This is a genomic window from Candidatus Phytoplasma melaleucae (genome assembly GCF_030588185.1).
Classification (GTDB): domain Bacteria; phylum Bacillota_I; class Bacilli_A; order Acholeplasmatales; family Acholeplasmataceae; genus Phytoplasma; species Phytoplasma melaleucae.
This window is the reverse complement of record NZ_JAOSID010000002.1, coordinates 1-57,671: the sequence shown is the minus strand read 5'-3', so window position 1 is coordinate 57,671 and position 57,671 is coordinate 1. Positions and strand designations below refer to the sequence as shown.

General features: G+C 25.5%; 50 protein-coding genes, 1 tRNA gene and 1 pseudogene (1 of these 52 running past the window's edge). 21 read left to right on the top strand and 31 right to left on the bottom strand.

What is annotated here, in order from left to right:
• The 4 genes in view from OC680_RS00690 to OC680_RS00675 are tightly spaced (at most 59 nt apart) and all read right to left on the bottom strand, a layout consistent with a single transcriptional unit that may run on beyond the window.
• Positions 1–462 carry the 5' end (the start) of a metal ABC transporter permease gene (locus OC680_RS00690; RefSeq protein ID WP_304515204.1) on the bottom strand. 633 nt of this gene lie to the left of the window's left edge, so 462 of the gene's 1,095 nt are visible here — the first part of the coding sequence; the start codon lies at positions 460–462; its stop codon lies off the left edge, out of view.
• Positions 462–1,526, bottom strand: a complete 1,065-nt coding sequence (locus OC680_RS00685; protein ID WP_304515203.1) for a metal ABC transporter permease — start codon at positions 1,524–1,526, stop codon at positions 462–464. The genes OC680_RS00690 and OC680_RS00685 overlap by 1 nt, the downstream gene beginning before the upstream one ends.
• Before the next feature lie 59 nt (positions 1,527–1,585).
• Positions 1,586–2,347, bottom strand: coding sequence for a metal ABC transporter ATP-binding protein (locus OC680_RS00680; RefSeq protein WP_304515202.1), 762 nt, complete (start codon positions 2,345–2,347; stop codon positions 1,586–1,588).
• 30 nt (positions 2,348–2,377) lie between these two features.
• On the bottom strand, positions 2,378–3,538 hold the full coding sequence (locus OC680_RS00675) for a metal ABC transporter solute-binding protein, Zn/Mn family (RefSeq protein WP_304515201.1): 1,161 nt from the start codon (positions 3,536–3,538) through the stop codon (positions 2,378–2,380).
• Between the two features lie 1,623 nt (positions 3,539–5,161).
• Between OC680_RS00675 and OC680_RS00670 the strand changes: the two are divergent.
• Positions 5,162–5,470 (top strand): annotated as a pseudogene (locus OC680_RS00670) (tyrosine-type recombinase/integrase); the annotation flags it as partial.
• A gap of 55 nt (positions 5,471–5,525) precedes the next feature.
• Positions 5,526–6,533, top strand: a complete 1,008-nt coding sequence (gene holA, locus OC680_RS00665) for a DNA polymerase III subunit delta (protein ID WP_304515200.1) — start codon at positions 5,526–5,528, stop codon at positions 6,531–6,533.
• Here holA and OC680_RS00660 read toward each other — a convergent pair.
• The 9 genes from OC680_RS00660 to ychF all read right to left on the bottom strand — a co-directional run bounded on the left by OC680_RS00660 (position 6,522) and on the right by ychF (position 17,976).
• Positions 6,522–7,091, bottom strand: coding sequence for an L-threonylcarbamoyladenylate synthase (locus OC680_RS00660; RefSeq protein WP_304515199.1), 570 nt, complete (start codon positions 7,089–7,091; stop codon positions 6,522–6,524). The genes holA and OC680_RS00660 overlap by 12 nt on opposite strands.
• Positions 7,088–8,164 carry a PCRF domain-containing protein gene (locus OC680_RS00655; protein ID WP_304515198.1) on the bottom strand — a complete coding sequence of 359 codons (1,077 nt, stop codon included), beginning with the start codon at positions 8,162–8,164 and terminating at the stop codon, positions 7,088–7,090. Before OC680_RS00655 ends, OC680_RS00660 begins: the two co-directional genes overlap by 4 nt.
• 23 nt (positions 8,165–8,187) lie before the next feature.
• Positions 8,188–9,561, bottom strand: a complete 1,374-nt coding sequence (dnaB, locus tag OC680_RS00650) for a replicative DNA helicase (protein ID WP_304515197.1) — start codon at positions 9,559–9,561, stop codon at positions 8,188–8,190.
• Positions 9,554–12,088 (bottom strand): 50S ribosomal protein L9, encoded by a 2,535-nt coding sequence (gene rplI / locus OC680_RS00645; protein WP_304515196.1) that lies wholly within the window; start codon positions 12,086–12,088, stop codon positions 9,554–9,556. Before rplI ends, dnaB begins: the two co-directional genes overlap by 8 nt.
• A 235-nt stretch (positions 12,089–12,323) precedes the next feature.
• Entirely contained in the window at positions 12,324–12,560 is a 237-nt protein-coding gene (rpsR, locus tag OC680_RS00640) for a 30S ribosomal protein S18 (protein WP_304515195.1), read from the bottom strand.
• 52 nt (positions 12,561–12,612) lie between these two features.
• Complete coding sequence (locus tag OC680_RS00635; protein WP_304515194.1) at positions 12,613–13,080, bottom strand: single-stranded DNA-binding protein; 468 nt, start codon at positions 13,078–13,080, stop codon at positions 12,613–12,615.
• A gap of 66 nt (positions 13,081–13,146) precedes the next feature.
• Positions 13,147–13,440 carry a 30S ribosomal protein S6 gene (gene rpsF / locus OC680_RS00630; RefSeq protein WP_304515193.1) on the bottom strand — a complete coding sequence of 98 codons (294 nt, stop codon included), beginning with the start codon at positions 13,438–13,440 and terminating at the stop codon, positions 13,147–13,149.
• A 521-nt stretch (positions 13,441–13,961) separates the two neighbouring features.
• Positions 13,962–16,718, bottom strand: a complete 2,757-nt coding sequence (gene ileS / locus OC680_RS00625) for an isoleucine--tRNA ligase (RefSeq protein ID WP_304515192.1) — start codon at positions 16,716–16,718, stop codon at positions 13,962–13,964.
• A gap of 160 nt (positions 16,719–16,878) precedes the next feature.
• Positions 16,879–17,976: a redox-regulated ATPase YchF gene (gene ychF / locus OC680_RS00620; RefSeq protein WP_304515191.1), complete on the bottom strand. Its 1,098-nt coding sequence runs from the start codon at positions 17,974–17,976 to the stop codon at positions 16,879–16,881.
• A gap of 385 nt (positions 17,977–18,361) precedes the next feature.
• Here ychF and pduL point away from each other — a divergent pair, with 385 nt between their 5' ends.
• The 7 genes from pduL to OC680_RS00585 all read left to right on the top strand — a co-directional run bounded on the left by pduL (position 18,362) and on the right by OC680_RS00585 (position 27,064).
• Positions 18,362–18,991 carry a phosphate propanoyltransferase gene (pduL, locus tag OC680_RS00615; protein ID WP_304515190.1) on the top strand — a complete coding sequence of 210 codons (630 nt, stop codon included), beginning with the start codon at positions 18,362–18,364 and terminating at the stop codon, positions 18,989–18,991.
• A 320-nt stretch (positions 18,992–19,311) separates the two neighbouring features.
• Positions 19,312–20,592 carry an HD domain-containing protein gene (locus OC680_RS00610; protein ID WP_304515189.1) on the top strand — a complete coding sequence of 427 codons (1,281 nt, stop codon included), beginning with the start codon at positions 19,312–19,314 and terminating at the stop codon, positions 20,590–20,592.
• Positions 20,593–20,601: 9 nt separating this feature from the next.
• Positions 20,602–21,417, top strand: a complete 816-nt coding sequence (gene rsmA / locus OC680_RS00605) for a 16S rRNA (adenine(1518)-N(6)/adenine(1519)-N(6))-dimethyltransferase RsmA (protein WP_304515188.1) — start codon at positions 20,602–20,604, stop codon at positions 21,415–21,417.
• Between the two features lie 237 nt (positions 21,418–21,654).
• Positions 21,655–21,972 carry a SpoVG family protein gene (locus tag OC680_RS00600; protein WP_304515187.1) on the top strand — a complete coding sequence of 106 codons (318 nt, stop codon included), beginning with the start codon at positions 21,655–21,657 and terminating at the stop codon, positions 21,970–21,972.
• Between the two features lie 155 nt (positions 21,973–22,127).
• Positions 22,128–24,140, top strand: coding sequence for a heavy metal translocating P-type ATPase (locus OC680_RS00595; RefSeq protein ID WP_304515186.1), 2,013 nt, complete (start codon positions 22,128–22,130; stop codon positions 24,138–24,140).
• A gap of 207 nt (positions 24,141–24,347) precedes the next feature.
• Entirely contained in the window at positions 24,348–25,733 is a 1,386-nt protein-coding gene (locus tag OC680_RS00590; RefSeq protein WP_304515185.1) for a TldD/PmbA family protein, read from the top strand.
• A complete protein-coding gene (locus OC680_RS00585; RefSeq protein ID WP_304515184.1) occupies positions 25,733–27,064 on the top strand; it encodes a metallopeptidase TldD-related protein in 1,332 nt (443 codons plus the stop codon). Before OC680_RS00590 ends, OC680_RS00585 begins: the two co-directional genes overlap by 1 nt.
• Before the next feature lie 120 nt (positions 27,065–27,184).
• Here the strand turns inward: OC680_RS00585 and OC680_RS00580 are convergent, their stop codons facing one another.
• The 5 genes from OC680_RS00580 to OC680_RS00560 form a co-directional block, all read right to left on the bottom strand.
• Positions 27,185–27,721: a hypothetical protein gene (locus tag OC680_RS00580; protein WP_304515183.1), complete on the bottom strand. Its 537-nt coding sequence runs from the start codon at positions 27,719–27,721 to the stop codon at positions 27,185–27,187.
• A 141-nt stretch (positions 27,722–27,862) separates the two neighbouring features.
• Entirely contained in the window at positions 27,863–28,021 is a 159-nt protein-coding gene (locus OC680_RS00575) for a hypothetical protein (RefSeq protein WP_304515182.1), read from the bottom strand.
• An 87-nt stretch (positions 28,022–28,108) separates the two neighbouring features.
• Positions 28,109–28,399 carry a metal ABC transporter permease gene (locus OC680_RS00570; RefSeq protein WP_304515230.1) on the bottom strand — a complete coding sequence of 97 codons (291 nt, stop codon included), beginning with the start codon at positions 28,397–28,399 and terminating at the stop codon, positions 28,109–28,111.
• A 634-nt stretch (positions 28,400–29,033) separates the two neighbouring features.
• A complete protein-coding gene (locus tag OC680_RS00565) occupies positions 29,034–29,165 on the bottom strand; it encodes a hypothetical protein (RefSeq protein WP_304515181.1) in 132 nt (43 codons plus the stop codon).
• A gap of 221 nt (positions 29,166–29,386) precedes the next feature.
• Positions 29,387–29,662, bottom strand: a complete 276-nt coding sequence (locus OC680_RS00560; protein ID WP_304515180.1) for a hypothetical protein — start codon at positions 29,660–29,662, stop codon at positions 29,387–29,389.
• A 596-nt stretch (positions 29,663–30,258) separates the two neighbouring features.
• Between OC680_RS00560 and OC680_RS00555 the strand changes: the two genes are divergently transcribed.
• Entirely contained in the window at positions 30,259–31,062 is an 804-nt protein-coding gene (locus OC680_RS00555; RefSeq protein WP_304515179.1) for a Bax inhibitor-1/YccA family membrane protein, read from the top strand.
• Between the two features lie 167 nt (positions 31,063–31,229).
• Positions 31,230–31,418: a 50S ribosomal protein L28 gene (gene rpmB, locus OC680_RS00550; protein ID WP_304515178.1), complete on the top strand. Its 189-nt coding sequence runs from the start codon at positions 31,230–31,232 to the stop codon at positions 31,416–31,418.
• A gap of 87 nt (positions 31,419–31,505) precedes the next feature.
• Here the strand turns inward: rpmB and OC680_RS00545 are convergent, their stop codons facing one another.
• The 10 genes from OC680_RS00545 to OC680_RS00500 all read right to left on the bottom strand — a co-directional run bounded on the left by OC680_RS00545 (position 31,506) and on the right by OC680_RS00500 (position 41,441).
• A complete protein-coding gene (locus tag OC680_RS00545) occupies positions 31,506–32,471 on the bottom strand; it encodes a phosphatidate cytidylyltransferase (protein WP_304515177.1) in 966 nt (321 codons plus the stop codon).
• Positions 32,472–32,486: 15 nt separating this feature from the next.
• Positions 32,487–33,047, bottom strand: a complete 561-nt coding sequence (locus OC680_RS00540) for a ribosome-recycling factor (protein ID WP_304515176.1) — start codon at positions 33,045–33,047, stop codon at positions 32,487–32,489.
• Between the two features lie 2 nt (positions 33,048–33,049).
• Positions 33,050–33,763, bottom strand: a complete 714-nt coding sequence (pyrH, locus tag OC680_RS00535) for a UMP kinase (protein ID WP_304515175.1) — start codon at positions 33,761–33,763, stop codon at positions 33,050–33,052.
• Positions 33,764–33,859: 96 nt separating this feature from the next.
• Positions 33,860–34,573, bottom strand: a complete 714-nt coding sequence (gene tsf, locus OC680_RS00530) for a translation elongation factor Ts (RefSeq protein WP_304515174.1) — start codon at positions 34,571–34,573, stop codon at positions 33,860–33,862.
• A 127-nt stretch (positions 34,574–34,700) separates the two neighbouring features.
• A complete protein-coding gene (gene rpsB, locus OC680_RS00525; RefSeq protein ID WP_304515173.1) occupies positions 34,701–35,474 on the bottom strand; it encodes a 30S ribosomal protein S2 in 774 nt (257 codons plus the stop codon).
• A 212-nt stretch (positions 35,475–35,686) separates the two neighbouring features.
• The gene (locus tag OC680_RS00520) at positions 35,687–36,148 is read right to left on the bottom strand and encodes a dCTP deaminase/dUTPase family protein (RefSeq protein ID WP_304515172.1); all 462 of its coding nucleotides are present in this window, start codon (positions 36,146–36,148) and stop codon (positions 35,687–35,689) included.
• Positions 36,145–37,143 (bottom strand): tyrosine-type recombinase/integrase, encoded by a 999-nt coding sequence (locus tag OC680_RS00515; protein ID WP_304515171.1) that lies wholly within the window; start codon positions 37,141–37,143, stop codon positions 36,145–36,147. Before OC680_RS00515 ends, OC680_RS00520 begins: the two co-directional genes overlap by 4 nt.
• Before the next feature lie 173 nt (positions 37,144–37,316).
• Entirely contained in the window at positions 37,317–39,002 is a 1,686-nt protein-coding gene (locus OC680_RS00510; protein ID WP_304515170.1) for an AAA family ATPase, read from the bottom strand.
• A 549-nt stretch (positions 39,003–39,551) separates the two neighbouring features.
• Positions 39,552–39,755 carry a hypothetical protein gene (locus OC680_RS00505; protein ID WP_304515169.1) on the bottom strand — a complete coding sequence of 68 codons (204 nt, stop codon included), beginning with the start codon at positions 39,753–39,755 and terminating at the stop codon, positions 39,552–39,554.
• Positions 39,756–40,646: 891 nt separating this feature from the next.
• Positions 40,647–41,441, bottom strand: a complete 795-nt coding sequence (locus OC680_RS00500) for a hypothetical protein (RefSeq protein WP_304515168.1) — start codon at positions 41,439–41,441, stop codon at positions 40,647–40,649.
• A 555-nt stretch (positions 41,442–41,996) separates the two neighbouring features.
• Here OC680_RS00500 and OC680_RS00495 point away from each other — a divergent pair.
• From OC680_RS00495 to priA, 7 genes are all read left to right on the top strand, one after another.
• Positions 41,997–43,691, top strand: a complete 1,695-nt coding sequence (locus OC680_RS00495) for a DAK2 domain-containing protein (RefSeq protein WP_304515167.1) — start codon at positions 41,997–41,999, stop codon at positions 43,689–43,691.
• 62 nt (positions 43,692–43,753) lie between these two features.
• Positions 43,754–43,840: transfer RNA gene (locus tag OC680_RS00490), tRNA-Leu, on the top strand.
• A gap of 271 nt (positions 43,841–44,111) precedes the next feature.
• Positions 44,112–45,179 (top strand): transcription termination factor NusA, encoded by a 1,068-nt coding sequence (nusA, locus tag OC680_RS00485; protein WP_304515166.1) that lies wholly within the window; start codon positions 44,112–44,114, stop codon positions 45,177–45,179.
• Positions 45,163–45,447, top strand: a complete 285-nt coding sequence (locus tag OC680_RS00480) for a YlxR family protein (RefSeq protein WP_304515165.1) — start codon at positions 45,163–45,165, stop codon at positions 45,445–45,447. The genes nusA and OC680_RS00480 overlap by 17 nt, the downstream gene beginning before the upstream one ends.
• Positions 45,448–45,513: 66 nt before the next feature.
• Entirely contained in the window at positions 45,514–47,337 is a 1,824-nt protein-coding gene (infB, locus tag OC680_RS00475; RefSeq protein WP_304515164.1) for a translation initiation factor IF-2, read from the top strand.
• The gene (rbfA, locus tag OC680_RS00470) at positions 47,330–47,683 is read left to right on the top strand and encodes a 30S ribosome-binding factor RbfA (protein WP_304515163.1); all 354 of its coding nucleotides are present in this window, start codon (positions 47,330–47,332) and stop codon (positions 47,681–47,683) included. The genes infB and rbfA overlap by 8 nt, the downstream gene beginning before the upstream one ends.
• Before the next feature lie 111 nt (positions 47,684–47,794).
• Positions 47,795–49,996 (top strand): replication restart helicase PriA, encoded by a 2,202-nt coding sequence (gene priA, locus OC680_RS00465; protein ID WP_304515162.1) that lies wholly within the window; start codon positions 47,795–47,797, stop codon positions 49,994–49,996.
• An 85-nt stretch (positions 49,997–50,081) separates the two neighbouring features.
• Here priA and plsY read toward each other — a convergent pair whose 3' ends face one another.
• From plsY to OC680_RS00450, 3 genes are all read right to left on the bottom strand, one after another.
• Positions 50,082–50,717, bottom strand: a complete 636-nt coding sequence (gene plsY / locus OC680_RS00460) for a glycerol-3-phosphate 1-O-acyltransferase PlsY (RefSeq protein WP_304515161.1) — start codon at positions 50,715–50,717, stop codon at positions 50,082–50,084.
• A 413-nt stretch (positions 50,718–51,130) separates the two neighbouring features.
• Positions 51,131–52,519 carry a 2-hydroxycarboxylate transporter family protein gene (locus OC680_RS00455; RefSeq protein WP_304515160.1) on the bottom strand — a complete coding sequence of 463 codons (1,389 nt, stop codon included), beginning with the start codon at positions 52,517–52,519 and terminating at the stop codon, positions 51,131–51,133.
• Positions 52,520–52,953: 434 nt separating this feature from the next.
• Positions 52,954–53,574 carry a superoxide dismutase gene (locus tag OC680_RS00450; protein ID WP_304515159.1) on the bottom strand — a complete coding sequence of 207 codons (621 nt, stop codon included), beginning with the start codon at positions 53,572–53,574 and terminating at the stop codon, positions 52,954–52,956.
• A 964-nt stretch (positions 53,575–54,538) separates the two neighbouring features.
• Between OC680_RS00450 and pgsA the strand changes: the two genes are divergently transcribed.
• From pgsA to nrdF, 3 genes are all read left to right on the top strand, one after another.
• A complete protein-coding gene (gene pgsA, locus OC680_RS00445; RefSeq protein WP_304515158.1) occupies positions 54,539–55,186 on the top strand; it encodes a CDP-diacylglycerol--glycerol-3-phosphate 3-phosphatidyltransferase in 648 nt (215 codons plus the stop codon).
• A gap of 78 nt (positions 55,187–55,264) precedes the next feature.
• Positions 55,265–56,275 (top strand): recombinase RecA, encoded by a 1,011-nt coding sequence (gene recA / locus OC680_RS00440; RefSeq protein ID WP_304515157.1) that lies wholly within the window; start codon positions 55,265–55,267, stop codon positions 56,273–56,275.
• A gap of 33 nt (positions 56,276–56,308) precedes the next feature.
• Complete coding sequence (nrdF, locus tag OC680_RS00435) at positions 56,309–57,355, top strand: class 1b ribonucleoside-diphosphate reductase subunit beta (RefSeq protein WP_304515156.1); 1,047 nt, start codon at positions 56,309–56,311, stop codon at positions 57,353–57,355.
• The last annotated feature ends 316 nt before the right edge of the window (positions 57,356–57,671 follow it).

Here is a 57,671-nt window from a genome sequence, read left to right as displayed (position 1 = left end):
GAACAGCAAATTAATACATAAAAGAGGAATAATTTTTTTGAGTTGGTTAAGGTGGGTCAGCTCAATATTGCCTAAAAAAACAGCATCAGTATCAAGATGTTCATGTCTTGTATAAAGACTTATCAAAATAATAGCTACCGAAAAGAAAAAAGTAAAAACAATCCCAATAGAAGCATCTTTAGTAACTTTAGAATTCTTGCCTAAAAGTTCTACCATATAAGCTGTAAGTACACCTACTAAAGCAGCCCCCATAATTAAAAGAGGAGAATTGATATTTTTAACTACTAAAAAAGCTATAACAATGCCTAATAAAACACTATGACTCATCGCATCAACCACCATAGAAGATTTTTTCAATACTAAAAAAACTCCTAAACTAGCCAAAGTCAAAGAACAAAATAAAATAACTAAAAAAACATCTAATTCAAAGCCGCTAACAACATTATTAATAAAACTTATCATTAAACAACACCATCAATTAAATTTTCAACTAATTTAATTCCTTTAGGTGTTAATTGGGGTTTTTGATTTTGCAACATTAAATATTTTTCCTTCCATAAAAAACTTTCTATTTGAATTATTGGCAAACTCAGGCTTTGAATTTCTTCTTGTTCATAATAAAGATGAATAAGTTGGCGAAATTTTTTAATCTTTTTTTGATATTTAATTTTTTGCATATATCTACTAATAACTCCATATTTAGGAGAAAATAATAAAGAAATAGCAATAAATAAAGCAGTAATAACAATAATAATTGGTCCTGTTGGCATATCTTCTACACTATTACTTATAAAAACTCCAATCGAACTAGAAAAGAAAGTAACAATGGAAGCAATAATAACATTAGTAACAAATCTATCACTAAATTGACGGGCAATTATTCCTGGCATAATTAAGAAGGCACTTGTCAAAATAATACCAATAATTTTTAAACTAATAACTATTACGCCAATTAATAAGAAATTGAGAATAAAAGTCATAATTTTAGTGTTAAACCCGATACTTTGGGCAAACTTATCATCAAAAATATAGATTTTAACTTCTTTCCACAAGCTAGCCACCACTACTAAAGTAATTAAGGCCATAATGCCAGTAGAAATCATATCTAGTTTAGTTACCAAAGCAATTTGCCCTAAAATAAATTTTTCCAAAGTAGCTATTTTATTATCCTCACCAGTATTTTGAGCAATGGCAATTAAAACGTTACCTAAACCAAAAAAAGAGGCAAGCACTAACGATAAGACTGTATCAGATTTAATTTTAGAATATTTTTTAATAAGTTCCATCAAAAACAAAGTAACAAACGAAGCAAGAATAGCACCTAACCACAAAACCCAAATATCTGTACTGCGAACAAAAAGATAAACTAAGGCAATTCCTGGCAAAGCAGTATGTGAAAGAGCATCGCCAATTAAGGCTTGTTTTTTCAGGATAATAAAAACACCTAAAATACCTGATGTAAACCCTAAAAAACTAGCTGCTAAAAGCACTTTAACAACAGTATAATTAAATTCTAAAACAAACATATTTAATCCTTTCTTATGTGTTTAGTTATTTTATTTATATTTAATTTAATTCTTTTTATTTAGTTTTCTTTTAAGTTTACAAAATTATGAATATCTTTTTTTAATTGTTTATTTTGAAAAGTTTTAGTTAAATTAGTTTGATTAAAAACTGCATCCATAGTACCGCTTGCAATTTTTTGTACGTTTATTAAAACTACATGATCAAAATATTGAGTTACTGTTTCTAAATCATGGTGTACTACAATAATGGTTTTATTTTCTTTTTGCAAATCTTTTAAAACTTGGATAATTTTTTTTTCTGTTTGGATATCAACCCCTTGAAACGGCTCGTCCATAAAATAAATATCTCCTTGTTGAGCTAAGGCGCGAGCTAAAAAAATTCTTTGTTGTTGGCCGCCTGAAAGTTCAGATATTTGACGGTCCTTAAGATTTTGAATTCCTGTTTTTTCTAAAGATTGCATTACTATTTCTTTATCTTTAACAGTTGGTTTTTTAAACCATCCTAAATGTCCGTAACGACCCATTAAAACAACATCAAAAACAGTAGTAGGGAAATCCCAATCAACTGAATTTCTTTGTGGTACATAGGCAATTTTTTTTCTTACTTGCCCATATTTTTGATTATAAAATAAAACTTCTCCAGACACTTTGGGAATTAATTCTAAAATAGTTTTAATTAAAGTTGATTTTCCAGCACCATTAGGCCCCAAAATAGCTGTTAAAGAGCTTTGATAAATATCTATATCAATATCCCACAAAACTGGTTTTAGATGATAAGCTACAGTTAGATCTCTAATTTTAATGGCTATTTCTTTTTTCATTATAATCTCCTTATTTCTTTGTTATTGTTATTATTGTTTTAATTCTTTTTCTATTGTGTTAATGTTATGTAATAAAGCTCCAATATAGGTGGAATGTTTATATTTTGTGGGTTTGGAGTTTCCGTATGTATCTTGATCTCCTTCAAATTCTATTGGTTCTTCATTTTCTGACCCCAAAGCATCAGCGTATAATTCTTCATCGCTTTTTTTAATATTATAACCTTTACTTTTTACAGATTCTTTAAGAGAATCCAGTGTTCCTTCTGGAAAAGCACTTTCTACAAAAATAGCTTTTACTTGGTTAATAACAAGTTCATTTGCTAACTCTTCAATATTGGTGATACTGGCTTCTGTTTGAGTAGAAATTCCTTGAATGGGGCTTAATTGAAAATTATATTTTCTAGCTAAATAAGAAAAAGCATCATGAGCAGTAACTAAAATAAATGTTCTACCTTGAGAAGAAAATTGTTGTTTTAATACTTTAATTTTCTGGTCTACATATTTATCTAATAATTTTAATTTGCATGCATATGTTTCACAATTTTCTTTTAATTTTCCAATATCCTCTGAGTTAAAACGTGAATCTTTTTCTTTAATTTTTTTCTCCAATACTGTTTCTAATTTATATTTTAATTGTTGTAAAACTTTAATCCAAAGATCTATATCAAACCAAATATGAGGATCTGGCCCGTTAGTATCTTCGTCTCGTTTAATATCTTTTTCTTGAATGTGTTCCTTCTCATCACCTTTTTGATTTATAACTTTAGTATGTGTTTCATCTAACTGTACTACCGTAAAGGAATTATGTGTCAAAAGTGGAAAAGCTTCTGCCATTTTAGCTTCTAAATGTAGTCCATTAATCACAACTAAATCAGCTTCTTTAATTTTTTTGCGATCTGATAATTTGGTTTTATAATTGTGCGGATCAATTCCTACTCCCATCAAAGAATCAACTTGAATGCCTTCAATTTTTTGATATTCGTTTTGTTCTTCTTCTGCCACATTACCAACTAAATGCTTGACTAAATCTTTTAACATAGTAGTAGTCGTTACTATTTGTAGATCTTTTGAAACGGTTTTAACATTTTTGGTTTTTGTCAAAGATAAAAAAGGAATAGATAAAATTAGTGTTGTTATTGTTACTAAAATAAAAATCATTATTTTTTTTTTATATTTGATAAAAAAATCCATAATTTAGACTCCTTTTTTTTGCTTTTCTGAATTAATTTAAAAATAATTTAAAATGAACTATTCTTTGGATTTGCAAAAATTCAATTTTGCGAAATCAAAGTTTTACAAAATATCTAAAAATTTGTAATTATAAATTAGTGTTTTGGGATTTATTTATAAAATCCATCATTAAAAATAGCAATTTTGATATAGTTATACCTATACATTTGGCAATAATTTAGCAAAAATATTTAATTATAATGAGAGCTAATTTGTTATTGGTCTATTATAGCTTGACAGTAAAAATCTTTTTATTTTATATTTTTAAAAAAAATTTATTACTTATGATTTGATTTTTCAAATTTTTTTCATATTAAACTATGAAAAATAAACTATAATTTTAAAGATGCTTATTATGCTTAATAAAAATACAAAAGCGGTGAAGGAAAATATTTAAAATACAATAATTTAATACCAAACTTATTAAAAAAATGATATAAATATAGCTTAGGGTATAAAAAATATAAAAACTTGTAATAATTTAATAAATCTAAATTATAATTAACTCTCAATTAGTTTTTGGGTGGATTGCATAAAATGATAAAATTATGGCTAATAATAAATGAAAGATATCATTAACACAACAATAAATTTATAAAATATTCTTATTATTTTCCCAAAACATTGCAAACACTTATTATACCGATCGAATTAATACTTAAACATATTGGGGATTTCTATATAAATTATTATATAAATAAGGTCTTATTTTATAAAATACAATTGTAAAAATAGTTTTTGGTATTAAGTTTTAAAGTCATTACAAAATAGAAATATATCAATTGTATTAAATTGTATATAATAAATCGAAATAAAAAATAAATATAACTAATTTAGTATCTTACTTATTTTGCTATATATGTGATTTAATTTGTGAATAAATAACTTATAAAATTAGTAGTTGCTTTTGAATATTTTTATTCTAAGATAAACAAAGAGTTTAAAGCCAAGACTCAAAATATTTAAATAATCATATTTTAAACCAAGACTTAAAACATTTAAATAACTATACTTGTATTGTAATATAAAACTATTGAAATTAAACAGAAAATAAATTTTTATCAAATATTTCAATTCCAAATAAAATTAAAGGTTGCAAAATTATTGAAAAAATGCACATAATAAAATGTCGCAAATATAAATGTTGCATAAAAATATATTTATTACCGTAATATTTTAATGGGGAATTTTTAAACCTTTTAATATTTGTAGAAAAGTAAAATATTTGTAATATGGAATCAAAAAGAAAAGTAATTATGAGTTTGTTGCCAAAATATTTTATTTTAGTTTTATTTATGATTTTATGATTTTATGATTTTATGATTTTATGATTTTATTAGACATATATTTTTGCAATCAAATTAGCATTTATGCTGAAAAAATCAAGGAAATAATGGAGTAGGCGTTGAAAAAAATGAAAATAACACTTAACAAAACCCCAAGAAATAAATAATCATCCACCTTCAAAGAAATTCAAGAACCCCAAAAATTTCGAAGAATTATCCCACCAAGAAAAAAGAAATCAATGATTTTAGTTATTATAAATAAGATAATAAATTAACCAAACAAGATATTATAATCGCTTTATCTAGACAGGGTTGTTATAAGATTTTTAAACAAAAGATAAAATTATCTGGTTTAAAACAGAAATATTCTCCTCATACTTTAAGACATTCATTTGCAACACATTTATTAGAAAATGGTATAGATTTAAGAGCTTTACAAAGTATTTTAGGGCATGAGGATATTTCGACTACTCAGATTTATACACATGTTAGTCAAAAACGTTTAAAAGAAATATATTATAAATATCATCCTCGTGCTGCTATTCCTATAGTAAAAGATGGTTTTAAGAAAAGTATGCCTAAAAAACATATAAGGATAAAAAAATAATTTATAATGATTTTATAAATTAAAAAGATTAAAAAAAAATCTAAAATACTAATATGTGGCGGTTAAAAGAGTGGTTTATTTAAGTTTATTATGTTATTCACAGTTATTTTTTTTAGAAAGGGAAAAGAATTATTTAGTAGAATTTTGCCATAAAAATAATTATTATTTTTACTATTGTAAATTCGAATCTCATAATTATTTTGATATTATGGCTCGAATGAAAGAATTGTTATCTACCGGCAATTTTTTTTCCCAAAAAAAAGTTTTTTTTATAGAAAATATTTCTTTGTTATTTGAGTTAAAAAAAGTTGATTATTTTTCTTTTTTAGTAAATTATTTAAATAAATCATCTGATCAGAACATTATTATGTATGTTACATTAGATGAAAATAATCATTTTTTTGCTCTGGTGAAAAACAAATTATTAAGATTTGCTCAAGTATTAAAAATTAAGTCTATTCATCGCAAAGATGATTTATTTTCTTATATTTTAAACACTTTTACGCAAGAAGGTTTTTTTATCAATGAAACCATTAAAGATAAATTTATTTATCGATTAATACAAAAAACTAACGGGGATTTGTTCTTGTTAAGTGAGGAAATTAATAAAATTAAGTTATATCATTTACCAAAAAAAAAGATTCATGATGAATCTGTTATTGAACAATTGACTTATGCGTCAGAAGATACAAGTGTTCTTACTTTAATAGAATTTATAATTAGCGAAAAAAGTTCTATAAGTGATTTTGCCTTTTTCCAAAAAACAGTTAGCCAAAAAAAAGATATTTTTTTGTTTTTGTACCGAATTTTAAAAAAATTACAAGAAATGATTGTCGCTGAAAGATTATTACGCCAAAATATAAGTCAAAAGCAAATTTCCTCGTTGTTAAAGTATTCTTCTGTTAAAACTTTTTTTTTAGCTAAAGAATTACGTTCTTTCAATATAGAAAGGGTTGTTTCTTTGTTTTTATTTTTTTTCGAATTGTATTTTGAAATGCAATTAGGGATTAAAGCCCCTGATATAAGATTTTTATTCATGGCTAAAACGGTATTATTTAATTAATATTTTTCGAATCATAGATAATGTAATTGCCCCTTTTCTTAAAACGCGCCAAAAAGGAGTAGTAGTTGTATCTATCACTGTAGAAGGTGTTTGTGATAAATTTTGATTATCAAGGTAAATATAATCTACTTGATTTTGGTATTTGTTTATAAGTACTTTTAAATTCTGTAAAGGGGGGAACCCGCTTTCATTAACAGAAGTAGTTTTTAGAGGACCTTTTTTTTGAAGTAGTTTCAAAGTTAGTAAATGGTTGGGTATTCTGATTCCTATTTTTTTTTCTTTGGTTAATTGGCAATATGATGGGTGAGTTTGAACAATTAGAGTTAAAGCTCCAGGCCAAAAAAAAAGAGCTATTTTTTTAACTTGATTATTTATGATTGCTATTTTTTTCATTTGTTCTAAAGAATTAAATAAAACAGCCATTGGTTTTTTGGTATCTCTTTTTTTTATTTGATAAATTTTTTCCAAGCTAGTTTGATCATAAATACTAGTTCCCATACCATAAACTGTGTCAGTAGGAAAGATGATAATATTTGTTTTCGTATTTTTTTTTATCATAATGTTTCGCAATACTTTTGGAATTTTTGTTTTTGTAATTCTTCTGTTAATGGTTTTATTATTAAATCAATGTGACCTTCCATAAACATATCCAGTTTATTTATAGTTAAATTAATTCTATGATCTATTATTTTATTGTGAGAATAGTCGTATGTTCTTATTTTTTCGCTTCTATCAGCTTTGCTAATAAAGTTTTTTTTAATGTCGTTTTTTTCTCTTTTTTGTTGTGAAATTTTTTGGTAGTATATCTTATTTGTTAATAGTTTAAAAGCTTTATCTTTATTTTCATGTTGACTTTTAGCTATTTGGCAAGCAACACTAATTCCAGTAGGTAGATGGGTGAGTCGAACAGCTGATTTGGTGGTGTTCACTGATTGTCCTCCTGGTCCACTAGAATTAAAAGTATCTGTTCGAATATCATTCCAGTTAATATCTATTTTGAGTTCGTTTTTGTTGGGTATAACTAATACTTTGGCTGTAGAAGTATGAATTCTTCCTTTTTTTTCAGTTTCTGGTATACGTTGTACTCGATGTATTCCAGATTCATATTTAAGCCAAGAATAAGTATTTTTACCATGAATTGTGAATTCTACTGATGTAATTCCATTTTTAAAACTATTCATAAGATAGATAACTTCTGTTTTCCATTTTTTACTTTCAGCATGTTTCATATAAGCTCGAAATAAATCAGCTACAAATAAATTTGCTTCTCTGCCACCAATACCTCTTTTGATCTCTATAATGACATTTTGATTATTTTCATCCTCTTCTGCGAATAGTATTTTTTCTAATATATTTGTTTTTTGATCTATTTTTTGGTTTAAATTTTTTTTTTCTTCTTTTATTAAATTGATCATTTGATTATCATAACCATTTTGTCTTTGTATTAATTCTATTTCTAACTGGGATAATTCTTTTTTTAGTTCAATGTATTCATCATAAAGAAAAACAATTTTTTGAATTTTGCTCATTTGTTTTAGCAATTCAATATTTTGTAGATTTTCTTGATTTTCTAAAATTTTTTTTTGCCATTTTAAGTAATTTTGTTTTATTAATTCTAATTTATCAAACATTATACATTTCTCTGTCCTTTTTTTTAAAATAATTCATCATTAAAATTATTAGTTTCTCGGAAAAGAAGACAATTTAGGTCGAAATTAAAATATTTAACACCAGTTATTCCTTGGCGGTTTTTAGCTATAATTAGTTCTGTATGCCCTAAGTCTATTAAAGATTGATTATGATGTTCTTTTGAATAATAATGTTTTCTGTATAAAAACATAACAATGTCTGCATCTTGTTCAATACTTCCTGAATCTCTTAAATCAGATAAGATAGGTCTTTTTTCTTCTCTTTTTTCAACCTCTCTAGATAACTGTGATAAGGCTATAACAGGTATTTTTAGTTCTCTAGCCATTTGTTTTAAACTTTTAGAAATATCTGATACTTCTTCCTGGCGGTTATAAAAACCATAGTTGTTTGTTTTTTGGTTTTTTTTAATTAATTGTAAATAATCAATAATAACAATATCTAATTTATTTTGGTATTTAAGTTTTCGACATTGTGTTCTAATGTCTAAAATATTAACAGCTACTGAATCGTCAAAATAAATGTTTAAATTTTCTAATTTAGCAGTGGTATTTTTTAATAACAATAATTGATTTTCGTTTAGCATACTTAGTTGAATGTTTTTATGCGGTATTTCGCTTTGGGCACTTAACATACGCGAACTTAGTTGTTCGTTTGACATTTCTAAGCTGAAAATAGCTACAGCAGCTTGAGTATTTTTATTCTGCTGTGCAATTTTAACTGCTAAATTCATCATAAAGCTGCTTTTGCCCATTGAAGGTCTGGCAGCAATAATTATTAATTCTTCTGGTTTTAATCCCAAAGTGACCTCATCTAAATTATAATAGCCTGTACTCAATCCAATAATGTTATTATCTTGATGATTAATAATTACTTTTTCTTGTATTTTTGCCAATAAAGTTTTGATTTTAACAAAATTGTTTGTTTTTTGCTTGCTAGATATTTGAAAAATTTTCTCTTCTGCTACATTTAAATAATGTTGGGGATCGATGTTAGGATTATTAAGTCCTTCATACACAATAGCAGAAGCTGTTTGAATAATGTTCCTTTTGATAGCAGCTTCTTGTACGAATGTGATATAAGTATTAAGATGGTAAATAGAAGGAATTATTTCTCCTAGTTGAATGAGGTAGTTTTGACCTCCTTCTATGATATGATCTTTTTCTTGTAATAGTATGTATACCGAATAATAGTCGATTGCTTTGGATTGGGAAAATAAATCTTGCATAGCCATAAAAATGTATTGATGGTTAATATTAAAAAAGTCTGTTACTTCCAAGTGGTTTATTACATTCATAATTTGCTGTGGTTCTAAAAAAATAATTCCTAGAATAGATTGTTCTGCTTCTAAGCAATAAGGCAATTTAATATTATTATTCATTATTTTTTGCTGTTACACTTATAACAAAGTAGGTTTTTATGTCTTTTGTTAAAATCACATTAACTTTATGCATTCCTAAAGTATTTATTTCACTATCCAAAATAATTTTTTTTTCATTAATAAGAATATTATATTTTTCGAAAAATTCATCCACTATATGTTTTACAGTTATTTTGCCATAAAGTTTTCCGTTTGGTTTTACATTAACTTGTAAGTTAATTTGCTTATTTTCTATGCTTTCTTTTAGTTTATTCATGAGAAGAGCATGTTCAGCATCTTGTTTTTCTTTTAATTTTGTTTCTTCTGCTAATTTTGTGATATTTTTCTTATCAGCTAGGAGAGCTTTATTTTCTTTTATTAAAAAATTACTATAACCAGAAGATATTTCAATAATATCGCCTTTTTTACCCTTATGTTGTATATCTTCTAATAAAATGATTCTTTTCTTTTTCATATTTTCTACTCCTTCTTGGTATTCTAGTTTTAGGATATTTTTTAATTTATTGATAACTTCATTTATGTCTTCTTCATCAATTTGAGTAGCTGCACTATTTATATGTCCACCACCATTCATTTGTTCCATAATCATTTGAACGTTAATACTATTACAAGATCTGGCACTAATTCCGATTTTGTTTGGTTGTATTTGGCCGATAGCAAAAGCAGCATCTATGTTTTGGATGTTTAAAGCATTATCTGATACTTTTGCTAAAAAATCACGATTATTATCTTTCTTTTGGCTCCTGATAATAGCAAATTTGTTCATGTAAATTTCCATTTCAGAAATTAATTGATTTATTTCTACAATTTGTGTAAATTTTGGTCTTAACCAAGTTTTAACTTTATCTCCTTCAGCTCCCATATTTATTAATTGTGCGGCTGCTTCTAAAGTTCTTGCGTTTGTACGATATGTAAAATAATTTGTATCAATAATCATACCACCATACATAATACTTGCTTCAAAAGGGGTAATATTTACATTTTTATTTAAGAAATATATTAACTCAATTAACATTTCAACAGTAGAGGAAGCTGATGAATCTGTATAAATAAAGATGTTTTCAATAACTTTTTCTGAGGATCGGTGGTGATCGATGATGACAATATTAGTAGTTAAATCTAATAACTCTGGGCTATTTAAAATTTCTTGGTTTTGGGTATCTAAGATAACAAGTAGAGAGTTTTGGTCCATTATTTTATATGCTTGTTTGGTACTAATAATTTGCTGTGAGAGTTTTGGTTCTTCTATTTTTAAATTTTGGTAAATAATGTTGAAATTTTGATCTATTTTATCTTCATCAATAATTAAATAATGCCTATTATTATCATTTATAGATGCAGCTATTTTATAAAAGGCAATCATGGAACCTAAGGCATCTAAGTCTGGATTAATATGACTTACGAAAAAACAATTTTTATGTTTCTCTAAAAGTTCTTTTATAATTTCAGAATTTACTCTAGCTGGTACTTTAGAGTTAGTGCTTAAAGAAGTTTTTGTAGCGCCAAAATATTGGATTTTTTGGTTTTCGATATTTACAACGACTTGGTCTCCTCCTCTTTTTTGTGCTAATTCTAATGCACTTTGAGCATAATAAGCAAGTTGGTTATATGATAAATTATAACAAGAGATACCCATTGATAGAGTGATTTTTAATTTATATTTATCTGAAATATGGCGAACATGTTTCAAAATAGAAAATTTGTCTTCTATCATTTTTTCTAATTGTTTGCGGTTTAATAAAAGTAAAAATTTGTCATCTGATAATTGTTTTAAGTAACCTTGATATAATTCGATAAAATCAGATATAGTACTTAAATATTCCGCTTTTATTTGGGATTGCTCAGAAAAGTCCCAATTTTTTAAGGAGTTTTCTAAATGATCAAAAGATAAGAATACCAAAGCTGGAGTTGTTTGATGGTAGAGATTTTTAATTTGTTCTCTTTCTGTTACATTAAATAAATAAAAAACATTAAACTCTTTTTTATATAAACAATCAAAGTTTTCTTCTTTCATATTAACAATAATTTTTTCTTCTTTTTTTGTTGAGTTGAGTAATTGAGCTATTTCAGTGTTTAAATTTTGTATAGGGGTATTTAATTCGGGGTTATTAAATATTTTGTTGGCATAAGTATTCAGCCACTGAATTTCTCCAGATATTTTTTTAGTTACAATAATGCCTATCGGTAATTCATTGAAAACTTCTTCTCCAATTTGATTTATATAATAGGATAATTTAGACCACAATTTGAGTCTATTTTCTAACTTTTTAACTTTTAAATGGTTGTTAAAATTAAAATAAATTCCCAGAATGATAAAAAAAATAACTATTTTGCCTAGAATACTAAAAAATAATTTTAAGATAATGTTTTTTGTTTCTTGTATTTCTTTGTTGGGATTTTGAAATAGTTGTTTAATGTTGTCATAGTCGCAAAATATCATATATAAAAATGCAGTAATTAAAAAACAAACTAATATGATCTTTTTATAATTATGAATGTTTTTTTTTTTAAAAATAGATAACAACATATTTTGTTATAAAGCTCCCTTTTTCTAAATTCCCAGCAGAAAACCAAAATTATTTCAAATAATAATTTTTCTTGTACTTTCTTGTTGGGAAGGGTTAATAGTTTTTTAATAGTTATCATAGTCAAAAAAATATCATGTATATATAAAATATAAAAGTGAATAAAGAATAGCGATTAACAAATGCTAATATTATTATATAAAAAAATAAAACAAGTTGTTATACTTGTTTGTTGATTTATTTTGATACAAAAGGTATCAAAGCCATATGACGGGCTCTTTTAATAGCAATTGATAAACGTCTTTGCCATTTAGCTGAAGTTCCGGTTGCTCTGCTAGGTAAAATTTTTCCTCCATTAGTAACAAATTTTTGTAACAAGTCTATATTCTTGAAATCAATTTTAGTAAATTTATTTTGAGTAAAAAAACATATTTTACGACGCTTTTTAAAATATTTTTTTTTTGTTGTTTGCATGTTCTTGTCTCCTTTTATTATTTCTTATAATTACATTTTGTCAATTAAAAAATTAAAAAGGTGATTCATCATTATCTTCTTCTAAGTCTATCGGAATATTTTTTTCTGTATTTTCTGTATCTATTTTAAAGAAATCTTTTTTGTCTATGTCAAAATCATTATGTTCAGATTTTTTTTTGTTTCTGTATTGACTATATTCTTTAGATTCTAGAAATTGTACGGAGTCACAAAGAACTTCTGTTATAAATTGTTTTTGATTGTTTTCGTTATCAAAACTTCTTGTTCTTATTTTTCCTTCAATACCTAGTAAAGCCCCTTTGGAAATATATTTAGTTAAGTTTTCAGCTGGTTTGTTCCAAACTGCGCAGCGAATAAAATCTGTTTTTTTATTACCTTCAGGGCTGATAATATTTCTATCAACAGCTAAGCTAAAAACAACATAAGGAATATTTTCTTCTTTAGTGAAACGTGTCTCTGGATCTTTAGTTATTCGACCAACTAAAACAACTCTATTAATCAAGATAATACTTACCTCTCTTATTTTACTTTTAATTTTTTAATTTTTATTTGGTTTATGATAATGTTATCATGATTTTACGCATATAAACCTAATTACTTCCTCAGTTATTTTGATTATATTATTTAATTTTTCTACAAATTGGTTATTAGTTTTAATTGAAAACCAAACATAATAGCCCTGCTCAAACTTTTTTATTGGATAAGCTAATTTCTTGAATTCAATTTTGGGATTTATTTCTTCGAAAAATTCAATATCTTTATCTTTTTTGAGTTTATCGTTAATATTGCTTATTATTTTATCAACATTACTTTTATCTATATTTGGTTTTAAAATATACATTACTTCGTATTCTACTATCATCGAAGATTCTCCTAATTTTAAATCTCTAACTAATTACTTTATTTTATAATTTTGAACAATATTTTTATACCAGTATCTATCTAGTTATTATCCTTGCGAAATCTTTTAAGTAAATGTAATATAAAAAAGAATATAATCGAAGAATTACATAAAAGTAAATATTATTTGTCTTCATCTTCTTTTCGCTTCATTCATTTCGATAATTATTAATTTTGATTGTTATACATAAAAAACAAGCTAACTGTTCTATTTAATCTAATCTAATAATCTTAAGCCGTTATAAGAGATTAAGCTACACTCTAGTTATTATTTACTACCCGTTATTCTAACAAATAAACACAATAATGTCAATATTTTGTTGAACTGATAATTTTTGATAATTTTTATTTTAGTCTTATATTATTTCATTATTTACTTTGTTATTTTAAAATGGATTTAGATGTTATCTTTTTCAAATGAAATAGTTTTTTTATTTTACTTTTTAAAGATGTTTTTAGTTTTGTATAGTAATCTGTTAATTTTTACAATATTTGTTTAGATAAAACGGAAAAACAACGTTGGCAAAGGTCTCCTTGTTTTTTGATCGTTGATTTAACATTCCAACATCTCGGGCATGTTATACCGTTAGCCATTAAGATTGTTATATTTAAAGTAGTTTTTTCTTTTATTTCAATTTGGGAAACAATTAATATTTGGTTTAACTTCTTATTTATCTTTAGAATTTCTAAAGCTTTTATATATTCTGGTGTTAAATGTAAAATTAATTTAGCTTGTAAAGATTTTCTGATTAGTTTTTTTTGTCGTGATTCTTCTAGTTTTTTCAAAACTATCTCTCTTAAATTTAAGAATAATTTATAAGCGTTTTGTATTATAACTACATTTTCAGAATATGTGTCATTTATAAAATTTTTAACTTCTTTTATTTGTGGTATTTTTTCAAGATAAATATCTTCTTCATTTTTAAATGTTAATGAATTATAAGCTTCAGAAGTAGTGTGGGGGATAATAGGGGTCAAAATTTTGAGAAAATCTAATAAAAGATCATAAATATTAGATTGTATCATTCTTCTTTCCAAATTATTTTGATCTTCGATATATAAAATATCTTTCGCGAAATCTAAATAAAAAGCACTTATTTTTGTCGTAATAAAAGGATACAATAAACTTATAATTTGTTCAAAATCATAATTTTGATAAGAATCAATGATTTTGATTAGCATATATTTAAATTCTAAGATAATTGTTTGATGTATGGGATCTCGGTTATTAAAATAGACATAATTTTGGTTTGGGTTAAAATCGTTTAAATTACCTAACATGAAGCGGATGGTATTTCTTATTTTGCGATATTTTTCTTGGATTTGTTCCAAGATAGAACTATCTATTTTAACGTCATTATTGTAGTCTATATTAGAGACCCATAATCTTAGAACATCAGCTCCAGTTTGATTTATAATTTTCAAGGGATCTACGACATTATTGAGCGATTTACTCATTTTCTGCCCATAACCGTCTAAAACAAAGCCATGGGTGATAACTTGTTGATAAGGAGACTGGTTAAACACTGCGACAGAAGTGATTAAGGAAGAATTAAACCATCCTCGATATTGATCAGCTCCTTCTAGATATAAATTAACTGGGAAAAAATTATCAGATATTCTTTGGATAATGCTATAGGAAGTTCCAGAATCAAACCAAACATCTATAATATCTTGTTCTTTATAAAAAATTTGATTAGGACTTTTTTTGTTTTGATAGTTAGGAGGTAATAATTTAATTGCATCCCATTTATGCCAGATCTCTTTGCCGTTTTTTTCAAATAAATCTGCTATATGATTTATTATATTTATGTCAGTAATAGGTTCATGGTTTTCTGTATAAATAATAGGTATTGGTACCCCCCATTTTCGTTGTCTGCTGATGTTCCAGTGTTCTCTTTCTGACATCATGTTATGCATTTTTTTTTGCCCCCATTCAGGATGCCATTTGATTTTTTGTACTTCCTTTAATAATTTATCTTTAATTTTACTAACATTCAAAAACCATTGTGGAATAGCTAAAAAAATAACTGGTTTTTGAATGCGATTATCATGCGGATAAGAATGAGTTATAGATTCTGATTTTATTAAAAGGTTTTTTGTGCGCAATGATTCGACAATGAGGTTATTAGCTTCTGTAAAAAAAATACCTTTATATATACCTGCTATTTCAGTCATTAATCCTTTTTTGTCTATGCTACAACTGATATCGAGATTATATTTTTGTCCTATAATAAAATCGTCATGACCATGTCCCGGAGATATACTTACTAGACCTGTTCCTTCTTTTTCTGATACGAATGTATCTAAAACAACTCTTCTTTGTTTAGAAAAAAGAATGTTTATATATAATAAATTTTCTAGTTTTTTGCCTGAGAAAGTGTTAATAATTTCCATTTTCTCCCAGTTTAATTTTGGTCTTAAGCTATTTAGGGTTGCTGCTCCGATGATATATTGTTTGCCGTTAACTTTAATAAGATGGTATTTTTGATTTGGATGCGCACAGATTGCTTCATTAGAAGGTAAAGTCCAAGGATTTGTTGTCCATACTAAAAGTTGAGTATTGGGGAAAATATTTGAATTGATGATATCAAAAGCAATGAAAATAGATAGAGATTTATAATTACGGTATTCTATTTCTGATTCAGCTAGAGAAGATTGCAAAAAAGGTGACCAATAAACTGGTTTTAAATTTTTGAAAATAAGTTTTTTAGTTATCATTTGTCCAAATATTCTAATTTGATCTGCTATGTAAGAATTGTCCAAAGTAGAATAGTATTTGTCCCAATGACCTAAAATGCCTAATCTTTTGAAATTATTTTTTTGTTTTTCTATAAAACATAAAGCAAATTTTCTACATTCTGTTATAAAAAGATTCTTTGATGATAATTCTTCTTTAGAAAATTTTTTTAGAACTGCAATTTCAATAGGTAACCCGTGTGTATCCCATCCAGGTATATATGGTGCATAGTATCCTTGCATGTTTTTAAAGCGTAGTATAAAATCTTTTAATATTTTGTTTAAAGCATGACCAATGTGCATTTCGCCGTTAGCATATGGAGGACCGTCATGAAGAATAAAATGTTGATTATTTTTGTTTTTACTTAGCATTTTTTCGTATAAGCGAATTTCTTTCCAATGTTTCTCTATTTCAATTTCTTTCTTATTTAAATTACCTTTCATGGGAAAATTCGTTTGAGGCATTAATAAAGTGTTTTTGTAATCTGTTTTTATAACCATAGCATTTAATATTTTTGATCTCCTTTTCTATTTTGCTGATCCGATACAAATTATTTAATTGATATTCAAATTAATCTTCGTTCACTTATAATTGCGTGGTTAACCTCAACTGTACATATTCTTTTTATATTTAATATTCAATATTTATTTAACTTTAAATTTAAACGTTGAAATAGAAGTGTATCACGTCTCCGTCTTGGACTAAATATTCTTTTCCTTCTAACCTTAATTTTCCATTTTCTTTGATTTTGGCTAAACTAGGGAAATTAATAATATCTTTGAAATTAAAAACTTCTATTTTAATAAATCCACGTTGAAAATCGGTATGTATTAATTTAGCACATTGAGGTGCTTTAGTGCCTTCGACAAAAGACCAAGCTTTTGTTTCGTCTTTACCAGTTGTAAAATATGTTTTCAATCCTAAAGTATGATAACTCTGTTTTATTATTTCGTGCAGAACACGATTTTGTAGGTTATAATTATATCCTTTTAATAAGGTATTCTTTGTATTTAAGTCTAAATGAGACATTTTTTTTTCTAATAAAATACAAGTAGGAAAAAAATATTTTTCTTTTTTTTGACTATAAATTTTCATTTTTTGGAAAAAAATGTTATTTTCTAAATCATTGAGATCTGTTTCTAAAAAGTTACCTATGTAAATCATGGGTTTGATTGATAATAAATTGAAATGTTTAACTATTTGTAATTCTTGGGAAGTTAACCCAATTTGATTAATTGGTATTTCTTTTTGCAAATAATCACGAATTTTTATTAAAAGTTTTGTTTCTTGAAGATGTTCTTTGTTGACTTTATTATTTTTTTTGATCTTTAGCAATCTTTGTTCTATTTGTTCTAAATCAGATAAAATTAGCTCTGTTTCAATAATCTGGCTTTCTTCAATAGGATTTATTTCAGAATTTAAATGGATTATATTAGGATCTTTAAAACATTTAACTACATGACAAATAGTGTCTACGTTTCTAATATGTCCTAGAAATTGATTTCCTAATCCTTCTCCTTTAGAAGCGCCCTTGATCAACCCGGCAACATCTATAAATTTTATTTGAGCAGTAGTAATTTTTTGAGAACCAAAAATTTTTGCTAAATAGTTTAGTCTTTCATCAGGAATATCTACAATTCCTATATTAGGCTTAATTGTAGCAAAAGGATAATTAGCTTCTAGAATATTCATTTTTGTTAACGCATTAAATAAAGTAGATTTCCCCACATTAGGAAATCCTATAATTCCCACTTTCATCATTTTTATATTTACCTGAACTACTAATTTTTAAAAGCATAAAGATTTTTTATATTGTTTTTGGCTTAATGCCCCTATTAACCTTTTCCAAACAGAAAAATCCAAATGTTTTATAATTTTAATTATAGCAAATTTATTAACCAATTGTTTGGCTTTTTGGCTGCTTCTCAATATCAGATTCAGACTATTAAATATTTTTTAAATAGTCTTCATTGTGGTTTTTCAAAAGGGACGAAATGCTTGTTCTACTTTTTATTTTTTAATTTTAAGATTAATTATCATTATTTGAGGTAACTAACCAAAATTTATTGTTATAATACAATTGTATAAATTAGAAAAGACTCATTTGGCAATGTGCTCTTGAATAATATTAAAGGAGATAATTATGTTTTCAATTAAACGGATAGTTAGTAGAATCTTTCAGAGATGTTCTAAAAAAACATGTAAAAAAATCCCTTTAGGAATTTCTAATAGGCATGTTCATCTTTCTCAAAAAACTTTGGATATTTTATTTGGCGTTAAAAATTATAAGTTAACTTTGTTGAAGGTTTTGAAACAGGTAGGCGAATTTGCAGCACAAGAAAAAATAGATATTATCAGTTCTGAAGGAATAGTTTTGAAGGATGTACGTGTAGTTGGTCCTGTGAGGCCTTTTGACCAAGTAGAAATTAGTCAAAACGATAATATTAAATTGAAATTTAAAGCTCCGCTAAGAGAGTCGGGTGATATTAAAAATTCTAGCGGTGCTACTTTATTAGGCCCTAAGGGGCAAGTAAAAATATCAGAAGGGGTTATTATAGCTAGTAGACATATACATTTTTCACCTGAAGAAGCTGAAGAGTTTGGCGTAGTAGACAAACAAATAGTGAGTGTTAAAGTAAATGGCATTAAATCAGGCATTTTACAACAAGTTATGTGTCGTGTTCATAAAAATTTTCGCTTAGAACTGCATTTAGATACTGATGATGCTAATGCTTTTTTGCTTCAAAATGGTGATTTGTTAGACTTAATTTAATTTCTTCAATTTTTTGATTATTTTACACATTATATATTGAAATCACTATATCATAAATATCATTTATTTTCTTATGTTTTCCTTATTTTTTTCATATTTTGTTGATGAGGTTATGTTTTCAATTATTATTGAAATAAATAAAAATCTGAGATCAATTTAATTTTAAATGTTTTTAGTAGTTGGTTTTCATTTAAAGATTTTATTAGCAGAAATAGTTGATATGCAACAATGTCATACGCATACAAATTTTTGTAGTTTGTTGTTCAATACATTAAAGTTAATACATAAATTAATAAGAAATGGAAAGAGTTTGCAAATTAATGTGTAGAAATTCTTTCAAAGAAATAATAAAATTTGCCAAATCAGAAGTTTTTAGAGATCCGATATATGGTTATATTTTCTTTGATTATGTTTTTTTAGAGGAACTAATTAATACTAGTTTTTTTCAGAGATTAAGAAGAATTAGGCAATTAGGGTGTGTTAATATTGTTTTTCCTGGGGCTGAACATTCGCGGTTTACTCATAGTTTAGGGGTCTATGAGTTAGCTAGAAGATTTTTAGAAAATAATCGTTTTCAGCTTGCAAAGGCAATGGTTTTTTCTTTTAGAGACGAATTAATTCTCTTAGTTTCTGCTTTGTTGCACGATGTAGGACATGGGTCTTATTCACATGTATTTGAGCGCATTTTTAATACTAAGCATGAAGACAAAAGTGTTCAAATTATAATGCATGATCCAGAAATTACTTCTATATTAGATAAAATAGATAATGATTTTAAAAAAGACGTAGCTTCAGTTATTCGAAAAGAACAGAATGGTAAATTCCAATTGATTAAACAACTTTTAGCAAGTCAATTAGATTTCGATCGTTTAGATTACTTAAAAAGAGATTCTTTTTTTACAGGTGTTAGTTATGGACACATTGATTCAGACAGATTGATAAGAATTATGGATATAGAAACACAAGGACAAGAACCGAGGATTGTTTTTAGAAAAAGTGGAATTTCTAGTATCGAAAATTATTTAATTAACCGTTATCATATGTATCGCCAAGTGTATTGTCATACGAAAATTATAGCATTTTCAATTGTTTTAGAAAAGATTTTTGCAAGATTAATATTTTTAGTGAAAAAAAATTATTGTTTTAATACCGATATCATTTGGCCTTTAAAGGAATTCTTATATGACAAATATAATTTAAATACTTATATGCGAATGGATGATTTTTATATAAACAGTTTAATTATCTATTTTCAAAATAGTGATGATTCGGTTTTATCTAGTCTTTGTAAAGATTTTCTTAATCGTCGTATTTGGAAATGTATAGAAAATAATTTTTTAAACCACAAAATTATAAATAAAATTAAAAATTTTTATGGCATTAACGTTGATTATTATACTTCATACTATAATGATAGTATCGCACGAGATGCTTACTATGAGAACAAAAACAATGTTTTGGAACAGATTCTAGTTTTATCTTATTCGTCTACGGGATTTAAAGTACAATCTCTAAGTAAAGAATCGTTAATTTTGAGAACTTTAATGAGTTTACATCTTCATAAGGGAGAACAAAATTTTTTTTATTTTCGGGAATATTAAATTAAACACATGCTAAATAAATATACGTTTAAAAGAAAATATGGTCAGAATTTTTTGACTGATAATAAATTATCAGAGTTTATTGTTGAAAAAGCTAATATAAGTAATAAAAATGTTATCGAAATTGGCCCAGGCAAAGGAGCTTTAACAAAATTTATCATTTTAAAAGCTAAAAAAGTTTTAGCTTATGAAATAGATATTACTTTGAAGCCTTTTTTAGTTTTTGGTTCTCGATTTGATGTTCACATTATCTATGATGATTTTTTAAAGCGCAATTTAGAAAAAGATTTTTATGATTATTTTTGTGAAGAAGAAGTAGTTGTAATGGGGAATTTGCCTTATTATATTGTATCACCTGTTTTATGGAAAATTTTATTTTTACCAAGAGTTAAAACGTTTACTATTATGTTACAAAAGGAAGTAGCTTTACGTATATTATCATCATTTAAGTGTAAAAATTATAATGCTCTAAGTGTTATTTGCCAATCTTTATGTTTCGTTCATAAAATTAAAGTAGTTAAAAATACTAGATTTTCTCCTAAACCGAAAGTAGATGGAATGGTTTTAAAATTTGATAAGATACCTTTCAACACAGAAGAAAAAGATTTTATGATAAATAAGTTTTATAAATTTGTCAAAATTGCTTTCTATCAAAAAAGAAAAAAACTGATTAATAATTTAAATCATTGTTTTGGGGTACCTAAAATACAACTTTTAAAATTTTTTACAGAATATCAAATTTCTCCTCATATAAGAGCTGAGCAAATTAATATTCAACAATTTAAAAAAATATCATTATTATTTTTTAATTTTTTTAATTTATAAACAAAAGAAAGTACATTTAAGTAAAATATATTAACCTTAAATATGGGGAATAATAAAATCATTTATTAACTAATTAACTAATTAATGATAAAATGACAATAAAAGTATACTTATGTAAATAAATTGTGCTAAAATATTCGTTAGGTTAAGGTTTGTTAATCTAAAGATCTAAAGTACATATCATATCATGATATATATAACGCAAATGTAGAATAATAATAGGTAGGTAGATATAAGATGAAAGTTACCGGTGTTAATGTAAAATTAATAAATAAAAAAGATAAGGAAAAGAGAAATAGATTACAAGCTATTTGTACTATATTTTTTGATAATGATTTTGCAGTTCACGGTGTTAAAATTATTTGTGGTGAAAGAGGCGATTTTATTGCATTTCCTAGTGTGCCTAAAAAAAATGGGGAAGGATTTATGGATATTGCTCATCCAATTAATCAAAAAACAAGAAAAATGATTGAAGAGGAAATTCTTAAATCTTATCAAACAGAACTTGATACAAAAAACAAAGAAGAACATGACGAAGTTGAAAGAGATATCTAAATCAAATATAATTAAAAGACCTTGTATAATATGTTTACAGTAGTAGTGTTTTTAATTATGATTGGAGCAATAGGTAAATATCTGGAATATAAATGCCGTATATTTGCAAGAGAGCAAGTGTCATGTCGCTGTCGAGGTAAAGTGCGTTGAATAATATGATTAATAATAACAAAAACGATCAAAATTTCTTAAATTGTTGTAGGAATTTGGATAAAAGCAATAGGAGATGTTTGTTTTTTTTTGTTTTAGGTTTATGTTTTTATTTTTTTATTTTTATTCCTATTTCAGTATTTAAGTTATTTGAGTTTGATAAAAAGAAGGAATTATTTTTTAATCGTGGTATTACATTAGTTATTTTGGTTTTTATAGGATATAAAGTTATTTTAGAAGGTTTTATAGACACTTACCAATTAACGAAAAAAAATAAAAAATTTACTCCTAACGTTCATGTTTTGATGACTTTAGGCGCTTTTGGAGCTGTTTTTTTAGAAAATTTTAATGAAGCTATTTTTTTGATCATTATTTTTGCTATTGCTAACTTTTTGGAAGAATATATTGAAAGAAAAAGTCAAAGTGAGATTAAAAATCTTTTAAAAATAGCTCCTACTCAAGCACGTTTGTTACAAACTAATGGTGATTTTCAATTAATAGAAGTAGAACAATTAAAAATAGGAGATAAAGTTGTAGTTTTAGGCGGAGATAAAATTCCATCAGATGGTATTGTTGTATCTGGTTCTTCTTTTGTTGATGAATCTAGTATCACAGGTGAAAGTATTCCTGTAGATAAAAAAGTAGGAGACAAAGTTTTTGGCAGTAATATTAATAGGCATAATACTCTAATTATTGAGATTACAGCTACTTCTCAACAAAATATTTTTCATAGAATTATTGAATTATCCTACAATATTAAAAAAAATATTTCTAAGAAAGCAACTTTGATTAAAAGAATAGAACCTTTATATGTTAAAATTGTGATTTTTGTTTCTATACTATTTGTATTAATAAGCCAACTTATTAATTTAGTCAACGGGGTCGTTTACTTTCGTTTTAATGACGTTTTTTATAAAAGTATAGTTTTTTTAACTGTTGCTTCTCCTTGCGCTTTAGCAGTTGCTGATGTGCCAGCTACTTTTACTGCTATTTCTTATTTGGCTAAAAATGGCATTTTATTGAAAAGTGGTAATTCTTTGAGCCATTTAGCTCATATTGATGCTATTGTTTTTGATAAAACAGGCACTTTAACAAGCGGAAGGCCTTTAGTGAAAGAAGTTTATTTTTATTCTAAAATATCAAATGAGCAAAAATTAGAGTACTTAAAAATTTTATACCAAATGGAACAAAAATCTAATCATCCTTTAGCATTTACTATTAAAAAATATCTTAAAAATCGGTTTTCAGTTATATCTGAGCTAGATGTAAATGATTTTTATGTCAATAATTTGATAGGAATAGGAATTGAAGCTACATATAATAATGATAATTACAGAATAGCTAAATATAGCATTTTTAAAAATCATTTATCAGAAATAATACCTGAAGAGATGGTAGAAAAAGCAGGAAAATTTTTAGAAAATGGTTATACAGTGCTTTGTTTTAGTTGTAATAATCAAATTGTAATAGTGATGGCTATATTAGATGTTTTGCGATTAGAAGCGCAAGAAACTATTAATTATTTTAGCCAAAAAAAAATTAAAACAATTATGTTAACAGGCGATAATCAGAAAACTGCTTATGCGGTATCTAAATACTTAAATATTGATTATATTTTTTCCGAATGTTTACCTGAAGAAAAATCATTAAAAATTAAAGAAATGAAAGAAAATTACCCTATTATTGCAATGGTAGGAGATGGCATAAACGATGCGCCCGCTTTAGCAAGCGCAGATGTCGGTATAGCCATGCAAGAAGGAACTGATTTTACTATTGACATTGCCGATATTATTTTAATTAAAAATAATTTAAAACGCATTATTCTTGCTCATAAAGTAGCGTTAAAGTTGAATAAAATAATATGGCAAAATATTATTTTTGCTATTTTAATTATAACAATCTTGTCTTTAGCTAATTTTGTAACTAGTATTTTTTTGCCTTGGGCTGTTTTTTTACATGAAATAAGCACTATTTTAGTTCTTTTTAACAGTTTAAGAATTTTTCAAATAAAAGATTAATTGAATAATTTACCATATATAAACCCTAATTCATATAAGAGTTTTTGGTTTGTAATTTTTTTATTTCTTATAACATGTTTTATAACCACTATACAAGTAAGTATATATAGTGGTATTTTTTGTTTATATTTTTTGACAAAAAATATTTTTGTTCATGAATTAAAATAATTTCTAATATAAATAGATTGTTTTAAACAGGAGAAGGCAATGTTAAGTAAAAAAGAAATTCAAGATCTTTTAACGTGTTCTTTAGATGCTGGTATTGATTTTGCAGAGTTTTTTTTTGAAGATAGCGTGAGTTATGTTTATAAAGTAATTGATCAAGAAGTGGTTTTTTCTTCTAATAGTTATATTTACGGAGTGGGTATTCGTTTATTAAAACATACAAATGAAATTTATATTTATACGAATAAAGTTAATTACAAGAATATTTTAGATTTGATTATGAAACAGAAAAAATTCTTTTGCGATAAACAAATGATTTCTGCGATGCCTTTGAATGATTCAAAAATGATTCCTCATAATTTAGCCAAATCATTTGAATGTTTAAGTTTAGAGGAAAAAGTTAATAAAATGTTACTTTTATCTCAAACAATGAAAATGACGGATTCTAAAATCATTCAAACTATAGTTAATTTAGAAGAAAAAGAACAAAAGATATTGATTGCTAATTCTAAAGGACTTTATCAAAATGATTTTCGTCCTTATATTAGATTAAGTTTAACAGCAGTAGCTCAGGACAATGGTATTATGCAAGAATTTACGCAAAGTTTTGGTCGTTCAATGGGGTTAGAATTCTTTGATATTATTGATACGGAAAAAGAATCGAAACAGGTAGCTTTGCAAGCTGTTAAGCTTTTATTAGCAGAAAAATTAAAACCGCAAATTATGCCAGTTATCATAAACAATGGTTCAGGGGGAGTTATTTTTCATGAAGCTTGTGGACATTCTTTGGAAGCTACAGCTATTGCAAGAAATTTATCTCCTTTTTGCAATAAAATCAATCATAAAATTGCTTCTGAAGTTGTGAGTGCTTACGATGATGGTACTATTTCTGGTTTTTGGGGCAAACTTAATTTTGACGATGAAGGGACGCCAACTCAAAAAAATACTTTAATCCGAAAAGGTATTTTGGAAAATTATTTAGTTGATTTTCGTAATAGTCGTAAATTAAATATGAAGGTAACAGGTTCTGGTAGAAGGCAATCTTATAAGTATTCACCTACTTCAAGAATGAGTTCTACTTATATTGCGGCAGGGGATGATACACCTGAACAAATTATCAGAGATACTTCTTATGGGCTTTATGCTAAAACTTTAGGTGGAGGAACTGTTGATACAAATACAGGAGAATTCAATTTTATGGTTAATTCTGGATATTTAATTGAAAACGGTAAATTAACTATTCCTGTTAAAGGCATGATGTTAATAGGTAAAGGGCAAGATGTTTTATTAAAAATTGATCGTGTAGCTAATGATTTATGTTTTACACAGGGATATTGTGGTTCTATTTCAGGATATGTTCCAGTAGATTTAGGACAACCAACTATTAGAGTTACAGAAATGATTGTAGGAGGGAGTAAGAAAGAATAATGGGTTTTATTAATTATTGCAAATGGTTTGAACAAAGCCAAGCAAAAGGGTTTGATGCTTTAGAATTTATAGTTAATGAACAAAATTCATTACAAATCACTTCAGAAGATGGCAAGGTGAATCAACAGGTCAAAAGTGACCTTTCAACTATAATTATCAATGGATTATACAAGAATAAAAAAGCATCTATTTATCTAGAAAAAAATCATAATGATCTAATGATAGATACAATTTTAGATGTTCTTAAAAAAAGAATAGAAATTTTGAGTTTTAAGGAAATAGATATTATTTTTAGCGGTTCTAAACTATACCCTATTATTTCAGAAAATAATTTTGATTTTTCTCAAATAGATATAAATCTTAAAATAAACTTATTACTAAAATTACAACAGGAGTTGTTAGCCAGTTGTTATTTTTCTCGTAAAAGTGATATCTCCTATACAGAGATTTTTTCGCGACAAATATTAGTGAATTCTCAAGGGTTAAATTTACAAAAAAAAAATAGTTATGCCATAATTGATGCTATGTGTATTTTTGCTAGAGGACAGGAGAAAGAAGAAATTTATAAACGTTTTCCTGTCAAAATATTTCAAGATTTTAATTTCTCTGATTATGCTCAAAAGATAATTACTTTAGGAGAAAAGAAAATTAACGGCAGATCATTGAAATCTAGTATTTATCCTACAGTTTTAGCTAATGAAGTATTCGCAGATTTATTGTGTAGTTTCCAAAATGTTTTTAGTGGGCTTTATGCTTATCGTAATTTGACTAAATTAAAAAAACAACAAAAAATGAAAATAGCCTCTTCTAAAGTTACTATTATCGATGATCCTTTATCAGAGAAGGCTTTTTTTCAACATCCGTTTGACGACGAAGGAGTTGCTTGCCAAGCAAAAAATATTATTACCAATGGTTTGTTTGATAATTTTATTCATAATTTAAAAACTGCTCATATTTTTCACCAAGAAGCTCTTGGTAACTGTTTTAATGGGACTATTGCTATGAGTAACTGTTATCTGCAAAAAGGGCATAAAAGTTTTCAAGACATGATCTCTGTTATACAAGAAGGTGTTTATATTAATTCTATAATAGGATTACATGCGGGAGTTAATGACATTAGTGGTGATTTTAGTCTCCAAGCTGCTGGCTTTAAAATAAATAAAGGGGAAATAACTACTGCTGTTAAAATGATAGTGTTATCAGGTAATTTTTTTGATATTCTGCAAAATATTCAAGATATATCTGATGATTTCGTATTTAGTATTTCCGGATTCGGTAGTTCAAGTGTTTATGTGGGTAATTTGACTATTGCAGGAGATATGCCGAATTAAGCATCAAATTTTGAAATATATTATAAATTTTTGTTGAATCATAGAAAAAGCTACTTGCAATATTTATATTGCAAGTAGCTTTTATTTTTTTTTGTGCATATAACATTCGTAACAATAATATTATTTTGATGATGGTGTTAGTTTTGAAGGCCAAAGATCAGTAATTGCATCTTTAACTATACTATCTACCACTTTTTTAATATTTGTTATGACATAAGCACGATCTGTAGAAGTTTGACTTGATAATTGACTTATTGCTTGTTCAATGATATTTGTAGTTTGTAAAGTAACTTCATCTTTCATTTTTGGGTAATCAAACTGTTCTATAGACAATGTATCTACTTGTACAGATGGCCATGGTTCGATACAAAGAATATCATCGATTAAGGTATCAACAACACGTTTACTTATGTCCGCTTTTTTTCTATCGCTTCCGCAATCAGACACTAATCGAGTACTCACATCGCAAAAAGTTCTCGATAAAATTAATTTATTTTTTGTACAAATAGAACTTTGGACTGAATCAAAAAATTCTAAAGGGTCTATTTCGGATGATGCGAACACATTTGTGTTTTTGGAACTAATTAAAAAGAATATTAATGAAAAAGTAAGTAACATCAGGAAATACAAATAACTATTTTTTATTGATTTCAACAAAATATAGCCTCCTCTATGTTTTTATTTTTTCATTATGTAATCATAATTATCCTCGACAACTTTATTCTAACATTTTTTATTTTCAAATGAACATTATTTTTGGTCTTTTAAAAATTGTTTTCCTACCTGATTTATTATTAATTATTCATTTTTTACGTTTATGTAATTATGTTTAAGAACTTTATGAACAGATTTCTGCAAAGAGATTAATGACCATTGTAGTTCTTTATTAACTTCTTGAAAAAATTTTTTTATGTTTTTGTTTTCATTATTTTCTAAGTGTATTAGTAAATTAATCATAAGAAAGCGTTTTTTAATAATAGTTTTTAATTATGTTTGCTATAATACTTTTTCGAGTTCCGAAACAAAGTATAAATAAAAAATGTACTAAATTAATAAAATCATTAGAATAGCTACGGGCAAATTCCACAAAATACCTAAAAAATATCTTAAATTAGAATTTGCAATAGCAATCCACAGGGATAATAAAAATCCTTTAAATAGGGTTTTAGTTAATAAAAGGGAGGTTACTGACGGTCCTATAACACAAGGAATTACCATAATTGACTCTAACACATCAAAACAAATCATAACTGTTAATGAAACTAAACACATTAATAAATAATTAACTATTTGTTTAGAAAAGCCTAAAATTACATATAAATAAGGATTAAAAATAAAAATTTTTCATTTTCCATTAATACTACATCAAAAGTGGTAGTAGGGAAATTCCATTCTGCTTCTGTTCTTTAAGAACATAAAATATTTTTTTCTTAATTATGTATACTTATTGTTAATAAAATAGAACTTTTACAGAAATTTTAGGATGTTAATTCCATATAAAGTTTTAATTAGATTATTTACCAGCACTATTAGAGCCTAATATATTTGTTAAAACCCCCTTTTTAATGACATCTAAATCTATGGTCTCAATAAAACTGTTTTAGATGATAAGCAACAGTTAAATCTCTTATTTTGATAGCTATTTCTAATTTCATTATTAAAATAACTCACTTTCTATGCTTACAATGTTATGTAAGAAAGCACTAATATAAGTGGAAACTTTAAAATTATCACCTTTAAATGTTTCATTATCATAAGGTAATATTTTTTTCACTATTTTTTTCAATTCCTAGAGCATCATAGTATAAAAACTGATTGTTTATTTTTATTTTATAGCCTTTTTTTATACTGCTTCCTGTAAACTGTTTAATGTATTATCTTTGAAAGAAGATTCTATAAAAGTAGTTTTTACTTTGTTATCAGCTATTTTTTGAGTTAATGTATTTATGTCATTAATGCTAGTTTCTGTTTAAGTAGAAATATCTTGAATAGAATACAATGTAAAATTATTTTCTTTGGCTAAATAAGAAAAAACATCATTAGCAGTTACTAAAATGATTTTGTGTTTTTGAAATTTTTTTCTGTATACTTTTGTAAACATTTAAGTTGGTTGTTATATATATAAAAATTCTTATCTAGTTTTCCTGATCTCCTTCGCTATTAAGTAATTTTTCAATTTGTTTTTTATTCCTTTAAAAACTTTTTGCCATAGTGAAATACTAAACCAGATATGAGGATTAGACTACCCCAAAAAAGCGGTACTGGTTGAGAACAACAAATTTCAAAAAAATTAAATTATATATTTTCGACAAATAATTTTAATTATGTTATAAAAAGTGCAATTAATAAACAGTTTGGTTTTTTTAAAAAATCATATTTGTTTGAAAAAAATGTTGTTCTCGAATAGTACCGTTCGTGGAGCTTATCGTTATCAAATCTGCTTCTTTTATTTTTTTCTGTCTGATAAACGAGTTTGTATACTATAGCTGGTTCTATCAAAGAATAACTTTTAATGTTGTTTATTCTTACATAATGAGAATAAGTACTTTCTTCTTTGTCTACATCCCCAATTAAATGTTTAACTAAATCGTTTAGCATAGTTGTCGTAGTTATTACTATCCGAGAAGTTTCTTTTTTTATTGGTATAACAAAGAAAAAATAAAAAAATAACAAATAGCGAAGGTTACAAAATACATTGTCAAGAAATAAAAACGGTTCTTTTTAAGTAAAAAAATCATAATATTATGCTCTATCTAATTTTTTGTTATTCATACCCCAATTTTTTTTGTTATAATGTTAGCAAGTATGAGATTAATTTTTATAATTCTTGAAAATTTAATTTAAATTAAAAGTAAATAACATAAGCATTTCATCCTATATACTCAGGTCCTCAATGTGTTATTTAGTTTCAAGTTTAGTTCTTTTTAATAAGATTTTATATTCTATCTTGTGTTTAGAATTTCCCCCCTCTCTATATTGGGGCAGATAAAAAAATCATGTCAAATTAAATTTAAACTAGATTTTGAGTTTCTTTTGTAGAGCAAAATATATTTGACATTTATTAATTTTTGCACTACAATAACTCTGGTTTTTTCATTCTTGAAGAAATTTTTTTAGTGGTTTTTTTAAAATTTTTTTCTAAACAAACGATATGTGTTGGTAATAGTTGAACAAAAACAAAAAAGGAGTTTTATATGGAAAGACAAAATAATTTGATTTTTAGAAACATAATAAAAGAAGCAGTTGGTACAAGTTATTCTCATAAATCACAAATAGCTACCAAACAAGGTGTTGCTACAAAAACTATATTTTTGTTAATGCTTACTATCATAGCTGGTTTTTTACATTTTTTGTTTGGTTATTTTTTTATTAAAGACTTTAGTATTGTGTTAACTAATTTATTATATGTTAAGTATATGAAGTCTTCTATGCTAATTTCTTCTATTGTAATTACACTGATAGTTTTTGCAAGTGTTTTAGTAAGACAAATTAATAAAAAAGTAATTTCTGTTATTTACTCTATTTCTGAAGGAGTTTTGATTAGTAGTTTTTTTAGTTTGTTGAATATTTTCTTATTAGGTGTTTTTGATTTATTAATTTTGTCTGTTTTAGGAACTTTTATTATTTTTTTGATTATGATGTTTTTATATTATCAGGGTTTTTTGCAAGTAAATCAAAAATTTGTAGTAGCGGTTTCTGTTAGTAGTTTAGTTTTATTTGTTTTTCAAATAATACGACTTATACTTTCGTTTTGGAATATTCATATTTTTGGTTCACACAGTTTTTCAGAATTAGTTATTGCTTTTGCTATGCTTGTACTGGGTTCTTGTTATTTAGCAATTAATTTTGCGCATGTTGAAACGATTATCAGTTTAGGCATATCCAAAACTTATGAGTGGGATTTAGCTTTTGGTTTTGTAACTACTTTTATTTTTATTTTTTGGACAATTGTTCGTATTTTACTTTACTTTTTTCAAGAATCTGCAAGAAGAAAATGAAAATTTATTATGTTATTTTTTATCGCTGCTTAAGTTTAAGACGAAAAAAATTTTTCTAAGAATACCTTTAAATTATATTTTGCTGTCTTATTTTTGTAATTTCCAGAAGCAAATTGGACAGGATAATAAAAAAACTCAAAAAACAAAGGAGGCTTTGAAGATAATTAATGGGTAAATGCTATTTTACTAATAAATCTATTTTGTTTGGCAATAGACGTAGTCATGCTATGAATGCGACTAAAAGGATATGGAAACCAAATTTGCAAAAAATTCGTTTTATTGATGAAAAAGGTAAAATAAAAAAAGTTTTGGTATCTGTTCGTGCTTTAAAAAAATTAAATATTAAAAGAGTTTAATTATTTTTATATTTTTGAATATGTTAGTTTTATAATCAATAAGCTCTTGCTAGATTACTGTTTTATAAACTTTTTTGTTAGTTAATATTACAAGTAGTTATCTAACTCTAATATAAAAGGATTTAAAAAAATTAATACAATAAAGAACGATAAAAATAAGACTGAATCAAAACGATCCAGTAAACCACCATGACCTGGGATTGTATTACTAAAATCTTTAATTTGAAAGTCTCTTTTAAACTTAGAAACAATTAAATCACCTATTTGTGCCATTATAGCGCTTATTATCGTAAGTATTGCAAAAGGTAAGTATATTGATGAATCTAGTTTTTGATAAAAAAATGAAAAGGAAATAACTGTGGCAACTATGTTACCACATAATAACCCTTCCCAGGTTTTTTTAGGGCTTAATTTAGGGCATAAAAGATTTTTGCCGTATAAACGGCCTCCTAAAAAAGCAAAACTATCACTTGTAGTAGCTATTATAATAACATATAAACTCCATTTGTAGCTGATAAATATTAAGCTTAAAAAACAAGCACTAAAAAAAACTAGATAGAATAATATGGCTAAATTATTATTTAGTTCATTTGTTCTTAAATCAGATTTAAATACAAAATAAATAAAAAATATTAAAATGAACAAAGAAGCGTAAAATAAGGAAAAAAAAGAAGAATTAGTCAGTATTTTGAAAAGTAAATTATTGTGTATTATTGTATTATCCCTTATAATGTTTTTTTTGCAAAAAGCATTGACAATAACTGCTAAAAAATAAAAAAAACCAAAAAGATTTAGTAATATAATTATAAATTGGTCTAATAAAAAATTAATCTTGGTTTTTGTTTTTATTATTCTTTTTAACTTCTTATTTATATGTAAAGTTTCTTGGGTAGATTTTGTTATAAATACTATGACTATAAACAAAAAAGTATACATTAATAAAAATGATTGGTAATACCTTTCTATATAAGAGCAAAGATAAAAAAACAACGATGCTATTAGAAACATTATTGTTCCTGAATAGATCTTTTTTTCTGTTTCTTGTATCGACATCGTCTTTCCTTTCTTTTAAACTGTTAATAATTCTTTATTTTTATTATTTTTTTCTATTTCTATGATTTGAATGTATTTGTTGTTTAAGTCTTGTATTTTATTTATTAAACATTTTTCTGAATCTTGATTTAACTTTAATTTTTTAATTTTGTCATTGCCTAAGCGGCGGATTTTTCTGATATTGATTTTGGTTTGTTCGGCTATTTTGTTAATTTCTTTGGTTAGTTTTTGTCTTTGTTCCTCCGTATTTCTAGGAAAAATCAATTTAATAATATTATTTTCGTTTTGTGGAGTAACTCCTAAATTAGCTGATAAAATAGCTTTGTTAATAGTAGTTGTTAGCTTTTCGTCGAATGGTTTTATGTGGAGCTGATTTCCTTCGAAAACAGTAATAGAGCTGATATGTTTTAAAGGCGTTTGTACATTATAGTAAGTAACTTTAATTTTATCTAATATTTTTGGGTTTACAGCACCTGTTCTTATGCAAGTAAATTGATTTAACATTAATTCTTTGTAATATAACATTTCTTCCTGTAAATCTTTCAGAATTTCTTCTTGTTGTTTGTATTCATTCATTTTCAATCCTCCTTAGATGTTATTAAAGTTCCTATTTTCTCTTTTAAAATTACTTTTTTTATGTTCCCTTTTTTATTCATATCAAAAACTATAATGTCAATTCCGTTTTCCCAACACAAAGAAACAGCTGTTATATCCATTACGTTTAGTCTTTTAGCTATAATATCTTTGTGTTCTATTTTTTTAAATAAAAAAGCATTCTTATTTGTTTTTGGGTCTTTGTTGTATACCCCTTCGACATTATTTTTAGCCATTAGTATAACATTAATATCTAATTCAGCTGCTCTTAAAGCAGCCGCAGTATCTGTAGAAAAATAAGGTTGTCCTATCCCCCCGCTTAAAATCACAAGACGTTTTTTTTCTAGATGACGGTCAGCTTTTTTTTTAATATAAGGTTCTGCTACAGCTAGCACATGAAAAGCTGTCATGACTCGAGTTTCAATTTTAAGATTTTCTAAAGCATCTTGTAAAGCTAAAGCGTTAACAATGGTCCCTAACATACCCATATAATCAGATTGGCCCCGTTTCATTCCTAATTCTTGCCCTATAACTCCTCGCCAAATATTGCCAGCACCAATAATAACTACTATTTGTATGCCTAAATTTTTGATTTCTTTAATTTCTTCAGCGATTTCTTTAACTTTTTGCGGATCAATATTAACGTCTTTGCCTTTTAATGCTTCGCCGCTTAATTTTAAAAGAATCTTTTGAAACATTTTTTCTCCTTTATCGCTCTAAGTATAGCTTACTCCAATTTTAGTCTAAAGGAACTTTGAATAACAAGATATATTTGTTTTTCTTTTCTCATAATTTTAATTATTATTATTAACTTCAAAGCGGCAAAAAGCGATTACATTAGTTTTATTTATTTGTAAATATTCATTTATGGTCTGAGCAGGATTGTCATAAAGAGATTGTTCTAATAAATGGTTTATCGATTGTGGATTGTAACCTGTTATATGAATAGCTAAATTTTTTGCTACTTCGGGGCAAGAATTTGTTAAACAGACTAAAGTAGAAATTTTTCCTCCTTGATGTTTGTAAGAACCGAAAATTTCGCTTTCTTTTTTATAAACTATTTTAATTCTGCTTAATACTATATTTTCTCTTAATATATTTTTTGTTTTCGATATGATATCTTCAATTTTATTATTGGTATTGTTTTGATCATATTTTAAAAAGTCATTTATCGTTTGAACAGAACCGTCAGCTTCTAATAATATTTTTTCTAATTGTATTATTAAATCGGTAAAATACTTATTTTTAGCTACAAAATCTGTTTCTGTATTGAGTTCTAATAAAATAGCTTTATTCTTTTTAAAAAGTACGCTAGTTAACCCTTCTGGCGTTTCATTCTGTTTTATTTTAGTTGAATTTATGAGATTTTGATCTTTTAATAATTGAATAGCTTTTTCTACATTACCTTCAGATTGTTCTAGAGCCTTTATACAATATTTGAAATTTAATTTAGTTAAATCTCTTAATTGTTTGATTTTCTTAAGTTTTTCTTTTTTTTCTGGTTCCATTCCTGTTTAAATTCTCCAAAATTTTATTTTTTTATTCAAAATGTTATAATATAAACGTTTATTTTAAGTCTTTTAATAAATGACATAAAATTGTTTATTTAGTTTTTTGGCAACATGTTTGGTCGAATCAAGCTTGTTTTTGTATATTGTTTGATGGTATATTTGTGTGAGTATTTATTTCTGGAGTATTTATCGCTGATATTTTTAGTGCTTCAACAACTGCATTAGCTATAATAGAGGTGATTAATTTTACTCCTTTAATGGCATCATTGTTAGCTGGAATAACATAATCTACTAAATCTGGATCACAATTACTATCAATAATACCAAAAATTTTAATATTCAGTTTTCTAGCTTCAGCAATTGCTATAACATCTTTTTGCGTGTCAACAATAAAGATAGCTTGTGGCAAAGTTTTCATATTTTTGATTCCGCCTAAAAATTTTTCTAGTTTTTCTCTTTTTTTGGTTAATTTCATTATTTCTTTTTTTGAAAAATGATCCCAAAAACCCTCTTTTTCTTGTTTATATAGTGTTTTTAAGAAATCAATTCTTTTGGCAATAGTTTGAAAATTTGTAAAAGTTCCACCCAACCATCTATGATTAACATAATATTGTTGACATCTTTGAGATTCTTTTTGAATAATTTCTTGAATTTGTTTTTTAGTTCCTAAAAACAATATTTTTCCACCAGAAGAAATTATTTGATAAATTTGCTTATAGGCTATTTCAATGTGTTCGATAGTTTTTTTCAGGTCTATAATGTGAATTTTATTTCTTACAAGAGGAATTTGATTATTAGCAGCAAATAAGTATTTTTTTGCTTTATAATGAGTTTTTTTTGCTGAATGACCAAAATGGATTCCAGCTTCTAATAATTGTTTCATAGATACAACGGCCATAGTAATGAAAGTAACTCCTTTAAAATTTAACTTATAATCATTTTTAACTAACAAAAATATAATTAAGAATTCTAATAAAATCTAAAATATAAAAAATATCATATTCAGCTAATCTGAAGTTGTAATTTATTACACAACTTTTTTATTTTAACCTACATATTTTAACATATTTTATTCTTTTTTTTTGCTATTTATTGCTAAAATGTTTTTATTTATTTTTGGCTAGTACTGCCGAAACCATTTATTCTTTTTTTATTGTGAACAACTTGATCATTATCTGTTAAATAAAAATTTTGAAAAATTCCTTGAGCAATTCTTTCGTTTTTGAAAATGTATGATGTTTCATTAGAAAAATTATATAAAGGTATCAAAATATGTCCTTCGTTTTGGATATTGTTATAATAATCACTGTCAATCACACCTACATGATTTGCTAACATTAATTTTTTTTTGATCGATAAAGAAGACCTAGCATAAATTAACAAAACCTTATTTTTAGGAAAAAAAGCTTTTATTCCAGTAGGTATCAAAGCTATTTGATATGGTTTGATACCTTTATCTTCTGCTGCTGCAAAATCATATCCTGCACTAAAACAGGTTTGTCTTTGAGGTAAATTAATGTTTTTATTTTTATAAATATTTATGATTTCAAAAAAAATATTTTTTTGGTTCATTTATTTAGTATTCCTTTGTCCTTATGTTTTTTGTTTTGTTTATGTATATTTCTAGGATGATTAGAAAGAAATTTATTTTTTAGAAAAGTATTTGAAACATGAGTGTAAATTTGAGTAGTTTTCAGATTGGTATGTCCTAATAATTCTTGTAAAACTCTTAAATCAGCTCCTTTATTTAATAAAATAGTAGCAAATGCATGTCTTATCATATGGGGAAAAACTTTTATGTCTTGTCCTGATTTCAAGCATATTTGTTCTAAAATAAATCTTATTCCTCTATCAGTTAAAGGGTTACCTTTTGAGTTAATCAACAAAAAAGGGTTATTTACGAAAGTTTTTTTATTTTCTTTTGTTATTAATTTATTTCTTACATTTTTAATATAAATTTTTATCATTTTAGATAAATTATTATGTATTGGTAAATATCTATCTTTTTTGCCTTTCCCTAAAATTAAAATTTGTTTATTAGTAAAATTTATGTTTTCTGTTTTTAAGGTAATTAGTTCGTTAACTCTAAGACCACAACTATATAATAAATCTAATATTAAATAATTGCGATAATTTAAATAAGTTGATAAATCTATTGAATCTAGTAAATTTTGTATTTTATCTTCGGAAATTATTTTAGGTAATTGTTTAGAAGTTTTATTGTTTTTGATTAATTTAAAAATATTATTAACTGACTCATATCTTTCCGTTAAAAAGTTATAAAAAGTTCTTAAAGCGGATATCTTTCTTATAATACTAATGTTTTTCAGTTTTTTTTTGTTTAAATAAGCAACAAAATAACGTGATTGGTGTTGTTGAGAGAGGTTTTTTAGATTAAAATCTAAATTTTGGTTTAATAAAAAGACTTTAAACTCTTTAACATCACTAATATAATTTTGAATAGTTAAAATTGAATAGTTATGTTCTATTCTTAAAAAAACTTCAAAATCATTGATCAACTGCAAAATTATTATATTCCTTTCTTTATGTCTAAGATTATATATCATATTTTATCTTAAACATTGCAAACAATAATAATTTATATTGTTTATTTCTATTTTTATTCTTATTCTATCTAATTAATAATTGTAGCAGTTTTAAAAATATAAAAAATTTATTGCTTTTATTATTTAAATGAAAAGAAAAAAGCAAAATATCTAAATAAATTTGCTTTTTTATATTAAAATTTTCTTATTATTTTTTTATTTTGAATCTTTTTTTTACGTTTTAAAAAAATAATGGTAGTTATTATAATAATGATTATGGATACTTTTGCAATTAACTTATGATTCTTGTTTAGTTTATATTTGCGATTTAATTTATCTATTATTAGGTTTTGATTTATTTCATCTTCATAAGCCAATTTGTTTAATAGTAAAATATTTTTGTTTTCATGGTATGTGTTTTTGTTTTTAAAGTCAAATTGTAATTGAATTAAAATAGAATTATTTTGCGTGTATAAGCATTGAGCTATTTTGTGAATTAAATTTGTATTTTGTTCTATAATTTGAGTAGTTGTTTTGTAAAAGAAATTTATCCACATTGTATTTGTGATTTTTTTGTTAGGATTTGGTTTTTTTTGATTAAAAATAAGTTCAAAAATGGAATCGTTTTTTTTGCTTCGAAATTTTTTTATTAATTTGATTACTTTTTCGACATCATCATAAGATGAATTATTCCTATAATTTGGTTTTAGAAATATTTTTTCTGTGATAAAACCGCTTAAATAATAAATTATTTCGTATATTATTTGCGTTTGAGTTTTTGGTGGCTTTTGATTAAAACTGTTTAGTTTTCCATAATTAGAAAAAAAGCAATTGAGTAAAATATTTTGGTCTAAAAATTTACTTTTTAAATAATTATCAACTTTGATAGAATCATAAATCATTTTATTTAAAATTAAACAAATTAAAATATGTCCTGCGTGATGATAAGATAAATTTTTTTGGTATTCTTTCCAAGATATATCTTTATGTTTTTTTCTTATAGCAATAAAGTCGACAATTTCTTGAATTTGTAACATATTCATTGTGGATGTTTTTTGAGTTATCATATTGGATTTAATTGTTATCCAAATATGTTCTAAATCTGTTTCATTTAGTATATCAATTTCCTTTGATATGATATCTAAAATAAATTTATGGTTTGGCAATAAATGCTTATCATAAATTTGCAAAATTTTTTGTTTTTTATAAAAATCATGTTGTCTTACATGGATTTTGAAATCAAATATTTCCGAATTGAATATTATTTTTTCTATTGCTTGCAAGTTATTCTCATTAGCGTTTATAGAACTAATAACTAAAATTTGAGAATTTTTTGTTAAGCTTTTTAAAGATGTTAATATTTGGTTTACAGCTTGTTTTTTGTTTAAAACATTTTGAGAATAAAAGTTATTATTTGTCTCCAAATTTTGTATTTTATTTACAAATAAAATGCAAGGTTTATTTTGATTAATTGTTTGAAAAAATTTTTGAAAATCAAAATTGTCTATTTCAATTTGTTTGCGCAAAAGATTATAAAATGATATACAGTAAAAAGGTACTTGATATTTTTGTGATATAGCTTGTGCTAGTAATTTTGTACTACTATCTGACGACCCATATAGCAAAATACTTTGAGTTTTGAAAGTTTTGAAATTTTGTATTTTTTCGTTTATAATTTTTATTTCTATAGAATTAGTTATTTTATTCAAGTTTACTTTTGTAGGCATGTATGCTTTAGACCAAAAAATGTGTATGTTTTTAATAGAATGCGGATAGAAACATTTGCTTGGATATTTGTATGTAAATACCGAATATGCAAAAATGCGCCCCCGCCCAAACCGGACAGGCCAGTCTCCTGGCATACGGCTTTCTGAGTTCATCTTTTTTCAGTTTTTTAAACTTATTTGAAGATTAGAATATATTAATAGCAATTGTTTATGTATAAATTATTTATGTTTTAAATAAATAAATTTTGGTTTTTGCTTATTTGCCTTATCGTTATTGCTATTGAATTGTCTTTTATATATTCTCTCTGGTTTCCTTGGCCTTGTGAATAGTTTTCCTATTCTCCTTGGTAAGACATTACTCTTACGACTACTATGAAACCTCTGCAACCTTACCTGTATCATTTTTTCTTTTATTTTAATGTTTTAGGCTTAGGTTTTTCCAAGGTAGTTACTTAATCTAGGTTAATAGATTTTCGGTTAGAGCAATGGACGGAATATTTTTTTTATTTATTATTTTAATATCCAGTAAGCTTCAAGTAAAATACAAGAGATAATTTTATTTGACGAAACATATGAATCAAATAAATGTCTTGAAGTATTGGATTAGAAGTGTTTTTCCAATAGCTTTTAGTTGCCTTTTTTTCTCTTAAGCCCATTTCAGGGTTTTAACCTTATTCTAATTCAACTTGCAGTTTCAAAATGTTATTTAAACTTTTTGCTACCGCTTTTTTGATATGCTATTGTCTCTTTTAGAGTTTCTTCTTCTAGATTAATCAAATGTTGACTGTCAATATGCGGATAGAAACATTTGCTTGGATATTTGTATGTAAATACCGAATATGCAAAAACGCGCCCCCGCCCAAACCGGACAGGCCAGTCTCCTGGCATCCGGCTTTCTGAGTTCATCTTTTGAGATTTATCATGTCTCATTCAGATTAGATTATAGAAACTAATTCGTTTTAACTTTACTAGGTGTTGATATAAATAATTCTTTATGAAAAATAATTTAATGTATTTTTTTATGATTTACAACGAAAAGAATATTTTACTTTTTTCTAGAAATGGTTTTTGATTTATTTTTTAAAATATTATTTCATTGATATTTTTTCGTCTTACTTTTTCACTCGTGTTAGTCAAAATGTTTATTAATTTCAAGATAATCTCTCTGCCGCCCTTCGCCTTGTAAATGGCTTTCCCATTTGCCTTGGTTGGGCATTACTCCAACGACTACTATGTTGGCTCTGTGTCCTTGACTTTATTATGATTGCTCATTATAAGATAAAATGATAATTTGGTTAACATTATCAAAATGTCTAGTTTTTTATCTTAAGTTTTAGGATTTCCAAGGTAGCTATTAAATAATTAGGTTTAAATACAAAAGTATCGGTTGGAGTCTTATTAAATTATTTTTTAGTTAAGCTTTTTATTAAAACCTTTTTTTATTTTATGTGATATCTTAGGTTTTAAATACAAGTGATAATTTTAAATATCGAGATAATATGTAATATTTAAACGCTTCTTCGGATGATTTTAAAGTTCTTAATAAACCTTTATCTTTGCTAAATTATAATTTCTGTCATTTTGCTCTTTACTTTGTTTAAGTTCAACCTTTTCTTTTCTTCATCTTGCAATTGAATTTTCAATTGCTTTCCAACTATGCTATTTTCCTCTTTTTCTTTTCAGTCTAGAGTCAAGTTGGTGATTTCTTCGATTATCACACGAAGTGCGGCACCTAAATCCGCTATTATTAATGCTCGAACTTGCGCCCTATCTCGTGACAGGTAGCCCCTGGGATTACTACTTAATTAAGCACTCGAACTTGCGCCCTGTTTCGAAAGATAATTGGTCTAAAGATAAATTATCTGCATATTTTTGGTCTTTTTGGGTTGGAAAGCTTTTGTTTATAAAAACTCCTAATAAGCCATTGGTGTAATAATTTTTGATTTTTTGCGTCATTCCTAGCATATTCTCATTATAAACAGCACTCATAGGATAATTTACCACTTGATACTTTCTGTCTACTAAATTTTTCTCTTGTAGATATTGTTTTATACTGCTAGAAACATCCTCGAAAGGATCTATGTATACATCTATTATTTCAGGTAGTGTTGACATTGGTAGGATAAATTGTTGGGATGTGTTTTGGAAATAACTTGCATATTTATTTATAATTTCTTGCCTTTTATTTGGCGAAGATAATATAATATTCATCATTATAGAATTGTGTTTATCATATAAAGATAATATTTCTTTCAATATTGTAACTGTACCAGATTTAGGGTTGTTGTTATTATTTACATTTACATTTAACTTTTTTTCTTTTTCTGTTGATTCTATGGATAAAGGTGTCTCTTCTTCGTTAAAAACTTCTTGTGGCTGTTGTTGCATGTCCGAAAACATTGAAGTTATTGATTCTTCTATTTCTTCTGCTTTATGTTCTTTTTTATTTATAAATTTAATTATTTTTTTACTTAATTTTTTTGGAATCAATGATTTATTTTTGTATGATATTTGTTTATTTTTTGTTAGTAAATTCTTATTGTTTAATTTTTTATTTATGAGTAATCTACTAATATTTACCGGTATGAACATTTTTTGCGCAAAAACCGTTATGTTGTACTTGTTAAATATTAGGATCAAATAGAAAAAGATTACGATTTTTTTAATAAAAGTTGATTTAACTATTTGCAGATAATGCAAGTAAGTTCGTTTTTTAAAGTTTTTTACGTTATGAACCTTTCTTTTTTTTGTTGTATACTAATTTATTAATATAAAAAAATCTTCCAATAATTATTCTAATATTTTTTTAGATTTTTTTTGCATTATTTCATAAAAAATATATGAAATGTTGTATATAAAGTATTTTTAAAATACCTAAACATAATATTCTGTGATATAAATCTTTTATTTAAAGATAGATTTATTTAGTATTTTAACTTGTAGAAATTTTTCTTATATTTCTTTGTGTCTTATTACTTATCAATATTATTTTACGAAAACTAATCTTATTCTAAAAGTTAACAAAGTTCCGACATTGCATAGGTTAATAATAATATTTCGAGCTAAAATTAAATGTGTTATAATAAAGAGTATTTTGACAATAGTTTTTAACCATTATTTAAAAATTATATAAAAGGATTGATCTAAATGACAAATCATAAAATTATAGATGGTATTTTGTTTAAAGCCATGATCATTAACGGAACTGTTCATTTAAAGAATAATTACCAAAAAATAAATAATTTAAATGTTTTTCCTGTTCCTGATGGTGATACAGGAACTAATATGCAAATGACTATGTTGGAAGGTATTAAAAAAATACAACCAATTCATGAGAATTCTATTTTAACAATCTCTAAAATTTTTTCTGATGCTTTATTGATAGGTTCTAAAGGTAATTCAGGAGTAATTTTATCTCAATTCTTTTCTGGGGTTTATTTACACATTAACAGATTACAAAAGAAATATATTAATGTACAAGAATTCATTCAAGTTTTAATTAGCGGTTATAAACATGCTTATAAAGCTGTTATAGAACCCATTGAAGGAACCATTTTAACTGTTTTACGTGAATCTGTTGAGGGAATTAGTAAACAACCATATTTTCAAACAATTAAAGAAGTGCTTAAAAGTATCACTAAATATGCCAAAATTTCTCTTAGTAAAACCCCTGATTTATTACCTATTTTAAAAAAATCTAATGTTGTTGATAGTGGCGGCGCAGGTTTTGTTTGTATTTTAGAAGGTATGCTAATGTATCTTGATAATATTAAATTATTTTTTCTTGACGAGTATAAAGATAATTTGCTCCAAAGTACAAATTCTTTTGATAACGATGTTCTTTGTTGTGGTCATGATAAAATATATGATATTGATATTAAGAATATTTACTGTACAGAATTTTTAATTAAGTTAAATAATTTAAAAAACTTTCATTTAACAGAGAGTCGAAAAAAGTTTTTAGAATATGGCGATTCTTTAATTTTATTGCTAAATAATAATTTGCTCAAAATTCATATTCATACTAACGCACCAGGGAGTGTTTTATCTGATTTATTACATTATGGTGAGTTAGTAAGATGTAAAATCGATAATATGAAAGAACAGAGTCAAGATTTTCTTCATAAACCAGAATTAAATTTAAACATTGATAAAATTAAAGATTATCAGATTATATCTTTTGTTTCTAATAAAGAACTTAAGATTATTTTTCAAGATATGAAAGTTGATCATGTTATTTGTTGCGATCCCAAAAAAAATGTTAATGTTATAGCTGAAGAATTAATGTCTATTTTAAAAAATATTACGGTTCAAGATGTCATTGTATTACCGAATGTAAATTCGAATTTATCATTTAAGATACATAAAATTTTAAGTAAGTTTACTAATCTGAATATTCATGTTTTGTCATCCAAAAACATAGCTCAAGGGTATAGTGCTCTTTTGGTTTTTAATGATAGTTTATCTTTCCAAGAGAACCTGAGAATTATGAAAGATCATATAAAGCAAAGCAAAATAGGCCAAATTTCTTTAGCTCAAAAGTTTGACTTACATCAAAAAGATGATATAAGAATTAAGGAGAATAGTTTCATGGCTGTCTTTCAGGATAAGATTCTTTTTAGCCATGAAGATATTGATTATGTAATACAAAAATTATTACATGAAATGTTTTTGGTATCCAGTCAAAGTAAATTCTTAACTATTTTTTATGATAAGAAACAAGTTAAAATGAAATATTTGCAAAAAATAGAAAGCTTTGTTTCTAAAAACTTTTCAAATATAGAAATAGAAAAAATAGAAAATATTGATAATGTTACCCCTTTTATTTTTATTCTAGAATAAAATAGAAGAAATTTCAATGTTCAACAAAAATAATGATTTATATGATACATTATTTTTGCTATGTGGATATGGCGGAATGGTATACGCGCATGTTTGAGGGGCATGTGAGAAGTTTTCTCTTGTGAGTTCGAATCTCATTATCCACACCATTTTTTTAAATTGTAACTATAATATTACGACAAAATCGATATTTATAGTGAATTAATTTATTTTAGTATTTTTATGAATAATAAATGTTAAACTATAATTAAGTTAATTTAAAATTTTATTTAAAATTTTATTTAAAATTTTAGATTTGTTTTTTTTAGGCTATGAAACGAAGTGGTTATTGTTGGTGACCACTTTTTTCATTTGGTTTTTTTGTGAAATCAATTTATTTTATGTATACTTTTATATTAGATTAGAAAGAGGTTATTTCATTTGATAATTAAAGATTTTTTAAATAACATCGATCAGTTGTCTCAAGAATATGAATTGACAAGAGAACAGACATTAAAAGCTTGCGAGAAAGGATTAATATCTGGTTGTAAAAAAAGTTTTCAAGTCAAAAGTTGCCGTGTTTGTTTTCAAAAAGACTATGATCAAATTCTTTTGTATAAGCAATATTTAGTTATTAGCGAACAAAGAAAAGAAATAATAAATTATAAAGAACATAGTTGTATGCTCTTAGAAGAAGCGCGTAAAATTGATAAAAATGTTCAAATAGGAGATATTCTAGAAATTGAAGTAGATCCTCAAAATTTTAATTTGCATGCTAGCAAAGATTTTAAAAATAAATTTCATGAAGAACTAATAAAACAAAAAAGAGAAAATATTTATAATTTCTTTAAAAATAAAGAAAATCACTTAATAAGCGCGGAAATATTTGATGAAAAAGATAACTTTTTTGTTTTAAGTCTAGAGAAAGATTTACACACCTTCTTATCTAAGAAGGAAATTCTTTATAATGATAATTTTTCTTTAGGAGAAAAAATATTAGTTTTGGTTACTAAAGTACAAAATACTACAAAAATGCCAAAAGTTTTTGTAAGTCGGAAAAATGTTCACTTTGTTATTGCATTATTCAAAGAATTTATCCCGGAAGTACAAGAAGGTATTATTAAAATTATGGGAATAGCTAGAATACCTTCTGATAGAGTAAAAGTAGGATTAATGACTACAGATGTTAAAATAGATCCGATTGGGGCTTGTATTGGGGAAAAAGGTATTCGAATTCAAAACATCATTAATGTGTTAAAAGGGGAAAAAATAGATTTATTTCAATGGAGTCTTGTTCCGGAAGAATTAATTACAAATGCTTTACAACCAGCCAAAATTATTAAAGTTACTGATATTAACACGAAACATAGAACTGTTTCAGTTATTGTGGAAGACAACCAAGTGTCTTTAGCTATTGGCAAACTAGGGCAAAATGTTAAATTAGCTGTGCAAGTAACTAAATGGAATATTAATATTAGAACTGTTAAACAATATGAACAAGAATATTGATTTAATTTTAGAGAAAAATATTTTAAGAACTTGCATTGTTAGTCGTCGTACTTATTTCAAGAAAGATTTACTTCGCATAGTTGTATCTAAAAACAAGATTATTTATATAGATTTAGAACAAAATATTCAAGGCAGAGGAGCTTATTTCATTTTAAATAAATTTAATGTTCTTTTTATTCAAAGAAAAAAAATTTTAGATAAAAAATTAAAAGTTTATGTACCAATAAATATTTATCAGGAAATTTGGCAATTATTAGATAATTTTTAAATATTTGGCAAATATTAATATTTCAATTTATTTTTTACTAAAAATTTTATAACCGTGAGGAGATTTATGAATAAAACTAGAAACAAAGAAACAAAAAAAGATCATTCAGATCATGAAGAGAAAATTCAAGTTAAAACTTATATTTTTAATCCTAAACATACTGTTCAAGATTTAGCTAATATTTTTCAAGTTTCTAATATTTTTCTGATTAAAAAATTATTAAAAATAGGTGTTAAAACTAATATTAATCAAGTGTTAAGTCGAGAAAATATAGAACTTTTAGGATTAGAACTAAATATTGAAATTATTCATAATACTCGAAAGGTTGTTTTGGATTCTAAACATATGACGCAAAAAAAAGGTTCAAATTTGATTCAGCGCATTCCGATTGTTACTATTATGGGACATGTAGATCATGGCAAAACTACTTTATTGGATGTTATTAGAAAAACACGTGTAGTTGATCAAGAATTTGGGGGAATTACTCAACATATTGGGGCTTATGAAGTAACTTATCAAAATAGTAAAATAACTTTTATAGATAGTCCAGGACATGAAGCTTTCCAGCAAATGAGAAGCAGAGGAGCTCAAATAACTGATATTTGTGTTATAGTAGTGGCTTGCGATGATGGAGTAAAACCACAAACTATAGAATCTATTAAACATGCTAAAAATGCGCAGGTAAATATTATTATTGCAATTAATAAAATAGATAAACCTAATAACAAAAAAGAAAATATTATGTCTGAATTATCTCAGTTGGGTTTAATTCCAGAAGAGTGGGGTGGGAATACGCCTTATATTGAAATTTCTGCTCTTAAACAACAAGGCATAAATACGTTATTAGAAACTATTTGTTTAATCAGCGAAATGAAAAATATCCAAGTTGATCTTTCTCAAGACGCTGAAGGCACAGTATTGGAGGCAAGTCTTATTAAAAATAAGGGGCCTGTTGCTACTTTAATTCTTTCTCAAGGGATATTAAAAATTGGTGATATTATTGTAGCTGGTTGTGTTTATGGTAAAGTTCGTTTTATGGAAAATAATTCTAAGAAAGCAGTTTTTCGCGCTTTTCCTTCGCAACCAATAGTAATTTATGGATTTAAACAAATTCCACAAGCTGGAGATAATTTTATTGTAGTTCCAAATGAAAAAAAAGCAAAACAAATTACAGAAAAAAGGCAACAATTACACAAGGAGAACAAACAACTTTCACAACTACAACAAAGTGCTCTCGCGAAAGTTAATGTTTTCCCTTTAAAAGATGAAAAACCAAAGAAAAATTTAAATGTTATTTTAAAAACTGATACACAAGGCATTATAGAAGCTATTCAAAAAATTTTAGAACCTTTAAATATTGAGGGCATTAAAGTTTATTTTGTAAAAAAATCAGTTGGTATGGTTACTAATAATGATATTATGTTGGCGAACGCTTGCGATGCCATTATAATTAATTTTAATACTATTTTGAACAACGATTTAATACAATTAGCTCATAATTTAAAAGTTGAAATTAAAACTTATAATATTTTGTATAAAATAGTCGAAGATATTCAACAAAAATTAAAAATATTGGTAAAACCTGTTCTAGAAGAAAAAGTGACAGGTCAAGCAGAAATTAGAAAGATTTTTTATATTAGTACTGTAGGATACATTGCTGGTTGTTATGTTGTTAATGGTGTTATTTATAGTAATTCTTTAGCTAAAGTAATACGTAATAATGCAATTATTTATCAAGGTAAAATAATTTCATTAAAACATCTTAAAAATAACATTTCTATTGCTCCAAAAAATAGTGAATGCGGAATTGTATTAGATAATTTTAATACTTTTCAAATTAGTGATATAATAGAATCATCTCGAATGGAGGAATCTTTAAATAATGAATAATGTTAATATTTCAGTCGCAAGAACAGCTAGTTTAATTCATAAAGAGTTAGTTTTTATTGTTAATAAAATAGTTCAAAATGAACAAATAGGGTACATTAATATAACTGATGTTCATTTACAAAATGATTTTTCTTCCAGCCAAGTATTTTATACTATTTTAAGTGACGATCCTCAAATTTTGTCCTTAGCACAGAAAATTATAGAGAAAAACAAAAAGGCTATTCGTGTAGCTTTAGCTAAACAAATAAAAAATATTAAAAGAATTCCAGTTTTAAATTTTGAATATGATCATTCTTTGTTTTATGGTGAACATATTGAGCATCTTTTAAACGAAATCAAAAAATAAAATAATTAACTTTGATTTTTTTTTGTTTTCGTTATTAATCAGAGTTACATTCTAAATACTAGCTTTATTCCCAATGTTAAAGAACTTATTCATGAAAAAATGGTGTATTAAATGATTGCAGAAATTCTTATAGATTTAGGAAATGCTTCTTTAAATAAATGTTTTGATTATACTATACCAGCAAATTTAATTCATTTAGTACAGAAAGGAATAAGAGTTGTTGTTTATTTTAATAATGTGTTACGTTTAGGTTATATTGTTGATGTTAAAGAAAAAAGTTTATTTGCTAATAAACCTATCATAGAAATTTTAGATAAAACTCCTATCTTAAACCAAGAACTTTTTTTGCTGATTGATGAAATATTAAAAGTGCCTTTTTCTGTAAAAGTAGCTGCTTATAGAACTGTTCTCCCTAAAAGTTTTTTAGTTTCTTATGTTAAAAAAATAATTTTTTTACAACCTGATTTAATTCCAATAAATATTAAACAGTATTTGCAAAAAAATAAATTTTTATTAAATACAAAGAATTATGGTCTTATGAAGCAAGTAATGCAATTAAAAGCTAGAAACATTATTAAAATGTTCACTATTCCTAAAAAAGAATTGTTAAGTTTGTCTTACGATAATATGAAAACATTAATCGAACAAGAAAGAGAACATCATATAATGGATTTAGCCGATTTGCACGGTACATTATATATTACACCCCCCAAAACCATTATTTTAAATGAACAACAACAGGCTCTTTGGAACAAAATTAACTTTTTTACTTATCAAACTTATTTATTTTACCATGAACATGATCCGGATAAGATGCAAATTTATTTCAAATTGATAGAACAAAATTTAATAAATAATAGACAAGTTCTAATTTTATTACCAGAAATTATTTTAATAAAAAGTTTTGTAAAAGAAATAAGAAAAATTTTCAAAAATATATCTATATCTATTTTAAACGGAGATTTAAATAAATTAGAAAATTTTCGTCGTAATATTGAAATACATCAACAAAAAATTGACCTTGTTATAGGAACAAGAATTGCTATTTTTGCTCCTTTGCATAAATTAGGAATTATTATTATTGATGAAGAGCACAACGAAGCTTTTATAGAAAAAGATAGAATTCCTAACTATGATACTAAAGAGTTAGCTCGTATAAGAGCTGTTTATCATCAAATTCCTTTAATTTTAAGCAGTTTTGCTCCTTCTTTAGAAAGTTATTATAAAGTTAAACTTAACGAATATCAAAGTTTAATTTTGAAAAACCAAAAATATCAAATTCCTATGAAGTTAATTGATATGAAACAAGAATTAAAAAATAATAATTTTTCTCCTTTTTCCGTTTTATTAATGCAGACTTTAATTCGTAATATTCAGACTAAAAAAAAAAGCCTTTTATTTATAAATTCTAAAGGGTTTGCTCCTTTTGTTTTGTGTCGTTTTTGCAATTATGTTCCTAAATGTCGGAAGTGTTATCAATCACTTCGTTTTTATCATTCTGAAAATAGTCTTAAGTGTGGTTTGTGTAATTATAAAGAAATCTTTTGTGTTAAATGCCCGTATTGTTTGCAAAACGCTCTTAGGAGTGTCAGTTTAGGTATTGAATATATCGAATCTTTTTTGAAACAAAAGTTTCCTCTTGCGAACATTTTGCGTTTAGATTCAAATACTTTCCCTGTGTTTAAATTAAAACAATATGAAAAAATCTTAAAAGATTCAGAACAAACCCAGATTGATATTTTTTTAGGTACACAAATGATTACTAAAAATTTACCACTCCCACATATTTCTTTAGTAGGTGTAATCATGACGGATATTCTCTTGAATATTCCTCATTTTACAGCTGCTGAAAAAACTTTTCAGTTGTTAATACAAATGGCGCGTAAATGTATTAAAGAAAATTCTATTATTATTGTTCAAAGTTATAATATCCAACATTATGTGCTTCAATCAGCTGTTAATTATGATATTGATTATTTCTATTCACGGGCTTTAAAAGAACGTAAAATTTATAATTATCCTCCTTTTGTTTTTGTCAGCCAAATATTAATAATGCATAAATATTTTAAAAAAGCTTGGGATATTGCACATCAAATAAAAATTATTTTAGCTCATAATGGTTTATCTAAAATAAAAATTTTAGGGCCTTATGTCCCTTTTATATCTGAAAAAAATGTTAGTCATAAAAGTGTTTATCGTGTTTTTTTAACTTTAAAATATATAAATTGGCCGCTTGATTTAAATTTTCTTAAAAAATATAAATTCCACAAAGATGCTTTCATTTTGTTTAATCGTTTTGCTAATGTATTATAGAAATTAAATAATAAATCCTGAGATGAATACAATACCCAACTCTTATAATAATCGATATTTAATAATTATTTTATATTATTAAGAGTTAATTAAAAGTTAATTTATTTTCTTTTTTATTTAATAAATTAATTATATTTCGATAATGTTTTACGAAAATTAAAATTGTTATTAGAAAAATAACGATTAATTCTATTGTTTGAATGTTGGAGCATGGTGATGTTTTTGTTTCTATATATAAGCTTATATTAACCAGCAAAGTAGATATAAGAGATGCCAAAGAAGCGTATTTACAAATGATTACTAAAATAATGAATAGTATAATACCTAGTAATCCTATCCAAGGGCTAATTCCGGTTACTACACCAACAGAAGTTGCAATAGCTTTTCCTCCTTGAAATCTATTGAAGATAGAAAACATTTGTCCTAGAATAGAAAACATACCTAGAAAAATTCTTTGATTACGCCAATTATTTAAATTAGGGTTCAAGGTATTTACAATAAATATAGGTAAAAAACCTTTTAAAAAATCGAGTAAAAAAGTCAAAAAGCCATATTTTAATCCTAGAATTCTGGTTACATTGGAAGAACCAATATTTTTGGAACCTAATAGCCTAATATCTTTTCTATGATATTTTCCTATCCACAATCCTACTGGAATAGCCCCTACAAGATAGCATAAAACATAAACTATGCAATATATTAAATAATTAGACTTATACATTTGATTTTGACTTTCTTATTTATTTTTAATAATTTCTAAATTTTTATGAATATTTTTCTGATACGAAAGAAAAGAATCATTCGGAATTAAAGATTTGACTTATAATAGTCTAACAGATTTTTGGATTTTCTATTTTTTATAGCTGTTATTTATCTGATGTTTACTTGTAGCAGATATAATGTTAATAATTAAATTTATTTTTATAGAAATGTTACAACTATTCTAGAAAATTTTTTTCATATTTTAAAATTTAAAACATTTTGAATTTATTAGAACGTATATAAATATATATGACTATTTCTGTTATGTCTAAGTTTTAAAATAATAATTATTACGTGAATTATAATGAAAAAATTCTGTTGAAACCTTGATTTCAACAGAATTTTATAAGAAATTATTTATTTTGATCATATTTACATGTATATACTTCTGAAAATGATAGAAGCACCAACATAAACTAAAGGACCAACTATTCTAGTTGCTATCATGGCAAAAGGTAGTAAAGAAAGTCTATGACTTATAGCCATTACACCTACATTACCGGTGCCGCCGATGCTATGAGAACAGATACCAGATGTTAAAGCAGTTTCTAGAGGATAAAAACCTAGTTTACGAGATAATAAAAATGTTATGGTAATTGCTGTTAGTAAAGAAAACATAACTATTAATAGAATATTTTTATCAGTCATAATTTTCTGTAATTGGTTAAAATTAGTAGTTAATCCTAAACCCACTAAAATTGCGCTTGTAAAATTTTCAGTCATAAATTTACCAGCTTGTTCAACACAATTTTGATATTCAGATGAAAACAAATCAAAAATCTTAATGATTAATAATATTAGAATAACATATACCATTGCGTCCATTTTACCATATAATAATTGATTAATCATACTACCTAAAGCGTAAAGGGCAAAAATAATAGTTAGTCCCATTCCGATTTTTTTATTCTCTGTTGAATATTTTTGTTGTTGTTGTTTATTAGTGCTGTTAATGGCATTATTTTTTTCTAAAGATCCTTTTCCGCTTAATTTAGTTTTATCAAAAAAAACATAAAGCAAACCAGCTAAAAAAATACTTAAAATTCTGGCTAAGATTAAAGGAGCTAAAATAAAACTTCTTATATCAGAAGGTGAACTAGTAGGGAATGCTTCTTTGTAAAGTCCGTTAGCAAAACCGTTAATGCCTAAATTTGTTCCCCCGTTAGTTAAAGGCACACCAATAAAAAAAATAGAATCTAAAAAAGAACCTTGACTTCTATTTTGAAATATTCCTGGACATTTATATTGTAGCAAAGCACCTAAAAAACCTATTACTAAAAAACAAGTACAAACAGCCAATATTGTTAAAGGTATGAACTTGAAGAGTGATCTTTTTAATAGGTTTTTATCCACACTTAAAAGACTGCCTGAAATAACAATAGTAATAAAAAATTGTGAAAAATTCATCCCTACACCATATTTACTATCAGCTTTGTTAAAAAAACCCTTATCAAAATTATTAGCCAGTTGAAATGGAATCCAACCTTTATATACTAAATAAGATGGAATAAAAATGCATAGCAGAAAGCCTAATCCTAATTTATTTAAAATAGGAATTTGTGAACCTATAAAATTTAGACCGAACCCTAAAACCATTATTAAGAACAAAGGAGTTAGCATAGGATGGTATAAATTTTGGCTTTTACTTGGCCATTCTCTTAAACAATAAATATTGAAAAACAATATACCACATAAACTTAAGAAAGCTAATGGATGAAATCCAAAAACTTTTATTTTTTTACGATTATTATTTGAAGGCATTTATATTAATGGTCCTCTCTTTTCTATTTCTAAAATGGATCTATATTTTTTTGATAAAAAATAAAATATTTCTTTCAAGAACTATTTTAAAAATAAATAGAAATGTTAAATACATTTTATTCTAGCATACAATTATTCAAAACTATTAATAACTTAGCAACAAATAAAAAGTAGTTCTAAGTAACTATATTTTTGAATAAGCAAACCCAAACAAATTAAAAGCAAAAGTATAATTTATTATTTAGTAAAATTAATATGGAAATATTATGAATGGAAAGAGGTAAAATAGCAAAAAAAATAAAAATGTTTATAAGAAAAAAGACATTTTTAATAAAAATAAAATATCTTTAGAATATGATAAGTACGAGAATTTTTACTAAGCTGATGGAACAACAATCTCTTTTTTTAAAACAGTTTTTATCTTTGTTATATATTTATTTAACTTTTGACAAGTTTAACTGTAAATTCATATCTATTTGTTCCCAATTTATGACATTAAAAAAAGCTTCTATATAATCTAAACGACGATTTTGATAATCTAGATAATAAGCATGTTCCCATAAATCAAGTCCTAGAAGAGGGTATCCCATTTCTAATACAGTATTTTGATCCTTAGTAGTTAATATTTCTGATTTATTTTGAAAATTTATTATCCAAAAAACCCAACCGCTACCAAATAAATTCATAGCTTTTTCAGAAAAAATATTTTTAAAATTATCTAAATTAATAAAATCACTTTTGATTAGATTGTCAATTGGTTGTGGCATTTGGTTGTTTTTATTTGATGACAAAACTTTCCAAAAGAAAGAATGATTAAAATGCCCTCCACCGTTATTTTGAACGGATATTCTAATGTCTTCTGGAATCAAGTTTTTATTTTTTAGCAAACTTTCCAAGCTATTGTTTATTTGCGGATATTTTTCTAAAGACAAATTTAATTTATTAACATATGTTTTATGATGTTTTTGATGATGTATTTGCATAGTTTTAGAGGATATAAAAGGTTCTAATGCATTATAATCATAAGGTAATTCAGGTAATTGATATTTTCCCATATATCAAAAAGACTCCTTTTCGTTATTTTTAAAATATAGTAAATTCTCTGCTATTATAACATTTAATTATCAAAAGAGAAAACATATATGGTATTATGTTTTTTTAATTTATTATTTTGTTTTTAGGCAGATTAGAAAAGTTACAAAATATAAAAAGGTATTTGAATAATAATATGTTATTCAAATTGACTCCATGTTATTACATAAAGTAGTTAATATGTGACCATGTAATGTTTTAGTTTTATAAAAATAGTTAGTTAGGGGAAATTTTTATTTTATTCTTTTAGATTCATTATTAATAATCAATAAGAGTAATAAAAATCTAAAATTTAATATTTAGTTGATATTTTAATGAAAAAAAAGAAAATAAAGTTTGGATCTAACTAGTAGAAATATTAAGAAGATTAAGTTTTTTATCAATTTACTTTTTAGCATATATAAAAACAAAAGCTAACATTTACTAAGATTTAAGAATAATTTTCTTTTGTCGTTATTTATTAGTTGTAGTAATTTCTGGAACAATTTATTTCTACAGCAACTGTTTAGATATCATTTGCATCTTGAAGAAAGATTATAATTAGTTTTTTTGAGTAAAATAAAAAATTTCTATTCAAAGTTTTAAGAATTTTGTTCAATAGAATGATAAACAAAAAAAGAAGATAACATTTTTAATTATTAATTTAAAAACATTTTGGAGAAAAGGGGGTTTTTATAAAAATAGATTATTTTTAATATTATTGTTTTATAGGTACATATTTTAATTTATGAAAAAAGGTATTATTTTCTTATAATAGTATTGTAAATGATAAATGAACTGCTTAATAACACCATGTTAATAGTAATAAAACGATAATAACATCAATATTTTTAGAATGCCAGTGTAAGTAATATTAATTTACATATATTCATAATTTCGCAATAACAGAGATTTAATAGTTTTTTCGTAAGAAAGATACAAAAAAATATGAAAAATATAATTAAAAAATCAGCTAATTTGTTAACTGTCTTTCGCATTTTTTTGGTTTTTTGTATGTTACCTTTTTTATATGTCAAGTTATTATCACATGAAATTGAAACTTTTAAAATGTATTTTAATATTATTTTTATAGTAGCATCTATTACAGACTATTTGGATGGTTATATCGCTAAAAAATTTCAAAAAACAACGCTTTTTGGTAAATTTTTTGATCCTATAGCGGATAAATTATTAGTAACAATTTCATTTTTTTATCTCTTTATATTATGTTATAATAGAGAATTACTAGTATACGACAATGATAAAATAATTAATTATATTTTAAGTTTTTTGCTTATTACAATTATAAGAGATTTTATTATAATGGGTGTACGTTTATTAGCTTTTGAAAAAAAGCATGTCATAGGAGCTTCTTTTTGGGGAAAATTAAAAACTTGTTTTACTTTTATATCAATTATCATATTATTACTTGCTGCTCAATTAGAAAATATTTGGCCAAAATTATTTCCAAAACAAATATTAAAAGTATATCATGTGATTAATGTTTTTTTGGTTCTTAATATTATTTTGATTATAATTTCAGGTTTAGATTATATCATTAAAAATTTCACGATAATTAATTCTGATTTTTTATAAAAATAAAATATATTTTTCTTGTAAATCATATATAAAGATTTTTATGAAAAAAATTTTGACTGATAAAAGGGGTAAAATATGAATCACGAATCAATAAATAATAATAAACAAGACTTAGAAAGAACAATTCGAGAGATAGAACAACGTTTTGGAAAAGGCAGTATTATGAAATTAAATTCTCGACAAACAGGCAAGATTGAAACCATTTCGAGTGGTTCTTTATCCTTAGATATAGCTTTATCAATAGGGGGATTCCCTAAAGGGCGTATTATTGAAATTTTTGGTCCTGAAAGTGCTGGCAAAACTACTTTAACATTGCATGCTATAGCGGAAGCCCAAAAACAAGGTGGTAATGTAGCTTTTATAGATGTAGAAAATGCTCTAGATGTTCGTTATGCTAAATCAATTGGAGTAGATATTGATAATTTGATTATTTCTCAACCTGATTCTGGAGAAAAAGCTTTAGATATTATAGAAGCATTAATCAAAAGTCAAAATATTAGTTTAATAGCAGTTGATTCGGTAGCTGCTTTAGTGCCTGAAGCTGAATTAAACGGCGAAAGTGGCGATTCCTTTATGGGGTTACATGCTAGAATTATGGGTCAAGCTATGCGAAAACAAACTCCAATTGCCTCTAAGACTAATACTATTGTTATTTATGTAAATCAACTAAGAGAAAAAGTAGGGGTTATATATGGAAGCAGTGAAACTACTCCAGGTGGTAAAGCTTTAAAATATTTTGCCTCTTTAAGATTAGATATTAGAAGAACATCAGAATTTATTAAAGACAATAATAACATTATTGGAATTAAATCTAATATTAAAATTGTAAAATCTAAAATATGTTCTCCTTTAAAAACAGTTAGTGTAGATATTTTTTATGGTAAGGGTATTTCTAAAATCGGAGAGATATTAGATTTGTCTGTAGGATTAAATTTGATACAGAAAAACGGAATGTGGTATAGTTTTAGAGAACAAAATATTGGGCAAGGCAAGGAAAAAGCTAAAGAATTTTTAATAAAAAATACGGTTATTGCACATGAATTAGAAACACAAATAAGAAAGCATCACAATCTGAGTTTGAAATGAATATTATAGAATAAAAGAAAGGTTTTTATAGTCGTGGAAGAAAAAAAAATAATTTATCAAGGTGCTAACTGGAATAATTTAGAAGATGATTTTACACAATATTTTTATGAACAGAATTTAAGTCAATTTTGGCGTCCAGAAGATATTAGTTTGCAAAGCGATTTGCATGTGTGGAATGAGTTATCTGAACAAGAAAAAAAGGCTTATTCAAGAAATCTTTTAGTTTTAACTTTTCTTGATACTTATCAAGGAGATATTGGTATGCCTGTAATGGTTCGTGCTTGTTTACCTTTTGAACATCAAAAGAAAGCTACTCTTAATTTTATGGGAGCTATGGAAAATGCAGTTCATGCTAAAAGTTATTCAAATATTTTTATGACTTTTTTAAATAAAGAAAAAATTGATGATTTATTTTTATGGGGCGAGAGACAAATGAATCTTCAAGTTATTATTAAATGTATTACTGATATTTACGAAGATTTGGAAAGAAATATTACTATACAAAAATCTGGTTTATTATCTGATATAAATATTTTTAATGAGATTAAATGGAAAAGTATGGTAGCTTCTGTTTTTTTAGAAACTTGGTTGTTTTATAGTGGTTTTTATCATCCTTTATACTATTATGGTCAGGGAAAATTAATGCAAGCGGGGGAAATTATCAATTTAATTATCAGAGATGAGAGTGTTCATGGATTATATATAGGTAGGTTAGCAAAAGAATTATATCTAGGTTTTGATACATTACAGCAGTTGAATTTAAAAAAATGGCTTTTTAATCTCTTAGAAAAACTTTATAAAGAACAAAAATTATTAACTTATGAAATCTATAATGAAATTAATTTAGTTGAAGATGTTAATGTATTTATTCGATACAACGCTAATAAAGCTTTATTAAATTTAGGATTTGAACAAAAGTTTCCGCAAGAAGAAGTTAATCCGGTAATTATCAATGGTTTAAATACTGAAACCAAAACGATGGATTATTTTTCTATGAAAGGTAATGGTTACCAGAAAATGGTATCTGAAAGCCTTAAAGATGAAGATTTTATTTTTTATGATGAACATAACATAAAATAAAAGAGTAAATTTTTTTCTATTTAAATTTGTATTATGCGATTAATATATATATTTTAGTTGAAATAAAAAAAAAGGAAAGTTTGTTTTAAACAAACTTTCCTTTTTTTTATTTTCTTAACTTTTTATGTATTATTCATGGCAGGGATATCAGGATTCGAACCCGAACAAGCGGTTTTGGAGACCGTTATGATGCGGATAGAAATATTGCGCCTTGTTTAAATAAATCAGGTTTCAATATGCCCCCCCCCAAACCGGACAGGCCAGTCTCCTGGCATCCGGCTTTCCAAGTGCAACTTGCAAAAGGGCATCAACCTTT

Excerpts from the sequence above, each read along its gene's own strand:
- rsmA (WP_304515188.1), top strand. The coding sequence starts at position 20,602 with ATGCTAAATAAATATACGTTTAAAAGAAAATATGGTCAGAATTTTTTG.
- tsf (WP_304515174.1), bottom strand. The coding sequence starts at position 34,573 with ATGGAACCAGAAAAAAAAGAAAAACTTAAGAAAATCAAACAATTAAGA.
- OC680_RS00500 (WP_304515168.1), bottom strand. The coding sequence starts at position 41,441 with ATGTTCATACCGGTAAATATTAGTAGATTACTCATAAATAAAAAATTA.
- ileS (WP_304515192.1), bottom strand. The coding sequence starts at position 16,718 with ATGGTTATAAAAACAGATTACAAAAACACTTTATTAATGCCTCAAACG.
- OC680_RS00610 (WP_304515189.1), top strand. The coding sequence starts at position 19,312 with ATGTGTAGAAATTCTTTCAAAGAAATAATAAAATTTGCCAAATCAGAA.
- OC680_RS00560 (WP_304515180.1), bottom strand. The coding sequence starts at position 29,662 with ATGCTAAACGATTTAGTTAAACATTTAATTGGGGATGTAGACAAAGAA.
- OC680_RS00600 (WP_304515187.1), top strand. The coding sequence starts at position 21,655 with ATGAAAGTTACCGGTGTTAATGTAAAATTAATAAATAAAAAAGATAAG.
- pgsA (WP_304515158.1), top strand. The coding sequence starts at position 54,539 with ATGAAAAATATAATTAAAAAATCAGCTAATTTGTTAACTGTCTTTCGC.
- OC680_RS00555 (WP_304515179.1), top strand. The coding sequence starts at position 30,259 with ATGGAAAGACAAAATAATTTGATTTTTAGAAACATAATAAAAGAAGCA.
- pyrH (WP_304515175.1), bottom strand. The coding sequence starts at position 33,763 with ATGTTTCAAAAGATTCTTTTAAAATTAAGCGGCGAAGCATTAAAAGGC.
- rpsF (WP_304515193.1), bottom strand. The coding sequence starts at position 13,440 with ATGATAGTAGAATACGAAGTAATGTATATTTTAAAACCAAATATAGAT.
- priA (WP_304515162.1), top strand. The coding sequence starts at position 47,795 with ATGATTGCAGAAATTCTTATAGATTTAGGAAATGCTTCTTTAAATAAA.
- ychF (WP_304515191.1), bottom strand. The coding sequence starts at position 17,976 with ATGAAAGTGGGAATTATAGGATTTCCTAATGTGGGGAAATCTACTTTA.
- OC680_RS00680 (WP_304515202.1), bottom strand. The coding sequence starts at position 2,347 with ATGAAAAAAGAAATAGCCATTAAAATTAGAGATCTAACTGTAGCTTAT.
- OC680_RS00455 (WP_304515160.1), bottom strand. The coding sequence starts at position 52,519 with ATGCCTTCAAATAATAATCGTAAAAAAATAAAAGTTTTTGGATTTCAT.
- pduL (WP_304515190.1), top strand. The coding sequence starts at position 18,362 with ATGTTTTCAATTAAACGGATAGTTAGTAGAATCTTTCAGAGATGTTCT.
- OC680_RS00685 (WP_304515203.1), bottom strand. The coding sequence starts at position 1,526 with ATGTTTGTTTTAGAATTTAATTATACTGTTGTTAAAGTGCTTTTAGCA.
- OC680_RS00655 (WP_304515198.1), bottom strand. The coding sequence starts at position 8,164 with ATGTTTGATAAATTAGAATTAATAAAACAAAATTACTTAAAATGGCAA.
- rpmB (WP_304515178.1), top strand. The coding sequence starts at position 31,230 with ATGGGTAAATGCTATTTTACTAATAAATCTATTTTGTTTGGCAATAGA.
- rpsR (WP_304515195.1), bottom strand. The coding sequence starts at position 12,560 with ATGCAAACAACAAAAAAAAAATATTTTAAAAAGCGTCGTAAAATATGT.
- OC680_RS00565 (WP_304515181.1), bottom strand. The coding sequence starts at position 29,165 with ATGTTTACAAAAGTATACAGAAAAAAATTTCAAAAACACAAAATCATT.
- OC680_RS00675 (WP_304515201.1), bottom strand. The coding sequence starts at position 3,538 with ATGGATTTTTTTATCAAATATAAAAAAAAAATAATGATTTTTATTTTA.
- OC680_RS00540 (WP_304515176.1), bottom strand. The coding sequence starts at position 33,047 with ATGAATGAATACAAACAACAAGAAGAAATTCTGAAAGATTTACAGGAA.
- OC680_RS00515 (WP_304515171.1), bottom strand. The coding sequence starts at position 37,143 with ATGATATATAATCTTAGACATAAAGAAAGGAATATAATAATTTTGCAG.
- OC680_RS00660 (WP_304515199.1), bottom strand. The coding sequence starts at position 7,091 with ATGATAAAAAAAAATACGAAAACAAATATTATCATCTTTCCTACTGAC.
- rpsB (WP_304515173.1), bottom strand. The coding sequence starts at position 35,474 with ATGGCCGTTGTATCTATGAAACAATTATTAGAAGCTGGAATCCATTTT.
- infB (WP_304515164.1), top strand. The coding sequence starts at position 45,514 with ATGAATAAAACTAGAAACAAAGAAACAAAAAAAGATCATTCAGATCAT.
- OC680_RS00595 (WP_304515186.1), top strand. The coding sequence starts at position 22,128 with ATGATTAATAATAACAAAAACGATCAAAATTTCTTAAATTGTTGTAGG.
- OC680_RS00495 (WP_304515167.1), top strand. The coding sequence starts at position 41,997 with ATGACAAATCATAAAATTATAGATGGTATTTTGTTTAAAGCCATGATC.
- OC680_RS00450 (WP_304515159.1), bottom strand. The coding sequence starts at position 53,574 with ATGGGAAAATATCAATTACCTGAATTACCTTATGATTATAATGCATTA.
- plsY (WP_304515161.1), bottom strand. The coding sequence starts at position 50,717 with ATGTATAAGTCTAATTATTTAATATATTGCATAGTTTATGTTTTATGC.
- OC680_RS00575 (WP_304515182.1), bottom strand. The coding sequence starts at position 28,021 with ATGATTAATTTACTAATACACTTAGAAAATAATGAAAACAAAAACATA.
- OC680_RS00480 (WP_304515165.1), top strand. The coding sequence starts at position 45,163 with ATGAACAAGAATATTGATTTAATTTTAGAGAAAAATATTTTAAGAACT.
- OC680_RS00505 (WP_304515169.1), bottom strand. The coding sequence starts at position 39,755 with ATGAACTCAGAAAGCCGGATGCCAGGAGACTGGCCTGTCCGGTTTGGG.
- recA (WP_304515157.1), top strand. The coding sequence starts at position 55,265 with ATGAATCACGAATCAATAAATAATAATAAACAAGACTTAGAAAGAACA.
- OC680_RS00520 (WP_304515172.1), bottom strand. The coding sequence starts at position 36,148 with ATGAACCAAAAAAATATTTTTTTTGAAATCATAAATATTTATAAAAAT.
- rplI (WP_304515196.1), bottom strand. The coding sequence starts at position 12,088 with ATGTTGTTATCTATTTTTAAAAAAAAAAACATTCATAATTATAAAAAG.
- OC680_RS00510 (WP_304515170.1), bottom strand. The coding sequence starts at position 39,002 with ATGAACTCAGAAAGCCGTATGCCAGGAGACTGGCCTGTCCGGTTTGGG.
- OC680_RS00545 (WP_304515177.1), bottom strand. The coding sequence starts at position 32,471 with ATGTCGATACAAGAAACAGAAAAAAAGATCTATTCAGGAACAATAATG.
- OC680_RS00590 (WP_304515185.1), top strand. The coding sequence starts at position 24,348 with ATGTTAAGTAAAAAAGAAATTCAAGATCTTTTAACGTGTTCTTTAGAT.
- OC680_RS00585 (WP_304515184.1), top strand. The coding sequence starts at position 25,733 with ATGGGTTTTATTAATTATTGCAAATGGTTTGAACAAAGCCAAGCAAAA.
- dnaB (WP_304515197.1), bottom strand. The coding sequence starts at position 9,561 with ATGAATAATAATATTAAATTGCCTTATTGCTTAGAAGCAGAACAATCT.
- rbfA (WP_304515163.1), top strand. The coding sequence starts at position 47,330 with ATGAATAATGTTAATATTTCAGTCGCAAGAACAGCTAGTTTAATTCAT.